Origin of the sequence: Pseudomonas oryzihabitans, from assembly GCF_006384975.1 — a bacterium.
In the GTDB taxonomy this organism is placed as follows: Bacteria; Pseudomonadota; Gammaproteobacteria; order Pseudomonadales; family Pseudomonadaceae; genus Chryseomonas; species Chryseomonas psychrotolerans_B.
In genome coordinates, this window is record NZ_CP021645.1 from 5132747 (window position 1) to 5189569 (window position 56823).

48 protein-coding genes (1 of these 48 running past the window's edge) are annotated in these 56823 nt (G+C 63.3%); 20 read left to right on the plus strand and 28 right to left on the minus strand.

Annotation, left to right across the window (positions count from 1 at the left end; genetic code table 11):
• Positions 1-808, plus strand: the 3' portion of a protein-coding gene (locus CCZ28_RS23140) for an OprD family porin (protein WP_140221071.1). 548 nt of this gene lie to the left of the window's left edge; the window shows 808 of its 1356 coding nt (coding positions 549-1356); its start codon lies beyond the left edge, outside the window; the stop codon is at positions 806-808.
• A gap of 119 nt (positions 809-927) precedes the next feature.
• Here the strand turns inward: CCZ28_RS23140 and trmA are convergent, their stop codons facing one another.
• The 3 genes from trmA to CCZ28_RS23155 form a co-directional block, all read right to left on the minus strand.
• Positions 928-2016: a tRNA (uridine(54)-C5)-methyltransferase TrmA gene (gene trmA / locus CCZ28_RS23145; RefSeq protein WP_140221072.1), complete on the minus strand. Its 1089-nt coding sequence runs from the start codon at positions 2014-2016 to the stop codon at positions 928-930.
• Positions 2017-2258: 242 nt separating this feature from the next.
• Complete coding sequence (locus CCZ28_RS23150) at positions 2259-3554, minus strand: NCS2 family permease (protein WP_140221073.1); 1296 nt, start codon at positions 3552-3554, stop codon at positions 2259-2261.
• Positions 3555-3677: 123 nt separating this feature from the next.
• The gene (locus CCZ28_RS23155) at positions 3678-5069 is read right to left on the minus strand and encodes a DHA2 family efflux MFS transporter permease subunit (protein ID WP_140221074.1); all 1392 of its coding nucleotides are present in this window, start codon (positions 5067-5069) and stop codon (positions 3678-3680) included.
• Between the two features lie 175 nt (positions 5070-5244).
• On the opposite strand from CCZ28_RS23155, the gene CCZ28_RS23160 reads away from it, so the two are divergent.
• The 7 genes from CCZ28_RS23160 to CCZ28_RS23190 all read left to right on the plus strand — a co-directional run bounded on the left by CCZ28_RS23160 (position 5245) and on the right by CCZ28_RS23190 (position 20798).
• The gene (locus CCZ28_RS23160; RefSeq protein WP_140221075.1) at positions 5245-5499 is read left to right on the plus strand and encodes a hypothetical protein; all 255 of its coding nucleotides are present in this window, start codon (positions 5245-5247) and stop codon (positions 5497-5499) included.
• Between the two features lie 80 nt (positions 5500-5579).
• Positions 5580-5984, plus strand: a complete 405-nt coding sequence (locus CCZ28_RS23165) for an RcnB family protein (RefSeq protein WP_140221076.1) — start codon at positions 5580-5582, stop codon at positions 5982-5984.
• Positions 5985-7235: 1251 nt separating this feature from the next.
• Positions 7236-8837 carry a ShlB/FhaC/HecB family hemolysin secretion/activation protein gene (locus CCZ28_RS23170; protein WP_140221077.1) on the plus strand — a complete coding sequence of 534 codons (1602 nt, stop codon included), beginning with the start codon at positions 7236-7238 and terminating at the stop codon, positions 8835-8837.
• Positions 8838-8875: 38 nt separating this feature from the next.
• Complete coding sequence (locus CCZ28_RS23175) at positions 8876-18301, plus strand: two-partner secretion domain-containing protein (protein ID WP_140221078.1); 9426 nt, start codon at positions 8876-8878, stop codon at positions 18299-18301.
• 216 nt (positions 18302-18517) lie between these two features.
• Positions 18518-18715, plus strand: coding sequence for a hypothetical protein (locus tag CCZ28_RS24595; RefSeq protein ID WP_205894614.1), 198 nt, complete (start codon positions 18518-18520; stop codon positions 18713-18715).
• 163 nt (positions 18716-18878) lie between these two features.
• The gene (locus CCZ28_RS23185; RefSeq protein WP_140221079.1) at positions 18879-19181 is read left to right on the plus strand and encodes a putative quinol monooxygenase; all 303 of its coding nucleotides are present in this window, start codon (positions 18879-18881) and stop codon (positions 19179-19181) included.
• Positions 19182-19244: 63 nt separating this feature from the next.
• Positions 19245-20798: an alkaline phosphatase D family protein gene (locus CCZ28_RS23190; RefSeq protein WP_140221080.1), complete on the plus strand. Its 1554-nt coding sequence runs from the start codon at positions 19245-19247 to the stop codon at positions 20796-20798.
• 4 nt (positions 20799-20802) lie between these two features.
• On the opposite strand, the gene CCZ28_RS23195 is transcribed toward CCZ28_RS23190, so the two are convergent.
• Both CCZ28_RS23195 and CCZ28_RS23200 read right to left on the minus strand, forming a co-directional pair.
• Positions 20803-22155, minus strand: a complete 1353-nt coding sequence (locus CCZ28_RS23195) for a GntP family permease (protein WP_140221081.1) — start codon at positions 22153-22155, stop codon at positions 20803-20805.
• Between the two features lie 51 nt (positions 22156-22206).
• Positions 22207-22740: a gluconokinase gene (locus CCZ28_RS23200; RefSeq protein ID WP_140221082.1), complete on the minus strand. Its 534-nt coding sequence runs from the start codon at positions 22738-22740 to the stop codon at positions 22207-22209.
• A 187-nt stretch (positions 22741-22927) separates the two neighbouring features.
• Between CCZ28_RS23200 and CCZ28_RS23205 the strand changes: the two genes are divergently transcribed.
• Positions 22928-23944 carry a LacI family DNA-binding transcriptional regulator gene (locus CCZ28_RS23205; protein ID WP_140221083.1) on the plus strand — a complete coding sequence of 339 codons (1017 nt, stop codon included), beginning with the start codon at positions 22928-22930 and terminating at the stop codon, positions 23942-23944.
• Between the two features lie 9 nt (positions 23945-23953).
• On the opposite strand, the gene CCZ28_RS23210 is transcribed toward CCZ28_RS23205, so the two are convergent.
• The 11 genes from CCZ28_RS23210 to CCZ28_RS23260 form a co-directional block, all read right to left on the minus strand.
• Entirely contained in the window at positions 23954-25336 is a 1383-nt protein-coding gene (locus tag CCZ28_RS23210; protein ID WP_167509274.1) for a heavy metal sensor histidine kinase, read from the minus strand.
• Positions 25333-26016 (minus strand): heavy metal response regulator transcription factor, encoded by a 684-nt coding sequence (locus CCZ28_RS23215; RefSeq protein WP_140221084.1) that lies wholly within the window; start codon positions 26014-26016, stop codon positions 25333-25335. Before CCZ28_RS23215 ends, CCZ28_RS23210 begins: the two co-directional genes overlap by 4 nt.
• A gap of 49 nt (positions 26017-26065) precedes the next feature.
• Complete coding sequence (gene copD / locus CCZ28_RS23220) at positions 26066-26992, minus strand: copper homeostasis membrane protein CopD (RefSeq protein WP_140221085.1); 927 nt, start codon at positions 26990-26992, stop codon at positions 26066-26068.
• Position 26993: 1 nt separating this feature from the next.
• Complete coding sequence (gene copC / locus CCZ28_RS23225; RefSeq protein WP_140221086.1) at positions 26994-27371, minus strand: copper homeostasis periplasmic binding protein CopC; 378 nt, start codon at positions 27369-27371, stop codon at positions 26994-26996.
• Positions 27372-27416: 45 nt separating this feature from the next.
• Positions 27417-28484: a copper resistance protein B gene (locus CCZ28_RS23230; RefSeq protein ID WP_140221087.1), complete on the minus strand. Its 1068-nt coding sequence runs from the start codon at positions 28482-28484 to the stop codon at positions 27417-27419.
• A gap of 4 nt (positions 28485-28488) precedes the next feature.
• Positions 28489-30213, minus strand: a complete 1725-nt coding sequence (locus CCZ28_RS23235) for a copper resistance system multicopper oxidase (RefSeq protein ID WP_140221088.1) — start codon at positions 30211-30213, stop codon at positions 28489-28491.
• A 119-nt stretch (positions 30214-30332) separates the two neighbouring features.
• On the minus strand, positions 30333-30842 hold the full coding sequence (locus CCZ28_RS23240) for a GNAT family N-acetyltransferase (protein ID WP_205894615.1): 510 nt from the start codon (positions 30840-30842) through the stop codon (positions 30333-30335).
• Between the two features lie 20 nt (positions 30843-30862).
• Complete coding sequence (locus tag CCZ28_RS23245) at positions 30863-31195, minus strand: hypothetical protein (RefSeq protein WP_140221089.1); 333 nt, start codon at positions 31193-31195, stop codon at positions 30863-30865.
• Positions 31196-31209: 14 nt separating this feature from the next.
• Positions 31210-31866, minus strand: coding sequence for a DUF2726 domain-containing protein (locus CCZ28_RS23250; RefSeq protein ID WP_140221090.1), 657 nt, complete (start codon positions 31864-31866; stop codon positions 31210-31212).
• A 70-nt stretch (positions 31867-31936) separates the two neighbouring features.
• Positions 31937-32317, minus strand: coding sequence for a lysozyme inhibitor LprI family protein (locus tag CCZ28_RS23255; RefSeq protein WP_140221091.1), 381 nt, complete (start codon positions 32315-32317; stop codon positions 31937-31939).
• A gap of 54 nt (positions 32318-32371) precedes the next feature.
• The gene (locus CCZ28_RS23260; RefSeq protein WP_140221092.1) at positions 32372-33328 is read right to left on the minus strand and encodes a LysR substrate-binding domain-containing protein; all 957 of its coding nucleotides are present in this window, start codon (positions 33326-33328) and stop codon (positions 32372-32374) included.
• Between the two features lie 104 nt (positions 33329-33432).
• On the opposite strand from CCZ28_RS23260, the gene CCZ28_RS23265 reads away from it, so the two are divergent.
• Positions 33433-34335: a DMT family transporter gene (locus CCZ28_RS23265; RefSeq protein WP_140221093.1), complete on the plus strand. Its 903-nt coding sequence runs from the start codon at positions 33433-33435 to the stop codon at positions 34333-34335.
• A gap of 24 nt (positions 34336-34359) precedes the next feature.
• On the plus strand, positions 34360-35256 hold the full coding sequence (locus CCZ28_RS23270; RefSeq protein ID WP_140221094.1) for a DMT family transporter: 897 nt from the start codon (positions 34360-34362) through the stop codon (positions 35254-35256).
• Between the two features lie 16 nt (positions 35257-35272).
• Here the strand turns inward: CCZ28_RS23270 and CCZ28_RS23275 are convergent, their stop codons facing one another.
• Genes CCZ28_RS23275 through paoA form a run of 3 tightly spaced genes read right to left on the minus strand, consistent with a single transcriptional unit; the run spans position 35273 to position 39151 of the window.
• Positions 35273-37495 (minus strand): xanthine dehydrogenase family protein molybdopterin-binding subunit, encoded by a 2223-nt coding sequence (locus tag CCZ28_RS23275; RefSeq protein ID WP_140221095.1) that lies wholly within the window; start codon positions 37493-37495, stop codon positions 35273-35275.
• Between the two features lie 10 nt (positions 37496-37505).
• Positions 37506-38486 carry an FAD binding domain-containing protein gene (locus CCZ28_RS23280; protein WP_140221096.1) on the minus strand — a complete coding sequence of 327 codons (981 nt, stop codon included), beginning with the start codon at positions 38484-38486 and terminating at the stop codon, positions 37506-37508.
• Positions 38483-39151 carry an aldehyde dehydrogenase iron-sulfur subunit PaoA gene (gene paoA / locus CCZ28_RS23285; protein ID WP_140221097.1) on the minus strand — a complete coding sequence of 223 codons (669 nt, stop codon included), beginning with the start codon at positions 39149-39151 and terminating at the stop codon, positions 38483-38485. Before paoA ends, CCZ28_RS23280 begins: the two co-directional genes overlap by 4 nt.
• A gap of 318 nt (positions 39152-39469) precedes the next feature.
• Here paoA and CCZ28_RS23290 point away from each other — a divergent pair, with 318 nt between their 5' ends.
• Genes CCZ28_RS23290 through CCZ28_RS23300 form a run of 3 tightly spaced genes read left to right on the plus strand, consistent with a single transcriptional unit; the run spans position 39470 to position 43205 of the window.
• Complete coding sequence (locus CCZ28_RS23290) at positions 39470-40000, plus strand: (2Fe-2S)-binding protein (protein WP_058760600.1); 531 nt, start codon at positions 39470-39472, stop codon at positions 39998-40000.
• Positions 39997-40983: an FAD binding domain-containing protein gene (locus tag CCZ28_RS23295; RefSeq protein ID WP_140221098.1), complete on the plus strand. Its 987-nt coding sequence runs from the start codon at positions 39997-39999 to the stop codon at positions 40981-40983. The genes CCZ28_RS23290 and CCZ28_RS23295 overlap by 4 nt, the downstream gene beginning before the upstream one ends.
• Positions 40980-43205 (plus strand): xanthine dehydrogenase family protein molybdopterin-binding subunit, encoded by a 2226-nt coding sequence (locus tag CCZ28_RS23300; protein WP_140221099.1) that lies wholly within the window; start codon positions 40980-40982, stop codon positions 43203-43205. The genes CCZ28_RS23295 and CCZ28_RS23300 overlap by 4 nt, the downstream gene beginning before the upstream one ends.
• A gap of 212 nt (positions 43206-43417) precedes the next feature.
• Here the strand turns inward: CCZ28_RS23300 and CCZ28_RS23305 are convergent.
• The 5 genes from CCZ28_RS23305 to purM all read right to left on the minus strand — a co-directional run bounded on the left by CCZ28_RS23305 (position 43418) and on the right by purM (position 47728).
• A protein-coding gene (locus tag CCZ28_RS23305) for an IS3 family transposase (protein ID WP_140217892.1) occupies positions 43418-44637 on the minus strand; the annotation gives its coding sequence in 2 pieces (ribosomal slippage) (positions 43418-44289 and positions 44289-44637; 1221 coding nt in all).
• 122 nt (positions 44638-44759) lie between these two features.
• On the minus strand, positions 44760-44939 hold the full coding sequence (locus tag CCZ28_RS23310) for a hypothetical protein (RefSeq protein WP_140221100.1): 180 nt from the start codon (positions 44937-44939) through the stop codon (positions 44760-44762).
• 333 nt (positions 44940-45272) lie between these two features.
• Entirely contained in the window at positions 45273-45986 is a 714-nt protein-coding gene (locus CCZ28_RS23315; protein WP_140221101.1) for a DUF3108 domain-containing protein, read from the minus strand.
• Between the two features lie 15 nt (positions 45987-46001).
• Entirely contained in the window at positions 46002-46670 is a 669-nt protein-coding gene (gene purN, locus CCZ28_RS23320) for a phosphoribosylglycinamide formyltransferase (protein ID WP_140221102.1), read from the minus strand.
• A complete protein-coding gene (gene purM, locus CCZ28_RS23325; protein ID WP_140221103.1) occupies positions 46667-47728 on the minus strand; it encodes a phosphoribosylformylglycinamidine cyclo-ligase in 1062 nt (353 codons plus the stop codon). Before purM ends, purN begins: the two co-directional genes overlap by 4 nt.
• Before the next feature lie 265 nt (positions 47729-47993).
• Here purM and CCZ28_RS23330 point away from each other — a divergent pair, with 265 nt between their 5' ends.
• Positions 47994-49073 (plus strand): DUF2066 domain-containing protein, encoded by a 1080-nt coding sequence (locus CCZ28_RS23330; protein ID WP_140221104.1) that lies wholly within the window; start codon positions 47994-47996, stop codon positions 49071-49073.
• A 97-nt stretch (positions 49074-49170) separates the two neighbouring features.
• Positions 49171-49875, plus strand: coding sequence for a DnaA regulatory inactivator Hda (gene hda / locus CCZ28_RS23335; protein WP_058760591.1), 705 nt, complete (start codon positions 49171-49173; stop codon positions 49873-49875).
• Positions 49876-49890: 15 nt separating this feature from the next.
• Here the strand turns inward: hda and wrbA are convergent, their stop codons facing one another.
• Positions 49891-50490 (minus strand): NAD(P)H:quinone oxidoreductase, encoded by a 600-nt coding sequence (wrbA, locus tag CCZ28_RS23340; protein WP_058766781.1) that lies wholly within the window; start codon positions 50488-50490, stop codon positions 49891-49893.
• Positions 50487-50840, minus strand: a complete 354-nt coding sequence (gene arsC / locus CCZ28_RS23345; protein WP_140221105.1) for an arsenate reductase (glutaredoxin) — start codon at positions 50838-50840, stop codon at positions 50487-50489. Before arsC ends, wrbA begins: the two co-directional genes overlap by 4 nt.
• A 91-nt stretch (positions 50841-50931) precedes the next feature.
• Between arsC and CCZ28_RS23350 the strand changes: the two genes are divergently transcribed.
• Both CCZ28_RS23350 and CCZ28_RS23355 read left to right on the plus strand, forming a co-directional pair.
• Positions 50932-52185, plus strand: coding sequence for a YihY family inner membrane protein (locus CCZ28_RS23350; protein ID WP_140221106.1), 1254 nt, complete (start codon positions 50932-50934; stop codon positions 52183-52185).
• Positions 52182-52466 (plus strand): acylphosphatase, encoded by a 285-nt coding sequence (locus CCZ28_RS23355; RefSeq protein ID WP_140221107.1) that lies wholly within the window; start codon positions 52182-52184, stop codon positions 52464-52466. Before CCZ28_RS23350 ends, CCZ28_RS23355 begins: the two co-directional genes overlap by 4 nt.
• A gap of 17 nt (positions 52467-52483) precedes the next feature.
• Here the strand turns inward: CCZ28_RS23355 and CCZ28_RS23360 are convergent, their stop codons facing one another.
• Positions 52484-54190 carry a proline--tRNA ligase gene (locus CCZ28_RS23360; protein ID WP_140221108.1) on the minus strand — a complete coding sequence of 569 codons (1707 nt, stop codon included), beginning with the start codon at positions 54188-54190 and terminating at the stop codon, positions 52484-52486.
• Between the two features lie 141 nt (positions 54191-54331).
• Positions 54332-55684, minus strand: coding sequence for an OprD family porin (locus CCZ28_RS23365; RefSeq protein ID WP_140221109.1), 1353 nt, complete (start codon positions 55682-55684; stop codon positions 54332-54334).
• A gap of 374 nt (positions 55685-56058) precedes the next feature.
• Between CCZ28_RS23365 and CCZ28_RS23370 the strand changes: the two genes are divergently transcribed.
• The gene (locus CCZ28_RS23370; RefSeq protein ID WP_140221110.1) at positions 56059-56475 is read left to right on the plus strand and encodes an HIT domain-containing protein; all 417 of its coding nucleotides are present in this window, start codon (positions 56059-56061) and stop codon (positions 56473-56475) included.
• On the plus strand, positions 56472-56681 hold the full coding sequence (locus tag CCZ28_RS23375; protein ID WP_140221111.1) for a SlyX family protein: 210 nt from the start codon (positions 56472-56474) through the stop codon (positions 56679-56681). The genes CCZ28_RS23370 and CCZ28_RS23375 overlap by 4 nt, the downstream gene beginning before the upstream one ends.
• The last annotated feature ends 142 nt before the right edge of the window (positions 56682-56823 follow it).

Here is a 56823-nt window from a genome sequence, read left to right on the forward strand (position 1 = left end):
CCTGCTGCTGGAAGGCGGTCACTTCACCGCCGGTACGGCGCCGCGCATGACGAGTTCGGACGGCGGCATCTATGCCGGCTACGCCGGGGTCGAGACGTCTTCCGCCAGCTATGCCGGGGGCGTCTACAAGTTCAGCGATCACTTCAGTACCTCGCTCTACGCCGGGCACTTCGAAGACGTCTGGAACCAGTACTACGGTAACCTCAACTACGTGCTGCCGCTGGCCGCCGAGCAGAGCCTGACCTTCGACGCCAACCTCTATCGCACCTTGGATGCCGGCAGCGCCAAGGCCGGTAGCATCGACAACACCGCCTGGTCGCTGGCCGCCGCCTTCCAGACCGGCGCCCATACCTTCACCCTGGTGCATCAGCGCATCCACGGCGACGAACCCTTCGACTACGCGGTCTTCGGCGCGCCGGTGCCGGGCTCCTATGGCGATTCCATCCTGCTCGGCAACTCGATGCAGTTCTCCGACTTCAACGGTCCGGGCGAACGCAGCTGGCAGGCGCGCTACGACCTGAACCTGGAAAGCTACGGCGTGCCGGGCCTGAGCCTGATGGTGCGCCATACCCGCGGCAGCGGCATCGACGGCACCCATCTGCCCGCCGATTCGGCCTACGCCGGTCTTTATGGCGATGGCGAGAAGGAACACGAGACCGATCTGGAAGCCAAGTACGTCCTCCAGAATGGTCCGGCCAAGAACCTCAGCTTCCGCCTGCGCCAAGCCTGGCATTCCGGCAGCCAGAGCACCGGCGGCACCGTGGCCGAGACGCGGCTGATCACCGAGTATCCGTTGAACATCCTTTGATTGGCGGCTCTCTGTAGATAGGGTTGAGCGTCAGTGAAGCCCAACAAGGGTGCAGGACCTGTTGGGCTTCCCTCACCCTAGCCCTCTCCCAGAGGGAGAGGGGATTTCAAGCCCCGGCCTCAGCGCCGCTCCAGCAAGACGCCGCTTTCCATATGGTGCGTCCAGGGGAACTGGTCGAACAGGGCGCAGCGGGTGATGCGGTGGGTGTCCTGGAGTTGGGCGATGTTCTCGGCCAGGGTCTCCGGGTTGCAGGAGATATAGAGGATGCGCTCGAAGCGGCGGGTCAGCTCGCAGGTGTCTGGGTCCATGCCGGCGCGGGGCGGGTCGACGAAGACGGTGCCGAAGTCGTAGCTCTTGAGATCCACGCCCGCCAGGCGGCGGAAGGGCCGTACCTCGTTGAGCGCCTGGGTCAGTTCCTCGGCGGACAGACGCACCAGGGTGACGTTGTCCACGCCATTGCTGGCCAGGTTGTGCAGGGCGGCGTTGACCGAGGTCTTGCTCACCTCGGTGGCCAGCACCTGGCGCACACGGCTGGCCAGCGGCAGGGTGAAGTTGCCGTTGCCACAGTAGAGCTCCAGCAGGTCGTCCCCTCGCTCGCCCAGGGCGGTGTGGGCCCAGGTCAGCATCTTCTGATTGACCGTGCCGTTGGGCTGGGTGAAGCCACCTTCCGGTTGCAGATAGCGATACGTCTTCCCAGCTACCTCCAGTTCTTCGATCACATGGTCGCGGCCGATCACCAGGCGTTGCCCGCGTGAGCGGCCGATCAGGCTGACGCCGAGATCGGTGGCCAGGCGCTCGGCGGCGGCTTGCCAGGTGGCGTCCAGCGGGCGGTGGTAGGCGAGGGTGATCAGGGCATCGCCGGCCAGGGTGGTGAGGAATTCCACCTGGAACAGCTTGAACGACAGGGCCACGTCAGCCTGCCAGCCGGCCTTGAGACGCGGCATCAGCTCGTTGATGCGCTGGCTGGCGATGGGGAATGCCTCGATGAGGATCGGCGTGTGCTTGTCGCCCGGCGCGAACATGGCGTAGTGGCGTTCCTCGTTTTCCCGCCAGAGCCGGAATTCGGCGCGCAGCCGGTAGTGCTGCAGTGGCGAGGCGAACACCTCGGGCGCGGGTGCCTGGAAGGGCGCCAGCAACTCGCGCAGGCGGGCGGCCTTGGCGTCGAGCTGGGTCTGGTAGTCGGCAGGAACGAAGGAGGGTTGGGACATGGATAGATCCGGGCGGGCGATAAGAGTCTGTTCAACGTCTCGCGAGCTAGAGACAAATCAGGCCTAGGCGGCCCCGCGAAGAGGGCTGAGGAGGGGGAGCGGGCTCGCGGGCAAGTTTACACGGGGTCAAGGCGCATGCCGACCGGGCCGACCAGGCTGGGCTGGTGAGCCGCGACCTTTTCGACCTTCGAGCCGGTGCTAGGGCGGGAAAACCCTCGGGGCCGGAGCCCCGAGGGTAGGGCTCAGGCGTTGAACCAGCCCAGCTTGATGACGAACAGGATCGACAGGACGATCAGGGCCGAATTCAGCTCGCGGGTACGGCCGGAGAGCAGCTTGAGGACGGTCCAGGTGATGAAGCCGAAGGCGATGCCGTTGGCGATGGAATAGGTCAGCGGCATGGCCAGGGCGGTGACCAGTACCGGGGCGGCGGTAGTCAGGTCGTCCCAGTCGATCTCGGCCAGGCCCGACGCCATCAGCACGGCGATGAAGAACAGCGCCGGGGCGGTGGCGAAGGCGGGCACGCTGCCCGCCAGCGGGGCGAAGAACAGAGCCAGCAGGAACAGCACGGCCACCACCACGGCGGTGAGGCCGGTACGGCCACCGGCGGAGACGCCTGCGGCGGACTCGATGTAGCTGGTGGTGGTGGAGGTGCCCAGCAGCGAGCCGAACATGGCGGCGGAGCTGTCGGCGATCAGGGCGCGGCCCATCTTCGGCAGGTGGCCGTCCTTGCCCATCAGACCGGCGCGCTTGGCCACGCCGATCAGGGTGCCGGAGTTGTCGAACAGGTCGACGAACAGGAAGGCGAAGATCACGCTGATCAGGCCGACGTCCAGGGCGCCCTTGATGTCCAGCTGCAGGAAGGTCGGCGCCAGCGACGGCGGCATCGACACCACGCCGCCGAAGGCGGTGACGCCCAGGGCGATGGCGATGACGGTGACCGCGAGGATGCCGATCAGCACCGCGCCGGTGACCTTGCGGGCCTCCAGCACGACGATCAGGAAGAAGCCGAGGATGGCCAGCAACGGACCCGGCTTGGACAGATCGCCGAGGCCGACCAGGGTGGCCGGGTTACCCACCACGATGCCGGCGGTCTGCAGGGCGATCAGCGCCAGGAACAGGCCGATGCCGGCAGCGATACCCGAGCGCAGTGGCAGCGGGATGCTGTTGATGATCCATTCGCGGATGCGAAAGATCGACAGCAGGAAGAACATCAGCGCCGAGAGGAACACCGCACCCAGGGCGACCTGCCAGGTATGGCCCAGGTGCAGCACCACGGTATAGGTGAAGAAGGCGTTGAGGCCCATGCCCGGGGCGAGGGCGATGGGATAGTTGGCGATCAGTCCCATGAGCGCCGAGCCGATGGCCGCGGCGAGGCAGGTGGCGACGAAGACCGCGCCCTTGTCCATGCCGGTCGCGCCGAGAATGCTCGGGTTGACGAACAGGATGTAGGCCATGGCCAGGAAGGTGGTCACCCCGGCCAGCAGCTCGGTGCGGACGGAGGTGTTGTGAGCCTTGAGTTGGAAGAGTCTTTCCAGCATGGGATGCCTCGTGCGCGCCGGTCTGATCGGAAAAAACGGCGCGCATCATAACAGGTCGTTTAACACGGGTAAGACCTAGGGCCTACCCCCAAATCGGCATCCGCTAGAGCACTGTCCGGTCGGTCAGCTTTTAGCGGTGTGACCGCTGACCGAAGCGCCTGCGTTGCGGGCCAGGCGGAAGGCATCCAGGGTGCTCAGGATGCCGAGCACGGCCACTATGCAAAAGGCTAGCCGAAAGTCGGACAACTGTGGATCGAGGTGCCCATGCCACTCCATCGACGCCCGTAGCAGCAGGGCGGCGACGGCCACGCCCAAGCCCATGGCCAACTGGAAATTGGTACTGAACAGGGTGGATGCATGGCTCAGCTGCGTCTTGGGGACGTCGGCGAAAGCCAGGGTATTGCTGGCGGTGAATTGCAGCGAGCGGAACAGGCCGCTGGCGAACAGCAGGATCGCCACCAGCGGCAACGGCCAGGCGGGGGTGAGCAGCCCGCAGGCGAGCAGGCTCAGGGCGCTGAGCAGGCCGTTGACGGTGAGGATGCGGCGCAGCCCGAAGCGGCGCATGGCGGCGGTGGTGAAGGGCTTGGCCGCCAGGTTGCCGGCGAACAGCGCCAGGAGCAGTAGCCCGGCCTGGAAGGCATCCAGACCGAAGGCGAGCTGGAACATCAAGGGCAGCAGGAAGGGCGCGGTGGCGATGGTGACGCGGAACAGGCCGCCGCCGAGGATGGAGGCGCGATAGGTCGGGATGCGCAGTGTGCCAAAATCGATCAGTGGACGCTCGATCCGGGCCATGTGCCGCACCGCCTTGGTGCCGAGGATCAGTCCAACCCCCATCCAGGCCAGGTTGCTGCCCAGGCTGCCATGGTTCTGACCGAGGCGCTCGACGCCCCACATGAAGGCTACGCAGGCGCCACCCAAGAGCAGAAAGCCCTGCCAGTCCAGCGGGTGACGCCGGGTCGGCAGCGTGGTGGGTACCAGCCGCCAGGCCAGTACCAGGGCGATCAGTCCCAGTGGCAGGTTGAGATAGAAGATCCAGCGCCAGTCGGCATAGGTGGTGATCAGGCCACCCAGGGGTGGGCCGAGCACCGGTGCCACCAGACCCGGCCAGGTGATGAGGGCGATGGCGCGCACCAGCTCATGCTTTTCCGTCACCTGCAGGACCACCAGGCGCCCCACCGGCACCATTAGGGCGCCGCCGAGGCCCTGGAGGACGCGGGCCGCGATGAACTGCTCCAGGGATTGGGCCAGACCACAGAGCAGCGAGGCCAGGGTGAAGAGGCCAATAGCCAGAGTAAAGACCGGCCGGGGGCCGAAGCGCTCGGCGATCCAGCCGCTCACCGGGATGCCCACGGCGATGGCCAGCAGGTAGGCGCTGATACCGAGATTGAGATCCACCGCATCGCGGCCGAAGGTCGCCGCCATCTGCGGCAGGGCCGTGGCGATCACGGTGGCATCGAGGTTTTCCATGAAGAAGGTGAAACTCACCAGGCAGGCGAGAATCTTCCAACGTTCCATGAGTCTTTTCTCTGGCCTGGGAGGGTGGATTACTCTGCCTGAGGCGTAGTCGAGTACGCCAGTCTGGTGGGGTGGCTGAAAAAGTCAGGGGATTTTCCATCGCCTGTTCGGCCAGCTGCTACAGTCGAGAAAAAAGCGGGTTCGATTGTTGTCATCGTTACGAGGAAGCCGTTGCATGAAGGACGTGATAGACCGCCACATTCTGGTAATGGCGGAGGCCAGGCGCCTGCTCGAACGTGGTTGCCAGGCCAAGCGACAGCACCAGCGCTATTTCCTCAACTTCCTGACCCTGCGCCAAGAGACCTCACGCCTGACTCAGCAAGCCTATCGACTGAGTTGTTCTCTGGATGCCTTCTCCTCCCATCGCTCGCGTCAGCTGCCCCTGGTGCTCACCCTGGTGAAGTCCGGGGAGGACTGCCGGGCGAGCTGAGGCGCAACGCTGGAGGTAAGCGTGGAGCTTTTCCCCTGACCCTGGGGTCCAAACCCTCGAACGCAGAGGAGATACACCCCATGATCAAACAATCGCTGCTCTCCCTGGTGCTGGGTACCGTCGTGCTGGGCGGCGTCTTGCACGCTCAGGCCGCTCCCGAAGCCATGACGCCGGTCAAGCCCGATGCCAATAAGGAAGCCTCTGAGCCCGTCAGCTCGCAGTACCAGAACAAGGTCAACAAAAAGGAGGCCAATCAGAGCGACGAGGCTGTCACCCATGACCCCGCTCATCCCACCTTTGAATTGGAGGAGGGCGGTCGGGCACCGCGTAAGTTCATTCGCGACGAATATGTGATCAAGGATTGGAAAAAGCACGGGCTGGAACAGCCGGGTGAAGACAGCCAGTGGGTCAAGATCGGCGCGGACTATGTGCTGATCAAGCGTAGCAATGGCGTCATCGACAAGATCGTCAAGGCCAAGCCCTGAGAGCCCCTTCCTGATTTCGCGAGCTAGGTGTTCTATCAGTCGCGGTCATGCTGAAACGCTTTTCAGCATGACCGGTCGGCAGCCCTCAGCTTGACCGGATCAGTTTGCTGTTGTTGAACGCATTCCAAACTGGCCTACTGTTTCTACACCCTCCTTATCGCCATCTCTTACAGGAGGGCCATCATACGCCTGCTGTACGCATGGTCCTGCATAACACGAGTAAATTCCCGTTTTAGCAGTCGCTCAAGATGACCTTGACGGTCTGCTTGCCGAGCCATCGGGAAGCCTGATCGTCGAAAGAGTGACATGCCGAACGCCTTGACCTCTTGGCCTCTGGTGACTCGCTCGGTCTATGCAAGAGTTCTAGATTTACTAGGGCTGATAGGGCCGAAGTCGGTTGTGGAATATCACACAAATTGCCTAGTGAAACCCGGTAAGCCGTCATAAAGCTTAATGAAAAAAACGTTGTAACTTGTATGATGTCACTCATCAGGGGCGATCATAAGGCTAGGCAGTTTGTTTGACTATTAGCTTGGTATGGGCATCAGGCTTATTGGTCGGTAATTTGGCGTCAAATTAATTATTATCGAGAGCTTAAGAAAGTTCTTGACTGGAATTTCTCTTAAGGATTCTAATGCGCGTACTCAGGGATAAGTGTGCGGTTGTTCACATTTTCAAAGGATTGCTAATGGCGTTGTGTGTTTACTTCAAATTATTGATTCCTCCTCTGTCTGATCTCGGATGCGATTCTCTGCGTTCTTCAGGTTTATTAAATCAGTATCTCTCTAGTTTCGTGTATTCCTCTTCTGAGGTTCAGGGCTTTTCAGGTGCATTCCGAATGTGAGTATGTCGGTGCGCTTTCGGTCTTTTCTATGCGAGTTATTTTTTCAGTAAGCTCCTGGTAATGGAGGTTTTGAAGGGTTTGGCAAGGTTTGTGCTGGCTTTCTTTCAGGAGCCAAGATTTGTAGATATCAAAGGCTTGTGAGGTGTGGCGCATGGCGCCGTGTCTGCGTATTGCTGTCTGAATTTTGTCTGAAGGTTTTCTAGCTGGTCAGTCTGGATAAAGTTAGCTCGAGATATTCAGCTGCCACTCCTAAATCTTCCTTGCCTGATTTTTGCTTGGCGATTTTTTTATGTAGGCCCAGTCTTGGAAAGATAAAAGTATCGGGTATAACAAAGACGTCAAGGAGGGCTGTTTTTCATAAACTACTCGCCAACAACTAAAACCTTACAGATAATAGCAGGATTTCCATGTTCAAATCTCCCGTGCCGGCGAAGGCGCTGCTGTGCGCCCTTGCTTTTGCCGTGATGGCAGCTAATACAGCAATGGCCAGCGAAACCAGAGCCGCTGCTTCAGACTCCGGGACTCAGACTTCCCAAAGTCGGGTCATGGTCCGAGCCGTAGAATTTAGTGGTAACCGTATATTTAATAGCGAGCAGCTCAACGCTCAGATCGCTAATGATATCGGCCGTCCGCTGAGTCTGGTCGAGATCAAAGCGCTGGCTGCTAAGATCGAGTCTTACTATCAGGCTGCCAACTACCAGTTGGTCAAGGTCGTTGTGCCGCCACAGGATTTCGCCAACCAGCCCGCTGTAAAATTGGTGGTCTTGGAGGGTTGGTTGGGCAATGTACAAGTCACCGGAGCAAAGCGTTTTTCTCCCGCGCAGGTAAGGGAAGTGCTGGTAGTGGGTGGTGTAGTTGAGGGCAAACCTTTCACTCTCGAGCAGGTGGAGCGTGCTCTGACGCGCCTGAATCGGCTATCTGGTATTGAGGTCACCTCGACTCTCAAGCCTGGTGCGCAAACTGGCTCTACCGATTTAGTGGTTGATATCACCGAAGCGCCTCGCGTCCAAGGCGCGATGGAGGCCAACAATTATGGTAGTAAAAATACTGGCGAGTACCGGCTGATGCCGACGCTGAAATTCGCCAACCTCACCGGGCGTGGAGATGAGGTCAATATTCTGGCTCTGACTTCTCTGGGAGAAGGAGATCTGTGGTATGGCTACATCGACTACAGCCTGCCGCTGAATCTGCGTGGTACCAAAGCTCGCGCCTATTTCTCGAAAGGTAACGTCGATGTCGGTAGTACCTATCGAGTGTTGAACATTGAGGGTGAGAACCAGAGTTGGGGGCTAGGTGTATCTCAGGACTTCATACGTTCTGCTCGTAGCATCGTAACGACCGAGGCCTGGCTGGAATCCCAGGATCTGGAACAGAGCATCCTCGGTGTGCGTACCGCTGAGGACAAGATTCGTAAGCTACGTTTCAGCTTGAGTCTGGACAACTCCAATCTTTATGGTCGCACGCTGGCCACCGTCGGCCTGCATTACGGCTTGGGTGAAGCCCTGGGCGGGATGAAAAACGATTCGTTGATGTCTAGCCGCTCTGCAGCCAAGGCAGACAACAACTTCACTAAATTCACCTTCGATGTCGCCCGCCTGCAGCAGATCACTCCACGTTTCCTCGTCATCCCGCGTATCGCCGGCCAGTACTCGCTGGATTCGCTGGTTTCCAGTGAGCAGTGGGGGATCGGCGGATTCAACTCCGTGGTTGGTCATGCGCCATCTACCTACTCTGGCGACGATGGTTTCACTGTCAGCATCGAAGGCCGTTATTCGTTGTTCAAGGATAGCGACCGCTATCAAGCCACTGCCCGTCTCGAGCATGGCCAGATCTGGGTGAAAGATCCTCTGATTGGTCAAGACGACCATCAGGACTTGTCCGGTGCTGCAATTGGTCTGTTGGCACGACCAATCGACAGTGTCGATGTGCGTTTGGACTTTGGTGTGCCTATTGGTGACAAGACCGAGGATGGCTCCTACGTCTACGCCCAGGCCCGCTATCACTTCTGAGTCACGGAAACCACACCAATTCGTACAGGTAAGTACCCATGTCCCGTAAAAAGAAAGGCACCAAAAAGTTTATCAAGGCGGTCTCGGTTTCTGTAATCGGCGCAAGCAGCTCGGCAGCATTGGCCGGGCCGAGTGGCGGCTCGGTAGCTGCCGGTACTATCTCCATTGGCTCAATGAGCAACAACGAGCAAGTTATCACCCAGAGCTCCGCGAAGGGGATCATCAACTGGTCCGACTTCAGCATCAATGCTGGCGAACTGGTTCGTTTCGCCCAGCAGGCTGGTAATGATTCCATCACCTTGAACCGGGTGCTAGGCAGTCAGGTCTCGAATATCCAGGGCGCTTTGCAAGCTAATGGCAACATCTTCCTGATCAACCCCAATGGGATCGTTTTCGGTTCTGGCTCTACTGTCGATGTAGCTGGCCTATTAGCCACTACGTTCAATGTGTCCGATAGTAGCTTCACCAATGGTGGGGAGCTGAGTTTCACCCAGGTTGCCAACAAAGATCTTGCTAGCATCACCAACCAAGGGCATATCACTGCCGCTAGTAACGGCTTCGTATATCTTGTAGCGCCTAAGGTTGATAACTCCGGCTATGTAATCGCCAACGTGGGACGCGTCACCATGGCAGCCGGTGATCGCTTCACCGTTAACCTCCAAGGCAGCAACCTGATCAATTTCAGTGTGTCCGCCGATACTCTGGCTGCCGCGAGCGGTGATTCCCTCAATGGTGTAAAGAACAGTGGTAAGGTTTCCGCCCAGACCGTGCTGTTACAAGGTAATTCGGCCAGTGGCCTGATGAGCTCGGTGGTCAACAATACTGGCATTATCGAAGCCACCGATCTGAACATTAAAGCGGGTGATATCGCTCAATCTGGCACCATCAAAGGTGTTGGAAACGGAGTGGCCGCTGCTACCACAGCCACCTTGAGCGCCAGCAAGACCATCACCACTGCCGGCAACGGCAGCTCTACCCGTGCGACTACTTTGAACCTGAGCGTAACGGGCGAAGGCGCCTCATTGGGTGCCGAGGGTGGAGCCCTGCGCGTCGATGCAGATGTGCTCAACGCTACCGCACAAAGTGGTCACGTGCTGGTGACCGACGTCAATGGCGGTGTTGCTTTGAATACGGTCAAGGCCGGTAGCGATGAAGCTGGTGGCAATGTCGTGATTAGCGCTCTAAACGGCAGTATCACTTCTGCTGATACTTTCAAAACCAATGTGAGCGGTCGCTCGGCCAAGCTCGTGGCCGATGGTGCCATCGGCACCGATACCGATGCAGTCAACACCAAGGTAGGGGGGCTATCCGCCTCCACCCAGAACGGCGGTATCAACGTCAAGAATACCGGTGCGCTTATCCTTGGCGACGTTATCGCTCGCGAGCAAATCTCTGTAAATGGCAATCCTTCTACTTCGGGGGCCGTCGATACTTCTGGTTCGATCACCCTAAGTGATGGCAGTACCGGCTCCAAGAATGTAAAGGTGCAGACTTCGCAAGGTTTGATTTTCACGGGTACCGTATCGGCTACAAACGGCCTCACCTTGACTTCCGATACCGCAAACCTGCTGGCGGCGCAGGACGGTACCCAACTGATCGGACGTACCCTTACCCTCTCCGCTGGTGGCGAAATTGGTGATGCGGCTCGCTCTTTAAGTATTCAGAGCAATACTGTCAATGCTGCCGCTGGCAATGGAGGCGTATTCCTGACTGAAAGCAATGGACTGACCATTGATAGCCTCGCGGCTTCCGGCACCAACAACAATGTGTCGCTCAAGACCACTCAAGGGAATATCACTGTCGGCAATATCACGGCAAATGGTGGCACCGTAGGGCTGAACGCTGACAATGGCACTATCGTAGCGACTGGTTCGGGTACCAATGTCACCGCCAAGGATCTGAAAGCCTCGAGCAAGTCCGGTATAGGTGCGTCGAACAAAGCTATAGCTACTAGCGTCGACACCATCACTGCTACCACTACCGCTGCACAGGCCGGGGCTTATCTGTCCAACGTCAAGGCTTTGACAAAACTATCGGTAACTACCCCCAATGGTGATACCAACATCGCCTTCACCGGTGGTTCGCTGATTTATAACCGTAACCTCGCTACCCTGAGTCTCAACCGAACTCAGGCGCTGGATCTCTCGTTTGCCAACACGGCTTCGGGCATGAAGCTCAATGGCATCGATGCAGGAGCCGACCAGAACGTTGCCCTGACCGCAGCAGGTGACATCACCCAGGGCAGCGGCAATGTGGTTGGTAAGAAGGTGGCGATCGATGCTTCGGGTAACGTTGGCACCGCTGATACCGCTCTGCAGACCAAGGCCAGCCAGCTTGACCTGACCAGTCGCAACGGCATCGTCAACGTCAATAATACCTCGAGTGATCTCAGCCTGACGGCTAAGGCGCGCGCTACGAATGGCGCCGTTACCATGACCCAGACCGGCAACCTAGCCGTCAATTCGGTAGTGGCCAAGCAAGCCGTCACGTTGAATGCGGGTGGCGCCGTAACCACCGACGCCGCAGCTGTAAGTATTCCAGTCTCCGCAGGCTCGTTGAGCGTCACGGCGGCGTCCATCGGTACCAGCACCAAGGCTCTGGCAAGCCAAGTCGCCAATGGTGCGGTGAGCTTGACCGCTACGGGCGGCGATATTAACTATTCCAACGTTGGTGCCATCAGTCTGCTCAACGTTCTGGCTAGCAATGGCAAGATCGCCTTCCAGAACTCCGGTGATGCGGTGGTCGATCTCGTGAAGGCTGGCAGTGCCATCAACTTCAAGGTGTCTGGCAACGTCACCGATGGTAATGGCAGCGCCGCCAACTTCATTACCAGTGGCCTGACCGCTGCGGTGAAATCCTTTGGTACTGTCGGCGATGCCATGGAAATCCAGGTGGACAACCTGGTAATAGATGCAGCCAATGGTGGCATCTACGCTCGCCAGAGTAATGGGAATCTCCTGTCCTTGGTTCAAGCTACCAGTGGTGGCAGCGGTAGCGATATTCAGATAGCCGCCGATGGCAGTATCAAGCTGGGCAACGTCAATGCCGGCGGTAACAACGTCAAGATCAGTGCCGCTGGAGGTATCGAAGACGGTCGTAGCGACACGACCGCCGCTAACGTCGTCGCTCGCTCGCTAGACATCAGCGCGCCTGGTGGCGTTGGCCGAAATGGCTCTCTGGCATTGGATGTCAGCTTCCTATCGGCTGCGGGTGGTAGCAATGGCGTGACCGCGACCAACGCTGGCGCGGTTGCCGTGAACAGCAGTTCGCTGGTGGGTAAGGGGGCGAGCGCAATCTCCATCATCGCAACCTCCATCACCGTCCTGGATAACAATGGCGGCACTACCACCATGGATAATGGTGGAACTCTGATGCTGAAGGCGACCTCTGGGAACATTGTCTTTCTCAACCAGAACGACACCATTTATCTTCCGGGTGGTGGCAGCATTACTCTAATCGCGACCTCTAGGGCCAATGCCCAGGTACCGGGTTATGACGGTGTGATCATCGCAGGCAACCTGAAGACAGACGGTGGCGATATCACCCTGCAAGCTCAGTCGAACATCACGATTGGCATGCTCGATGCGGGTACTACCGGCAACGTGACCGTTGCATCCGCAGGTGGGGTAATTCTGGATGGCAACGGTGCTGCTCAAAACATCAAAGGTAATCGGGTCAGCCTGACCGCCAGTACTCCGAACAGGCGTAGCGCGGAATTGACCCGCGATACCGCCATCGCCGAATACTCGGCGCGCGATGCCGAGGCGGCGGCCAAGCTGCTGCAACTGAACATCCTCATCCAGCAGTTGAAGGACTACGAGGCGCTCGTCACTTCAGCGACACTGCAGAACAGTCTGGCCGAGCTGACCCAGCGCCTGGCCGAAGCCTCGGCCAATGCTCAATCGGCGAAAGTGGACCAGATGTCGGGTGTGGCCGATGGTCTCAACACGGCACTGAATGCCGCTACCGTAGTGCGGAACGCCGCAGCCGTTATCGCGGGCGCCGCTCAGGCCGTGCCGTTCTCTGGCGACGCCGGTGCAGACGCCGCCTTTGCCGTAGTCGATTTGGTCATGTCTGCCGCTACGCTGGCGCTGGATAGCTATGAGCGCTATACCCTGGCGCCTGAGCAGGACAAGCTGGTCGAGCTGAACAACAATCTGGACGTGGCCAATGCGGCTATCTATACCGCTGCCACCAATCTGGCGACCACCACGGCTATTCGCGATACCACGGCAACATCCAAGGCAACCGCCGATCTGGCTGTTTTCAAAGCCAATACCGCTCGCGATGCTGCGCTGCAGGTGCGCAAGCAAGCCGTGGCTGGCTACGATCTGAATCAGCAGATCGACAGTTCCGCCGACAAGCCGCTGGGCATTACTGCCAACCGCCTGGATATCAACAATGGGGACACCATTGACTCTAGTTTGTACCTAAATTCCACAGGCAGCCTTGGGTTGGGTAACGTCACTGTCGCCGCCGGTCAGAAGATCGCTGTCGATGCCAGCACCAATGTGGGTGTGGTAGGTACCGTCAAGAGTGATACCTCCATAGACTTCAAGGCTGGTCAGGCCATTCTCGGGCAGGGCGGTACCTTGGTGACCCCGGATCTGAAAATGGTGGCTGGCAATGGCATCGGTGCCAACCAGGCTGTCAATACTCAGACGAGCCGTGTAGCGGCAGACGCGGGCGTTGGCAGTGTGGCTATCGTCAATGCCAATGGTGGCGCGTTGTTGACCATCGGTACTCAAGGCGCCGTCAAAGGTATCTCTGGTGCGGGTGACATTAGCATCACTACTGATGGTTCACTGAACATTGAACAACTGGTGAAAGACAGTACTCACACCCATACCGTCAGCCTTACCAGCACCAATGGTTCGATCAGCGATGGCAACACCGTCGAGCGCAATGTGCAGGGCGGTACCTTGGTGGCCAGAGCCGCAGGTCCCATAGACGTCGATACCGAGGTGGATACCCTCGATGTGGAAGTGCGCAGCGCCGGTAATGTCGCGGTCCGCGAAGCCAACGCTGTCAATGCTCGGAACGTCAAGACTGCCAATGGCAACATCGATGTCAAATCCAATGGTGCCATGGTTGTTGGCAGCCTGGCTGCCAGCACCGGCACCATCGATCTGCGAGCTGGTGGGGCTGTAGACGACGATCAGGACGACAGCACCCTGATCGTGGCCAAAAATCTGAACATTCAGGCTGCCGGTAGTGTCGGCGCCACGGGCAGCAATACTAATCGCCACCTGGATACCAAGGTTGAGCAGGTCAGTGTCACTGCCAGCGGTGATGTCAATCTGGCTGAAGTCGATGATCTCACCGTCGGCACCCTCGAAACCGACCAAGGTAATGTCACTGTGACCACGGGCGGCACCCTGGGCTTGGGATCTCTGACTACTGGCACCGCCAGCGACACCGTGACTCTGGTCGCCGGTAACAAGATCAGTAATGCCAGAACAGATGGTGGCGACAACATCAGCACAGCCAATTTGGCGCTGTCCGCCGCGCAGGGCATCGGTGCCGACAAAACCTTGAACGTTAAGGCCGCGCATCTGGAAGCTCATGCTGATACTGGCAGCATCAAGATCAAGGACCTGGATGGCGATTTGGTGATTGGGGGCGTTACCCCGAATCTGGGGCACGTCGCCATCTCCGGTGTTAACACCAACGGCGGGAACATTGAAGTCGGTACTGTTGGCAACCTGACGGTCGATGAAGGCGTGATCAACACCGCTGCCGGTAAGATCGACCTCCAGGCGGGTGGCAACCTCCAGCAGAACGTTAATGTTCAGACTGCCAATGGTGACCTTTCCGTTGGGGCTGGTAGCGATCTCACCATGCTGTCCGGTACTCAGGCCATCTCTCAAGGTACTGGTAACGTCACCTATAGCGCTGGCCAGAATGCCAATCTAGAGCGTGTGACTACCAACTCCGGCAAGATCGAGCTGGCCACCGTGATCGGTGACCTGACTCAGAACGCGCTGGTGCAAACCGGTGCCGGCAATATCACTGCTAAGGCTGGTCGTGACTTGCTGATGGCCTCTGGTGTCCATACCAAGGTCTTGGGCAGCGGCAATATCTCTTATAGCGCAGGTCGCAATGCTAGCTTGGAGCAGTTGACCACGAACGGCGGCAACATCGCGCTAAGCGCCGCTCAGGGCAATCTGACCCAGCACAAGCTAGTGCAGACCGGTACGGGCGACATCACCGCCAGTGCCGCAGGCAACCTGACCACCGAAGACACCACAGCAGTACTGGGTGCTGGCAACATCAACTACAGCGCGGGCGGTAACGCCAGCTTGCAGCAGATGCTCACCGGCAGCGGCAACATCGAGCTGGCCACTGCGATCGGTGACCTGACTCAGAACGCACTGGTGCAAACCGGTGCCGGCAATATCACTGCTAAGGCCGGTCGTGACCTGCTGATGGCCTCTGGTGTCCATACCAAGGTCTTGGGCAGCGGCAATATCTCTTATAGCGCAGGTCGCAATGCTAGCTTGGAGCAGTTGACCACGAACGGCGGCAACATCGCGCTAAGCGCCGCTCAGGGCAATCTGACCCAGCACAAGCTAGTGCAGACCGGTACGGGCGACATCACCGCCAGTGCCGCAGGCAACCTGACCACCGAAGACACCACAGCAGTACTGGGTGCTGGCAACATCAACTACAGCGCGGGCGGTAACGCCAGCTTGCAGCAGATGCTCACCGGCAGCGGCAACATCGAGCTGGCCACTGTGATCGGTGACCTGACTCAGAACGCACTGGTGCAAACCGGTGCCGGCAATATCACTGCTAAGGCCGGTCGTGACCTGCTGATGGCCTCTGGTGTCCATACCAAGGTCTTGGGCAGCGGTAATATCTCTTATAGCGCAGGTCGTAATGCTAGCTTGGAGCAGTTGACCACCACCGTTGGCAACATCACGCTAAGCGCCGCTCAGGGCAATCTGACCCAGCACAAGTTGGTGCAGACCGGCGCGGGCGATATCACCGCCAGCGCCGCAGGTAACCTGACTACCGAAGACACCACAGCAGTACTGGGTGCTGGCAACATCAACTACAGCGCGGGCGGTAACGCCAGCTTGCAGCAGATGCTCACCGGCAGCGGCAATATCGAGCTGGCCACCGTGATCGGTGACCTGACTCAGAACGCGCTGGTGCAAACCGGTGCCGGCAATATCACTGCTAAGGCCGGTCGTGACCTGCTGATGGCCTCTGGTGTCCATACCAAGGTCTTGGGTAGCGGCAACGTCAGCTACACTGCAGGTGGGAATGGGAACCTTGAGAATCTGGCGACTGATAGTGGTAACGTCATACTCTCGGTTCGCGGTAACTTGGTGCAGAGCGGTAGTGTAGCCACCACCGCGGGCAATCTATCAGCGGATGCTTTGGGTGATCTGACCATGAACGTGGGGTCGCTGGCTCAGGTGATGGGTCAAGGCAATGTGAACTACAGTGCAGGTGGAAACCTGCTCCTCGATCAGGTCCGTACTGCAAATGGTGATGTGCAGCTGACTGCCAAAGCGGGTGATATTCAGGTCCAGGGTAGTTCAGCACGCAATATTACTGCCAAACAGCTGACTGCCAATGCCGCTGGTAACATTGGAACCAACGATCCGCTGCGTACTGATGTCGATACCTTGGTCGCCACGGCTACGAATGGCTCGATCATGGTTAATGAGGGCGGTGCCCTCACAATCGATACAGTAGTAGCGGCTAACGGTAAAGTTGCAGTTAGCGCTGGCGATGTTGCTATCAAGCAATTGCAAGGTGCTGATGTCGTGCTGAATTCGAGCGGTCAGGTAGTTACCGTCGACGGTGGCCTGGTCAAAGGTGGCACTCTGGACGTCAATGCCGTGAGCGGGGTAAACCTGCATACTGCGCTTGACCGAGCGACGGTATCGGTCAATGGCACTGGTGGTCTGGCATTGACGGAGGATGATGGCATTACGCTGGCCAGATTGAATACTGCCGATGGTGACATCAGTATCAATGCTGGCGGCAACATTGGCGTCAATAGTGTCGATGCGGGTAACCGCAATGTCAGTCTTACCTCCTCCAGCGGTTCGATCGTTTCGCGTCTATTGGCGCAAGTTGCACAACTTGTCGGAATCTCGGGCAACCGAATCGAACTCAACGCTGCCACTGGGTTGGGTAACGACTCGCAGGGATCTCTGCAGCTTCAGGGGAACACCCTTGCCGCTCGTACTGCGCTGAGTGACGTAAACCTGTCGCAAAGCAAGAGCGCTGTGCTGGAGCAGATCGGTACCGGCAATGGCAACCTCCAGGTGAGTGTCGCCAACGGCGATGCTGTCTTGGGACAAATCAGCGCCAGTGGCAAGGCGACCCTGTCTGCCGACAATGGTCGACTTGTTGATGATGGCAATGCTGCCACCCGTGTTCAGTCAAATGACTTGAACCTGACCTCCCGCAACGGTATTGGAGTGCAGACTCAAGCCAGTCGTATCAATGCCCAAGTCAGCGAAAGTGGCAGTGTCGATATCGATGAGCTCGATGGTTTGGATCGCTTGACCGTGAACAGTGCTAGCGGCGACGTGGCGGCCGTCAGCCGTACCGGCAATCTTGAAGTCGATGTGATCAATGCCAACGGCCACTCGGTCAGCCTGAATGCCGGCGGGGGCGCCATTCATGATGCCAACAACAATGCGGTTAGCAATGTGAGTGCAGAGAGCGCGAACCTCATTGCCGCAAGTGGTATTGGTCAAGTTGGCAATCCCTTCGAGGTCAATGTGCGGACGCTGTCGGTCAACGCCGGTAACGGTGGCGCTTTCCTGAACAGCACGTCGACTACCGCTCTGGATCTCGGATCGCTTTCTGCTGCTCAAGGTGACATTGCCCTGACTACCGCCGGTGATCTGAACGTTAAGGGTACTGTGAACAACCGAGGGGCAGGCAACATTTTCCTGAGTGGGGCCAATGTCACACAGCGTGCGACTATCGCCACTAGTGGTCTAGGCAATGTCACAGTGAAGGGTACGGGTAATGTGGCGATGGATTCCAATGCGGTTACCACTACCGACAGCGGTACTGTCAGCTATCAAGGTGGTCAGTCCATCCAGGTCGGATCGGTTCAGACATCCAACGCCAATGGTGGCGGTAAGGTAATCTTCGTTGCGCCTCAGGTACTGGACAATATGCCGGGCGTTGCCAACGTTCGTGCTTGGCAAGTGTCTTTGAATACGGGTAGTCGCAGCGATGGTTTGGTCGAGGCGCTGGTTGGGGATGTGAATCAGTCTGCACGCATCGACCTTGGGAGTCGCGTAATCGGTGGAAGCCTCGCTGAAAGTCGCCGATTCATGGAAGCATTGCTGCAACCGACAGTTATGAAGGAGAGTGGAGTAACACCGAACCTATTCAATGTAGGGGTGGTTTCTCCTCAGCAATTTAGTGTAAATAAAGGCTTTGTTGAGCGAGATGATGGTGTGATGATTTATAATAATTAAGCTTTCCCCTGTTAAAATAAAAAGGCTGCCCGAAGGATCGGGCAGCCTTTTTATTTGGCTCGAATTCAAGGTCGTCTGAGTCGAATTGGCACTAACTCAAGATTAGGGGTACACCTGTTTCAGTCGCTCTTTGAGCGTAGTCAGGCTCTGGCAAGAAATGACCGCTATACTCTCCGCAATAGCCGTTTGAGACTCGTGTCGGCGAACCTCTATGTTATGCAAGAGGAGAATTTCTATGTCCTTTTAGGATGGAACGTCATTCTGGAAAATCTGGGATCGCTGATCTTTGGAAAATCCAAAGCGATATTTGAGCATTTATTGGGACGGGCTCGACGTAAATACATCCGCGACGATTACGTAACCAATGACTGGAAAAAAGCCTGGGCTAGAGCCGCCGGGGAGGACAGCCAGTGAGTCAAGATCGGCGCGGACTATGTGCTGATCAAGCGCAGCAATGGCGTCATCGACAAGATCGTCAAGGCCAAGCCCTGAGTCTCATCGCCAGGGGGCGAGTCTGTGCCCCCTGGTATTCATCCTACTGAAGCGTCATGCTGAAACGCCCATCAGGAGTTCCAGCATGACCACCGAAATCCGTGTAGTCGCCATCCTGCAGGCTCAGCCGGGCCAGGCCGAAGCGGTCGAGCGGGCGTTGCGCGCCATCGTCGCGCCCTCGCGTGCCGAAGCGGCTTGCTACTTCTATACGCCCCATCACGATCCGAGCCACCCGGGCCGCTATGTCTTCATCGAGCGCTGGGCCAGCCGCGAAGCCCTCGCCGAGCACGAGCAGACCGCGCACTTCAAGCAGTTGCTGACCGACCTCGACGGCCTGCTCGCCGAGCCGCCGCAGATCATGATCCTGGAAGAATTGCCGCTGGCTTAAGGCAAACGACATCGGCCTGTCATTCGACTAGGCCACCCTGAGCCTCTTTTCCTGGAGGCCCGGATGAACACCTCAAGACGTCAAGCGCTCGGTCTACTCGGTTTAGGCCTGAGTGCTGCCTGGTTCGCCGGTTGCAGCGCGCGCGAGCCGCAGCCGGATCCCTTCACCCTGGGCGTCGCCAGCGGCGATCCAACCGCCGAGGGCTTCGTCATCTGGACCCGGCTAGCGCCCGATCCACTCGCCGCAGACGGCTTGGGCGGCCTGCATAGCCCGGTCGAGGCCCAATGGGAGGTGGCCCTGGACCCCGGCCTGCGCCAGGTGGTGCAACGGGGCGTGGCCGTGGCGCTGCCGCAGACGGCCTTCAGCGTACCGGTCACCGTCGCGGGCCTGGCACCGGGGCGTCCGTACTGGTATCGCTTCACCGCCCTGGGTCACCAGAGCCGGATCGGTCGGGCCACTACCTTGCCGCCGCTGGCCAGCGCCCCGGAGCGCCTGAAGCTGGTCGTGGCTTCTTGCTCGCATTATGAGAACGGCTTCTTCAGTGCCTATCGGCACATGGCCGAAGAGAACGCTGACTTGGCGCTGTTCCTCGGCGATTACATCTATGACAGCAACTTTCCCCTGACCACCCAGGCGGTGCGTCGCCATGGCATGCCGCCGGCCACCGATCTGGTGGGCTATCGCCGGCGCCATGCCCTGTACCGGACCGATCCCGACCTGCAGCGACTGCATGCCGAGCTGACCTGCCTGATGACCTGGGACGACCACGAGGTACAGAACGACTACGCCGGACCCTGGCCGGCCAATCCCCATATCAACCTGGCCACCTTTGCCTTGCAGCGCCAGGCGGCCTACCAGGCCTTTCGCGAGCATGCGCCGCTGCGGGCCTGGCGGAGCCAGGGCACGGGCTTGCGTCTCTATGATCGCTTCAATTTCGGTCAGTTGGCGCAGATTCACCTGCTCGATGGCCGCCAGTACCGCAGCGAGCCGGCCTGTGCGACGGACCGGACCCGTGGCGGCCATCTGGTCGCTGCGGATTGTCCCGGCCGCAACGACGGGACGCGCAGCATGCTCGGCGAGGCTCAGGAGCGTTGGTTGATGGAGGGCTTCCGCCGCAGTTCCGCACGCTGGAATCTGATCGCCCAGGACGTACTAATGGCGCCCCTGCGCCAGCGCCTACCCAACGGCGAGCCGGGACGCTGGACCGATGGCTGGGACGGCTATCCCGCCACGCGGGCGCGGTTGCTACAGGGCGTGGCCAGCAGCCGCGTCGCCAATCCGGTGACCCTGGGCGGCGACAGCCATTCCTTCTGGGTCAATGACCTGCACCTGGACGCCGAGGACGAACGCACGCCGGTGGTGGCTACCGAGTTCATCGGGACGTCGATCACTTCCAACGGCCCGGATTACGCAGAGTTCGCGAAATTGCGCCCGGAGAATCCACAGATCCGCTTCTTCGAGAGTCGCCTGCGCGGCTACCTGGCGCTGGATATCACCCGGGAGCGGTTGCAGGCGGAGCTGCGTACCATTACCGACCGCACCCGCCCGGATGCGGAGCGCGGCACCCTGGCGCGTTTCGTGGTGGAGGCGGGACGGCCGGGGGCCATTCCCGCCTAACGGATCAGACGAACAGCGACAACAGCATGATGAAGGCCAGGGCCACCACCGAGAGGATGGTTTCCATCATCGACCAGGTCTTGAAGGTCTCGGCCACGGTCATGTTGAAGTACTGCTTCACCAGCCAGAAGCCGGCGTCGTTGACGTGGGAGAGGATCACCGAACCGGCACCTGCGGCCAGCACCAGCAGTTCCTTGTTCACGCCCGGCACCAGGGCCACCACGGGGGCGACGATGCCGGCGCCGGTGATGGTCGCCACGGTGGCGGAACCGGTGGCCACGCGGATCACCGCCGCCACCAGCCAGGTCAGCAGGATCGGCGAGATCTGGGTTTGCACCGCCAGGTTGCCGATCACCTCACCGACACCGCTGGCCACCAGCATCTGCTTGAAGCCACCGCCGGCGCCGACGATCAGCACGATGGCCGCCACCGGCGCCAGGCTCTGGTCGAGCAGCTTGACGATCTTCTCGCGGGAGAAGCCGCAGGCGGTGCCGAAGCTGTAGAAGCTCAGCAGCAGGGCGGCGAGCAGGGCGGTGATGGGATGGCCGATGAAGTCCATCCAGATGCGGAAGTGGTTGTCGGCGGCGAAGAAGATGTCGGCGAAGGCCTTGAGCAGCATCAGGATCACCGGCAGCAGCACGGTGAAAACTGTGATGCCGAAGCCCGGCAGGTTGCGGTTGTCGGTCTCCTGGGCGATCTGGGCGACCAGTTCGGGGTTGGCCGAACCGGGAATGCGCTTGGAGATCCAGGCGCCGAAGATGGGGCCGGCGATCATGGCGGTGGGCAGGCCGACGATCAGGCCGTAGAAGATGGTCTTGCCGATGTCGGCACCGAACACCCCGACCGCCAGCAGCGGACCCGGATGCGGCGGCACCAGGCCATGCACGGCGGACAGACCCGCCAGCAGCGGGATGCCCAGCTTGACCAGCGACAGCCCGGTGCGACGGGCGACGATGAACACCAGGGGCGCCAGCAGCACGAAGCCGATCTCGAAGAACAGCGGGATGCCCACCAGGAAGGCGGCGAACATCATTGCCCAGTGCACGCGCTTGATGCCGAAGGCGCGGATCAGCGTCTGGGCGATCTGGTCGGCGCCGCCGGAATCGGCCATCAGTTTGCCGAGCATGGTGCCGAGGCCCAGCAGGATGCCGACGAAGCCGAGCACGCCGCCGAAGCCGTCCTGGAAGGATTTCATGACCTTTTCCACCGGCATGCCGGAGGTCAGGCCGAGAAAGCCCGAGGCGATGGTCAGGGCGATGAAGGGATGGACCTTGAACTTGGTGATCAAGAGCACCAGGCCGATGATGGTCACCAGGGCGTCGAGCAAAAGAAAGCTGTTGTGGTCCATGCCGAACATGGCGCCTCTCCTATTGTTGTTGTGAGGGATTGCTTGGGTAGCGCTGTCTCGTCAGGCCGGTTGAGCCAGCCGAGCCGAGGTGCTCCACCAGGCCGAGACCTGCTGGCCAATGGCGGACAAGGGGTTGCGAGCGTCCACTACCAGCGTAGTCGCTTCACCGTGTGGCGCTTCCAGGGCGGCGAACTGGCTATCGATCAGGCTGGCGGGCATGAAGTGGCCCGGGCGATTGGCGACGCGCTGGGCAGCGGTCTCGCGGGTCAGTTCGAGGAAGACGAAACCGAGGCCGGGCACGGCCTGGCGCAGTTGGTCGCGATAGCGGCGCTTGAGTGCGGAGCAGGTGAGCACCGGGCGTTCACCAGCGGCCACGGCGGCGGCCAGCTCTTCGCCCAGGCGGGTCAACCAGCCGGCGCGGTCCGCGTCGTCGAGGGGAATCCCGGCGCTCATCTTGGCGATGTTGGCTGGGGGGTGGAAGGCGTCGCCTTCGATCAGGCGGCCACCGTCCTGCTGGGCGATGGCGGCGCCGACGCTGCTCTTGCCGCAGCCTGCGACGCCCATGACCACCAGCGCGGGAATGGGAGTGTTCATCATCACCTCCGGTCTGGAGACAGCGCTACCCCGAAAGGATAAAAAGGGCGCGGCTTCCAGTTCTTGTCGATCTTGTTAGGGCCGAATGCCGATGGGCTGCATCAGCGCGCATCAGGCTTGTAGTGTCTGGTGAGACAGCGCTACCTTAGGCGGGTTCTCCGTCTCTGACAAGCCTGAAACCATAACAATGAAGCGAACGGGTTCTCGTAGTTCCGGTCGGCCCACCCTCACCGAGGTGGCGCTGCAGGCCGGTGTTTCCCCCATTACCGCCTCGCGCGTCCTACGCGGGGTCGCCACCGTGGCGCCCGAGTTGGTCACCCGGGTGCAAGAGGCCGCCGCCCAGCTCGGCTACGTCACCAATCCGGCCGCTCGCGCCCTGGCCTCGGCCCAGGGGCACTCGGTGGTGGTGCTGGTGCCCTCGCTTTCCAACCATCTGTTCATCGAGCCGCTGGAGGCCATCCACGAGGTCTTGCGGCCGCGTGGGCTGGAGGTGCTGATCGGCAATTACCACTACGATCCCGAGGAAGAGGAGAAGCTGATCCGCAACTACCTGGCCTACCAGCCGCGGGGCCTGTTGCTGACCGGTTTCGACCGCACCGATACCGCGCGCCAGCTGCTGGCGGCCAGTGGCGTGCCGCGGGTGCACATGATGGAACTGGATCCGGCCGGTACGGTGCCCAGCGTGGGCTTTTCCCAGCATGCGGCCGGGGCGGCGGCGGCGCGCCATCTGTTGGCCGCCGGCCGCAAGCGGCTGGGCTATGTCGCCGCCCAGCTCGATCCCCGGGCGCTGGCGCGGGGCGAAGGCTTTCGCGAGGTGCTGCGCGAGGCGGGCTGCTACGACCCGAGCCTGGACGTGCTGGATGCCCAGCCTTCGTCCGTGGGCCTGGGTGCCCAGCAGTTCCGCGAGTTGCTGGCGCGGCGGCCCGATGTCGACGGCCTATTCTTCTGCAACGACGACCTGGCCCAGGGCGCGCTGTTCGAGGCGCAGCGCCTGGGCATCGCCATTCCCGAGCGGATTTCGGTGATCGGCTTCAACGATCTGCCCGGCTCGGCGCATACGGTGCCGCGGCTGTCGTCCATCCAGACGCCGCGAGCAGCGGTGGGGCGCCAGGCGGCGACCCTGTTGCTGGGCCTGCTCGATGGCCGCAGCCAGCCGACTTCGGTGGATCTGGGGTTCGAGCTGGTGAGTCGGGAAAGCGTCTAGTCCCCGGGCTCAGGCCTGGGCGGCATGAGCAAGACTGGGAAAGACGAGGGTGAAGCGGGTGCAGCCTTCTGCCGAGGTGCAGTGGATGCTGCCGCCGTGGGACTCCATCAGGGAGCGGGCGATGGCCAGCCCCAGCCCGGCATTGCCCTGGCCTTCCCGGCGGGCCGGATCGCCGCGATAGAAGCGGTCGAAGAGATGGTCGAGGTGTTCGGGCGCTATGGTCCGCCCCGGATTTTCCACCGCCAGCTCCACCTGTTGCCCACGCTCCGCGAGGCTGACGAAGATCCGTCCGCCGCCCGGGGTGTAGCGCAGTGCATTGGACAGCAGGTTGGCGACCACCTGCTGGATCATGACGCTGTCGGCGAGCACCCGGCCGTCACCGCTCAGGTGCAGTTCGACGCCCTGGTCCTCGGCGAGCAGTTCGTAGTAGTCGAAGAGTTTCTGCACCACGGTCCGCAACTCCAGTGGCTGACGGTCGAGGGCGATCAGGCCGTGATCCGCCTTGGCCAGCAGCAACAGGCGGTCGATGAGGATCGACAGTCGATTCAATTCTTCCAGGTTGGATTGCAGATTCTCTTCGTAGACCTCGGGCGTCCGCGGCTGCGCCAGCACCACCTCGGTATGGGTGCGCAGGTTGCTGATCGGGGTGCGCAATTCGTGGGCGATATCGGCCGAGAAGTTGGAGAGGCGCCCGAAGGAGTTGTCCAGGCGCCCGAGCATGGCATTGAAGGCCATGATGAGCTCGCGCAATTCGTCGGGTACGGGTGCGAGAGGGATCTGGCGCTTCAGCGAGCCCGCCGACATGGAAGCGGCCGTGTGGGTGACCGTCCTGACCGGCTTGAGTCCGTTACGGGCGACCAACCACCCCAGCGCGGCGCTCAGCAGGGTGCTGGCGCCCAGCACGATCCAGAACCAGCGCTGGAGCACGGTGAAGAAATGCGCGTGGGTGGTGACGTCCAGCAGCAGCCAGAGGGTGAGGGGCGGCGTGCCTGCCGCCAGAGTCAGCGGCGCGCTGATGGCCTTGTAGCGGTGATGACCCTGCACCCACTCCCAGGTGCCGTCGCCCTGGCGCTCCCGCTCGACGGGGGGCAGCGTGGCGCCGGCCGGCTCGGTGAAATAGGGGGAGCCATCGGCGGCGAGCACCAGCACGGTGAGGTCCGGATGGGCACCCAGCAGGGTGTGCCAGCGGGCACGCAGCTCGTCCGGGTCGGCGGCGGACTCGCTGGCGATCCGGTTGACGGCGGCCAGCTTTTCCCTGAGGACCTGGGTATCCAGGGCGTGGAAGTGATGGCGACTCAGGGCCTCGAAGGCCAGCCCGACGACGACGAGTACGACGGCGACCGCGGCCACGAACAGCAGGCTCAGGCGCAGGGTGAGAGAACCCGGTTTCATGACGCCTCCGGGGCCTCCAACCGATAGCCCAGGCCGCGGCAGGTATGCAGCAGCTTGACCGGGAAGTCGTCATCGATCTTGGCGCGCAGGCGGCGAATGGCCACCTCGATGACGTTGGTGTCGCTCTCGAAATGCATGTCCCAGACGCCGGCGGCGATCAGGGATTTGGACAGTACCTCGCCGCGACGGCGCATGAAGAATTCCAGCAACTCCAGTTCCCTGGTCGTCAGGTTGATGCGCTGCTCGCCACGGGATACCCGTCGGCTGAGCAGATCGAGGTGCAGGTCTCCCACGCTGAGCGAGGTGTTGAGTTGTGCCCCCTTCGCCCGCCGCAGCAGGGTACGGATGCGGGCCAGCAATTCGGTGAAGGCGAAGGGTTTCACCAGGTAGTCGTCGCCGCCCAGTTCGAGGCCCTTGACCCGGTCTTCGATGCCGTCGCGTGCGGTCAGGAACAGCACGGGAAAGGTCCGGCCCGCCGCGCGCAGACGCCGGATGACCTCCCAGCCGTCCAGGCCGGGCAGCATCACGTCCAGGATCAGCAGGTCGTAGGGGTGCTCCAGCGCCAGCTCGAGTGCCTCGCTGCCGGTGGTCACGCGATCCACGGTGAAACCCGCTTCACGCAGACCCTGCTGGAGATAGATGCCGGTCTTGGGCTCGTCTTCGGCGATCAGGAGTGACACGTGGGGCCTCGAGGTACGCAAGCTGTGGGAATTGAAGCGGATGGCGGCATCAGGCCTGGGGATCCGGATCGAGTGTACCGAGCCAGGCGACCAACGCGAGTATGACAACGGCGGCTGCCAGTTCTAGGCCGATGCTCAGCCGCAGCCGACGGACTGCCCAGGCGGGGCCCCGGCTGTCCATTGTCGCGGCGAGGGCGGGCGTCAGCCACCAGCGATTGAGCGTCGCCAGGCCGAGCATGGCCAGGAATAGGCCGAGCTTACCGAGCAACAGGACGCCATAGCGACCCTCCAGCAGGGGCGCCAGCCGTGGACCGACGATGAACAGGTACTTGACCAGGCCGGTCGCTGCCGCCAGGGCCACGAACAGGGCTCCGGCCGTGCTGAATCCGGCCAGAGATCGGGCCAGGCGCCGCGTCGCCGGCCCCTCCGTCGGCGGCCCGCTGAACAAGAGCCAGGCGAAGGCCAGCAGCGCCCCGAACCAGCCAGCGGATACCCAGAGGTGAACGAGGGTGGCGCCGAGGTGCCAGAGGCGCCTTGGGGCGTCATCCATGACGCCATGGCCTGCCCAGGCCAGGGTGGCGAGGGCGGCGGCACCCAGCACCGCGATGCCTAGCAGGCTGGCGCTCGGCGAGCGGCGGTAGGCCAGGCAGGCGAGCAATACACCCAATAGCGCCGCCAGCCGTACCAGGCTGGCCAGGCCCGCAGCGGTCTGGGTCGCCACCAGCGGCACCTGGGGCCAGGCCTCCGCCCAGGCGCTGGCCCCGCTCAAGACGGTGGCCAGTTGCAGCAGGGCGAGCGCCGAGAGCGGTAGGGCGAGCCCGGCGCAGGCGGCCAGCAGCGGGGTGAACGGCAGGACCACGCCCGAGCGCCGCGCGGAGCGGTCGAGTCCATAGAGGCCGAACAGGGCCAGCCCGAATAGCGCCATGAGCACGGCGTACAGGCTACCTCTGAGGGCGATACTCCAGGGGTCGGCCACCTCAGCGGATCTTGAAGGTCAGGCTACCGGTCACGGGATGGGTGTCCGCCGAGACGGCGCGCCAATCGACCCGATAGGTACCGTCCGCCAGAGGGGCTGCGGGCGTGATCAGCATGACCTTGGGATTGTCGCTGCCGGAGACGGTCGCCTTGACCGGCATCGGTGGATGCTCCATGCCGGGCATGGCGGTCATGCTGAGCTTGGCGCCGGAGAACTGGCTGACCAGGTTCTCGGAGAAGTGCAGTTCGATGCGTGCGGGGGCGGCGCCTTCGCTGCGGTCGGCCGGGGTGGCGGAGAGCAGCTTGGGATGGGCCAGCGCCGCGGCACCCAGGCCTGACAGCAGGAGGACGGCGAACGTCCGCAGCAGAGGATTGGACATGGAAACTCCTTGTAGGGGTTGAGCCGAGCGAGAGGAACGTAAGCCTTAGAACCAGAAACGCAGGCCGAGCACCAGGCGGGTATCGCTGATCTCCGCGCCTTCCTCCCGCGCCAGGCGGGCGGTCTCGCCATGGCTGCGATTCCAGGTCACGCCGACATAGGGTGCGAATTCCCGACGAATCTCGTAGCGTAGGCGCAGCCCCGCTTCGGTTTCCGCCAGCCCCGCACCGACGCTGCGGCGGGGATCGTCCCGGCCGTAGAGATCCACCTCGACGGAGGGCTGCAGGATCAGGCGATTGGTCAGCAGGAGGTCGTACTCGCCTTTCAGGCGCAGCGCGGTCTGGCCGCCTTCGCCGAGGAAGGCGGTGGCCTCGGCCTCGACGTTGTACAGCGCCAGTCCCTGCAGGCCGAGGGCGGCCCAGGTCTGCGCTGGACCGGGTTTGAAGTCCTGGCGGAGTCCGCCCACCACGTCCCACCAGGGGCTTATGGCGTGCCCCCAGAGCGTCTGGAGTTCCGCCGCCTCGGTGACGCCGCGGCTGCGCTCGCCTTCCGAGCGCAACCACAGCCGGTCGATGTCGCCGCCGACCCAGCCCTTGAGATCCCAATTCAGGGCGCTGCCTTCAGCGGCGTCCTGCCATTCCAGCCGGTCGACCAGCAGCAGGCTGTTCAGGGCCTTGTCGTGCACGGCGTGCCCGTGGCCACCCTGGTAGACCGCCGCCCGGTCGGCGTCGGTCAGGGCCGGGATGGGTGTGCGACTGCGCGAGGTCGCCGGGGGTTTAGCGTGGTCCATGCCCTGCATCTTGGAATGGTCCATGCCTGGCATCTGGGAGTGGTCCATGCCCTGCATTTTGGAGTGATCCATGCCCTGCATTTGGGAGTGGTCCATACCCTGCATTTGGGAGTGATCCATGCCCTGCATCTTGGAGTGATCCATACCCTGCATCTGGGAATGATCCATGCCCTGCATCTGGGAAGGCTCCATCCCCTGCATCTGGGAAGGCTCCATCCCCTGCATCCCATCCTGGTCTTGGACGGCGAAGGCGCTGCCGGACAGCACCAGCAGGGCGGTAGCGATCAGCGGGCTGGGGCGGCGCAGGCGAACGTGGCTGCTCATGGCTTCATTCCTCCACCCGGACTTCGCGGAACATGCCCATTTCCATGTGATAGAGCAGGTGACAGTGATAGGCCCAGCGCCCCAGGGCGTCGGCGGTGACGCGATAGCTGCGGCGCGCGCCTGGCGGCATGTCGATGGTGTGCTTGCGCACCTGGAAATTGCCGTGCTCGTCTTCCAGATCGCTCCAGAGGCCGTGCAGATGGATGGGGTGGGTCATCATGGTGTCGTTCACCAGCACGATCCTCACCCTTTCGCCATAGGTGAGGCGCAGGGGTTCGGCATCGGAGAACTTGATGCCGTCGAACGACCAGGCGAACTTCTCCATATGGCCGGTGAGATGGAGTTCGATGGTACGACCCGGCTCACGCCCATCCGGATCTTCGAAGCGGCTGCGCAGGTCGGCGTAGGTCAGCACCCGGCGACCGTTGTCGCGCAGGCCGATGCCGGGGTCGTCGAGCTTGGGTGCGGTCATCATCGCCTGCATGTCGACCAGGGGATTGCCGGTCTCGCTGGCAGGATGGATCTGGACCTGCATCCCGCCGCTGGCCGCCTGGCCATGGCCCTCATGTCCCTCATGGCCGGACGCCATGGCCGCCATCTCATGACCGCCGTGACCGCCGTGCGCCATGCCCATGTCGGCCATGGTCAGCAGCGGCCGCGGATCCAGCGGCGGAACGGGGGCGACCAGGCCCTCGCGTACCGCCAGGGTGCCGCGGGCATAGCCGGTGCGATCCATGGCCTGGGCGAAGACGGTGTAGGCCTCTGCCACCGGCTCGACGATGACGTCGTAGGTCTCCGCCACCGCGATGCGAAATTCCTCGACCTCGACCGGCTCGACGTACAGCCCGTCCGCCGCAACCACCGTCATCTTCAGCCCCGGGATGCGGATATCGAAGTAGCTCATGGCCGAGCCGTTGATGAATCGGAGCCGCAGTTTCTCGCCGGGGCGGAACAGCCCGGTCCAATTCCGCGCGGGCGCCAGGCCATTGAGGAGATAGGTGTAGGTGGCACCACTGACGTCGGCGATGTCGGTGGGATTCATCTTCATTTCCGCCCACATCTTGCGGTCGGCCAGGGTCGCCGCCCAGCCGTCCTGCGCGACATCGTCGATGAAATCGCCCAGGGTCCGCTTGTGGAAGTTGTAGTAGTCGGCCTGCTTCTTCAGGGTGCGCATCAGCGCCGCGGGATCTTCGTCGGTCCAGTCGGTGAGCATCAGCACCAGGTCCCGATCGTATTGGAAGGGTTCGGGGTCCTTGGCCTCGATGACCAGGGGACCATAGACCCCCTGCTGCTCCTGGAAGCCCGAATGGCTGTGATACCAGTAGGTGCCGTTCTGCTTGAGGGTGAAGCGGTAGAGATAGCTGCCGCCGGGTTCGATACCGGCGAAGCTCAGGCCCGGCACTCCGTCCATGTTGGGCGGCAGGATGATGCCGTGCCAGTGGATGGAGGTCGGGACAGTCAGCTGGTTGCGCACCCTCAGGGTGACGGTATCGCCTTCCTTGCAGCGCAGCAGTGGACCTGGCAGACCGCCGTTGATCGCCATGGCCGTACGCGGCGTGCCGGTGATGTTGACCGGTAACTCGTCGATGGCCAGTTCGAAGTGGGTGCCGGTCAAGCCGTCGAGGGCAGGGGTGGCCCAGGTCGGCGCGCGCCACAGTCCGAGACCACCGAGCGCGCCGGTGGCAGCCAGGCCCTTGACGAAGGTACGACGAGACAGGTGGCGAGGCATGGCGCGCTATTCCAGATGACGAGGGAGCAGGACGGCCGCGCTCGACTGCGCGACCCGGGCCAACTCTGGCATAGCGGGGCGGGGGGTGCGATTACAGTTGTGTAAGGTTCGCGGCTGGCTCAGTCGCGCAATGGCTTGGCCAGGATCCGCGACTGGCCGTGGAACGCCTGCCGGGCATAGAAGGCCTGGGCGTCCCTGTTGAATTCCATGACTTCCAGGCGCAATTCGTCGGCGTCGTTGGCCTTGGCCCAGGCTTCCACCTGGGCCAGCAGGCGGGCGCCCACGCCGTGGCGTCTGTGGCTGGCGGCCACCACCAGACTGCCGATCCGGCAGAGCACCAGTGGCTGCAGGAAGGAAATTCCCCGGGTATCGGACAGGCGCGCGGTGACGAAGCCCACCAGCTCGTCGCGCTGCTCGGCGACGAACAGCACGCCATCTTCGGGCTCCAGTTGCGCCGCCCAATAGTCCTGGTCGCGCCAGCCGCCCGAGGGCGCGGCGAAGGTTTCCGGCGCCTGCTCGTGGTGGTGTTCGGCGAGTTGTTCGGCCAGGGTGCAGAGGGCGGCGAGGTCGGTGACGACGGCGGGGCGGATACGCAAGAGCGGTGCTCGCAACAGGAAGTGACCCTTCACCTTACGCCCCGCGACGCGGGTCAGGAAGCCTGGGCATCCGCGTCGAGTTGGCCATACCAGTCGGCGTAGGGGGTGTTCTTCGCCAGGTGGCGGTTGTAGTCGGGTGCGCCATCCGTCCACCAGACCGGGCCACGCTCGCCGAGGGCGCGCTTGGCGGCGTCCACCGCGGCGCGGGCGCTGCGCAAGGCTTCCTCATCACCTTGGCGCTTGGCCACGCCGACCTGGCGGCGGGCCTCCATCAGGTCGTGGGTCAGGGCCGTGCGGCGGTCGCTGGGCAGGCTGGGGTCGGTGCAGCGCCACAGCCGGCCCCTGACCACGAAATAGCGTCCGTCCGGGGTGGTGGGGTAGCGCATGGGCAGGCCTCGGGTCAGTCGTCGATGTCGAGCAGGGCGCGGCAATCCGGATAATTCGAGCAGGCCCAGAATTCCCGGCCCTGGTGGCGCCCACTACGGGCGCGGCGGCGCACCATGGGCGCCTGGCATTCGGGGCATTCCGGGGCCAGGGCCTGGCTCGGCTCGCTCGCGCGCTGGCGTGGACGACGACCGCCGAACACGGCTTCGCGCACGGCGCTGGCGGAATAGCGCGCCGCGGCCGGGATCTCCACCAGCCGTAGCTGAGCGGCTTCGCAGACCGAGCGCACGAAGCGATCACGCTGCTGCCGGTGACGTTGCAGGTGGGATCTGTCGTTGAGTTCCACCACCGCATGCACGGCGAGGTCGTCGCGACGGCAGATGGCGAAGTCGAAATGCTTGGCGTTGATGCGGTTCTGGGCGATCAGATAGCGCCGCCGATCACGCAGCGGCAGGGTCTGGACCACGTCGGCGATGCGCACCTTGCCGAAGACCCGGTAGTCGGCGCCCACGGCTTCGTCGAGCACGGCGAGAAAGGCTTGTTCGGCGGGGGTGAAGAGGGCTTCGACCTGGCGATAGGGAAAGGCGGCCTGACGGCGGCGTTGCCACCACCAGCTTGCCCCGAGCAGCAGCAGTCCGGCCAGGACCAGCAGGGGCAGGTAACGCTCGTACATCGTGAACTCCAACAGCGGGGCGCCATGATAGTGACTTCCGGCGCGGGGCGGCAGCGCTGGCGACGAAGCGTCAGTCGTGCCGCGGCAGCTGGCGCTGCAGGTCGTCCAGGCGCAGCAGGGTCATGGACTTGAGACAGCTCAGATATTGCAGCTGCTGCATGGCGCCGCTGAAACCGCGGGTGGCGGTGGCGCAACGGGGGGCGCGGTCGTCCTGCCAAAGCTTTTGCAGGCGTTCGACATTGGCGCGCTGGGCGGGTTGGGTGGCCGCCAGCCGTCTGGCGTAGGCCTCGTCGAGGCGGGTCTCGGCCGTAGTCAGATCCAGGGCGGCGCAGGCGGCCAGTTGGGAGTCGTTACCCTGGCGATCGCATGCGACCGGTGTCTTTTCGGCGGCGAACGTAGCGCTCGCTAACAGCAGGCCGAGGAGCAGGGCGGGCAAGTGGGAAGCGGTCATGGAGGATGGCGATAGCGGCGGCGGTCTCCCTAGACTGCCGCAAAGAGCGGGTGCTCACCAGGCACCGCCGGTCTCCTGCTGATCGCCATGGGTGTCGCGGAAGCTGCGCACCTGCTCCAGCAACCAGGCGATCCAGCGCTGCACCGGCGCTTCCACCGGACCCTTGGGCAATACCAGGAAGTAGGCCTGGGGCGAAAGCTGGTTGAACCGGTCCGGCAGTGGGCGAATCAGGGCACCACTGGCCAGCAGCCGCTGGGCCAGCACGCAACCGCCGAGGGCGACGCCCTTGCCGGCCGCCGCCTGTTGCAACGCCATGCCACTCAGGGAATAGCGCGGGCCGCGCAGGCTGTCGCTGAGGCTGACGTCCTGGCTGGCGAACCAGTCCTGCCAGGCATTGAATCTGCTGCTGGGCCGACCCGCCCGCCAGCCGCCAGGCCATTCGGCGTGCAGCAGTGGATAGTCGAGCAAGGCCGCGGGTGCGGAAAGAGGGGCGGTGATCAGCGCCGGGCTGCAGACCGGAAAGATCCACTCGCGCAGCAGCAGCCGGGTTTCGCCATCCTGCCAGTCACCGCGGCCATAGCGGATCGCCGCCTGGGCGCCGCCCTCGGTGCCGAGGGGGACGATGGCGGAGGAGGCGTCGAGAAAGACCTCGATATCCGGATGCTGGCGCTGGAAGTCTTCCAGGCGCGGCAGCAGCCACTCCTGGCCGAAGGTGGGCGGCGCGCTGACGGTGAGCACGCTGCTCTTGAGCCGCGCCCGGGCCACGGCGCGGGTCAGGCCGTCGAGATGGGGGGCGATCTCGGTGGCCAGGGCACGCCCCTGCACGGTGAGACGCACCCCCTGGGGTAGGCGCTCGAACAGGCTCTGGCCCAGTTCTTCCTCCAACAGGCGGATCTGCCGGCTGATGGCCCCAGCGGTGACGTGCAGCTCGTCCGCGGCCTTGGCGAAGTGCTGGTGGCGGGCGGCGGCGGCGAAAGCGCGCAGGGCGTTGAGGGGGAGGGCGGTGGTCACGGCGAGCCTTAGTTTTCCTGAGCCTGACGCCCATTAAACATCGTTTGTCCGACTTGTTCAGCCCGCTTCACCATGCAGGCGTTGTCTTTTCTGGAGCAGCGCTCATGCGTAAAGAACTCGATGCCCCCGCAGTGCTGTTGATGCTGGTGCTCTGCCTGGTGTGGGGGCTGCAGCAGACCGCGATCAAGGCCATCGCCGAGCAGGTGGACCCGCTGCTGCAGATCGGCTGGCGCTCGCTGCTGGCGGCCGGGTTGCTCTATGCCCTGGCCCGCTGGCGCGGCATCCGCTGCCTGGGACGGGACCAGACGCTGGTGCCCGGTCTGCTGGCCGGCTCGCTGTTCGCCCTGGAATTCCTCTGCATGGCGGTGGGCCTGAAGTACACCAGCGCCGCGCACATGGTGGTGTTCATCTATACCGCGCCGCTGTTCGCTGCTTGCGGCCTGCACTGGCTGGTGCCGGGGGAGCGGCTGTCGTCGCGCCAGTGGCTGGGCATCGCCCTGGCGAGCGCAGGGGTGGTCTGCGCCTTCCTGATTGGCCAGCCGAGCGGCACGACCAGTTGGCGGGGCGATCTCATCGGCCTGCTCGGCGGTGCCTGCTGGGGCGCTACCACCGTACTGATCCGCCGCAGCGCCCTGGCCGAGGCGCCGCCGCTGCGCACCCTGTTCTATCAACTTGGGGTGACCGGGGTGGTGCTGCTGGCCCTGGCCCTGCCGCTCGGCAAGCACCTGGAGCTGGCCACGCTGGATTCCCTGGCCTGGTCGAGCCTGGCGTTCCAGGTGTTCATCGTCGCGGGGGCGAGCCTGCTCGGCTGGTTCGTGCTGCTCAGCCGCTACCGCGCCGCGCCCCTGGGTGTGCTGACCCTGCTCACACCGCTGTTCGGCGTGCTGATGGGCGTCTGGCTGCTCAAGGAGACGCCGGGCCCCGGCTTTCTGCTCGGCGCCGCGCTGGTGCTCAGCGGTCTGCTGATCGTCAGCTATCCTTCCCGCTCGCGAGCCGCGCCCTGCTGACTCGCCTGGCCGTACGAGAATTCGATGCCGTCCATCTCCTTGCATCCCTGGCTGTTGCGCCTCATCCCCCTGGTCTTCCTCGCCCTCTGGTCCGCCGGCTTCGCCGTCTCCAAGGTGGGCCTAGCCTATGCGCCGCCGTTCACCATCCTGACGATGCGCTATGCGCTGGCCTTCAGCGTGCTGCTGGTGGCCTTTCTCATCCTCCGCCCGCCGCTGCCGCGCACGCGCCGGGAATGGGCGAATCTCGCCGTGGTGGGCTTCTTGATCCAGGGCGTCTATTTCGGCATGAGCTATGGCGCCCTGGTGCTGGGCGCCTCGGCCAACGTGGTGGCCATGGTCGCCTCGCTGCAGCCGATCCTGGTCGCCCTGGGCGCGCCCCTGCTGGTCGGAGAGCGGGTGGCACCGCTGCAATGGCTGGGGCTAGCGCTGGGCCTGCTGGGCGCCATCGGGGTGATCCTGGCGCGGGCCAGCGTCGCCGTGGAGTCCGTCCCTGGCATTTTCCTGGCCGTGGGCGCGCTGCTGGGCATGACCAGCGCGGTGCTCTACGAAAAACGCCTGGGCGTGGCCCAGCATCCGGTGACCAACAACCTGGTGCAATACAGCGTCGGCCTGGTCTGCTGCGCGCCGGTGGCGCTGCTGTTCGAGCACAATCCGGTGCACTGGGCACCGGCCTTCATCGGCGCCCTGGCCTATCTGGTGCTGGCCAACTCGCTGCTGGCCATCAGCCTGCTGGTGTGGATGATCCGCGCTGGCGAGGCGGCGCGGGTCAGCGCGCTGTTCTTCTGCGTCCCACCGGGCGCCGCCCTGAGCGCCTGGCTGCTGCTCGGCGAGACCCTGCCACCGCTGGCCTGGGTCGCCATGGTGATCGCCATCGGCGGGGTGCTGCTAGCGACGCGCTCAGGGGCGAAGGCGGCGCGTTGAATCGCGCCGCCCGACCTCAGGCCATCTTCAGCCCCACCAGCACCTTGTCCACCGTCAGCGGATAGTCGCGGATGCGTACCCCGCAGGCGTTGTAGACGGCGTTGGTGAGGGAGGCCCCGGCGCCGCAGATGCCCAGTTCGCCGACGCCCTTGATCTTCAGTGGATTGGCCTTGTCGTCCAGTTCCGGCAGGAAGTAGGCCTCGATGGCGGGGATGTCCAGGTGGCTGGGGTAGTGGTAGTCGGCCAGGTCGTGGTTGACGAAGTGGCCATGGCGGGTATCGATCACCCCCTCTTCGTGCAGGGCGCTGCCCACACCCCAGATCATCCCGCCGAGCATCTGCGAGTGGGCGGTCTTCTCGTTGAGGATGCGCCCGGCGGCGAACACCCCGAGCATGCGCCGCAGGCGGATCTCGCCGGTGATGGCATGTACGCCCACCTCGGCGAAGAAGGCGCCATAGCCTTGCTGGGAATAGTCCTTGAGCGTCTGCCCCGGCTTGATTTCGCCGATGGCCTGGAGATCGTGCTCACGCGCCAGCTCGGCGAGGTCACGGCTGCCGTTGTCGGCGATCAGCCGACCGCCGACGAATCGGGCGCTGGCCTGGTCCAGGCCCGCCGCCGCGGCCGCCTTCAGGCGCAGGTTCTCGCAGGCGACATAGACCGAGGAACCGGAGCTGGCGGCGCCGAAGGAACCACCGGAGCCGGCGCCGGCCGGGTCGTCACTGTCACCGAGCAGCACCTTGACCCGCTCCACCGGCAGTCCAAGGGACTCCCCGGCGATCTGCGCCAGAATGGTGTAGGTCCCGGTGCCGATGTCGGTCATGGAGGTCTTCACCGTCGCCGTGCCGCCGGCCTCCAGCCGTACCCCGGCCTGGGACGGGCGCATGACATTGGCGCGGCTGGCGGCGGCCATGCCCATCCCGACCAGCCAGTCACCGTCGCGCACCTGCCCTGGCTTGGCGTTGCGCTGGTTCCAGCCGAAGCGGCGGGCACCTTCCTGCATGCAGTCCACCAGCTTGCGGGTGGAGAAGGGGATGTGTTTTTCCGGGTCCTGGCTGGGTTCGTTGCGCAGGCGCAGCTCGATGGGGTCGAGATCGAGCAGGACCGCCAGCTCGTCCATGGCGCTCTCGCTGGCGAGCATCCCCACCGCCTCGCCGGGAGCGCGGCAGGAGCCGGATTCGGGCAGGTCCAGCTCGACCATGCGGTGCGCCACCAGGCGGTCATCGCCGGCATAGAGGGTGCGCGAGGAGAGCCCGGTGGGTTCGTAGTAGGTCAGGCCGCGGGCGGAGTGGGACCAGCCCTCATGGGCCATGGCCAGGATGCGGCCGTTGCCGTCGGCGCCCAGGCGGATGCGTTGCACCGTGGCCGAGCGGTGGTCGGTGATCTGGAACATCTGCTGGCGGGTGAGGGTGACCTTGACCGGCCGGCCGATGGCGCGGGCCGCCATGGCGCCGATCAAGGCGTCGGCATAGATCGGCAGCTTGCCGCCGAAGCCGCCGCCGATGTAGCGCGCCACGATGCGCACGTTTTCCTTGGGCAGTTGCAGGGTGTTGGCCACGCAACTCTGCGCCTGCTCGACGAACTGGGTGGAGCAATAGATCGTCACCCGGTCGCCGTCCCATTGGGCGAGGCTGGCGTGGGGCTCCATCTGCGCATGGATGTGGTAGGGCGTGGTGTAGCGCTCGTCGAGCTTGACCGGGGCCCGGGCGAAGACGGCGTCGACATCGCCCGAAGCGGTGTCGGTGGGCTGGTCGGCATCCGGCGGCTTGACCGCCTGACCGAGGTTGGCGGCTAGGTCGAAGACGCCTGGTTCGGTGGCGTAATCGATCTCCACCAGGGCCGCCGCCAGCCGTGCCTCCTCGAAACTCTCGGCCACCACGAAGGCCACTGGCTCGCCGAAATAGCGCACCTGGTCGCTGTCCAGATAGGGCTTGGGACGGGTGAAGCGGCCGCTGTTGTCCGGTTCGCGGGCCGCCTGGCGCGGAGCGTTGTGATAGGTGAGTACGGTCAGCACACCGGGTGCGCTTTCCGCGGCCGAGGTGTCCAGCCGAGCGATACGGCCCTTGGCGATGGTGGCGCCGACGATGAAGCCGTAAGCGACGCGATCGTTGCGGAATTCGAAGCTGTAGGGCGCCTGGCCGGTCACCTTGAGCAGGCCGTCGACGCGGTCGATGGGCTTGCCGATCAGGCCACTGCGATTTTCGTCGATCAGGTTGCGGCCAGCGGGTTCATTCATTTCCATGGGGCTGTCCTCAGGCCTGTTGGCGGGCATCGGCTACCCCGGCGCGCAGGATGCGGCGGGTCAGCTCGAGCTTGAAGTCGTTGTGGCCATAGCCACGGGCGCCAGCGAGCAGGGCATCGCCCACCGCGGCCAGGTCACTGTCCACCGCCTGGCCAGCGAAGGCCTGGTCGGCCGCCGCCACGCGCCAGGGCTTGTGCGCCAGGCCACCGAAGGCCGCGCGACCGCTGCGGATGCGGCTGCCGTCCAGCTCGACGATGGCCGCCATGGACACCAGGGCGAAGGCATAGGAGGCGCGGTCGCGCACCTTGCGATAGACCTGGATGCCCGGTGGCGGTGGGGGCAGGTTGACGGCAGTGATGAGTTCGCCGGGTTGCAGCACCGTCTCGATCTGCGGGGTGTCCCCGGGCAGGCGATGGAAATCGGCGATGGGGATGCGGCGGGTGCGGCCAGTGGCCTCGCGGGTCTCCACCGTGGCATCCAGCACCCGCATGGCCACCGCCATATCGGAGGGGTGCACGGCGATGCACTGGTCGCTGGCGCCTATCACCGCGTTCATCCGGTTGAAGCCGCCGAGCGCCGCGCAACCACTGCCGGGCTGGCGTTTGTTGCAGGGCATGGCGGTGTTGTAGAAGTAGGAGCAGCGGGTGCGCTGCAAGAGGTTGCCGCCGGTGGTGGCCTTGTTGCGCAACTGCGCCGAGGCGCCGGCCAAGAGGGCGCGGGACAGCACTGGATAGCGCTCGCGCACCCGAGCGTCGGCAGCCAGGGTAGAGTTGCGCACCAGGGTGCCGATGCGCAGGCCGCCGTCTTGGGTGGCACTGATCTGATCCAGCTGCAGGCGATTGATGTCCAGCACCTGGCTGGGCGTTTCGATCTCCAGCTTCATCAGGTCCAGCAGGTTGGTGCCGCCGGCGATGAAGCGGCTGCCGGCCTGGGCCCCCTGGCGACTGGCCTCGGCTTCGTTCTGCACTCGCTGATAGTCGAAGACCCTCATGCCTGGCCCCCCGCCATCTGGATGGCCGCGACGATGTTGGGATAGGCACTGCAGCGGCAGAGGTTGCCGCTCATGCGCTCACGGATCTCTTCTTCGCTCAGGCGCATCGGCCCGTCGAGGCGCGCCGAGACGTGGCTGGGCATGCCGGCCTTGACCTCGTCCAGCAGCGCCACCGCCGAGCAGATCTGCCCCGGCGTGCAATAGCCGCACTGGAAGCCGTCCTTGGCCAGGAAGGCCGCCTGCATCGGATGCAGGCGCTCGGCATTGCCCAGGCCTTCGATGGTGGTGATGGCGTCGCCTTCGTGCATGGCGGCGAGACTCAGGCAGCTGTTGATGCGCTGACCGTTCACCAGCACGGTGCAGGCGCCGCACTGGCCATGGTCGCAGCCCTTCTTGGTGCCGGTGAGGTGCAGATTCTCGCGCAGGGCATCGAGCAGGGTGGTGCGGCTGTCGACCTTGAGCCGCCGCGCTTCGCCATTGATCTGCAAGGTCAGCGGCAGCAATTGCGGCAGCCGGGCGGCAATGGCCTTTGGGGTCAGGGGCGCGCCGCCGCTGGCCTGGGCGAAGGCATAGCCGGGAATGGCGCTGGTCGCCACCAGCACCGCGGAGGTGCCGAGGAACTGGCGTCGCGACAGGCGCCAGCGTGCATCGGAGTCGGAAGCCATGGTCGGATTCTCATCGTTAGGGGCGCATCACGGGAGTTCTGATGACTGCCCCGCCGCAGCTGGGGTTCAGACTCCTCGCGCGCTAACGGACCAGGGCCCCTTGCCGGATATGTCCATCTCCCGGGAAAAGGCTCTGGCACCGGGCTTCGGCCGTTTCGCTGAGCAGAGCTCAACGTAACGTTGAATACCGCTGGGCAGGGGTGCTGAACCGCTACAGGTCGAGGGCAGTCCTTTACCTGAGGTGGCCTTTCGCTGTCACCGCCTGATTCCGACCACGGGGGCAATCTGCACCCCGCGGCTTTAACCGTGAGGTCCGCCATGAACGCCACCCCCGCGCGCCAGCTCCCGCCCCTGGCCGAACCCGAGTCCCATACCATCGCCCTGACCCTCAACGGCAAGCAGTTGCAGCTGGCCGTGGAGCCCTGGACCACGCTGCTCGACCTGCTGCGCGACCACCTCGATCTCACCGGTACCAAGAAGGGTTGCGATCACGGCCAGTGCGGCGCCTGTACCGTGCTGGTCAACGGCACCCGCATCAACAGCTGCCTGGCCCTGGCGGTCATGCAGGACGGGGCCGAGGTCACCACCATCGAAGGCCTCGCCCAAGGCGACCAACTGCACCCCATGCAGGCCGCCTTCGTCGCCGAAGACGCCTTCCAGTGTGGCTACTGCACCCCTGGGCAGATCTGCTCGGCCATCGGCATGCTCAAGGAAGGTCACGCCCACAGCGAAGCCGAGGTGGCCGAGCAGATGAGCGGCAATCTCTGCCGCTGCGGCGCCTACCGCAACATCCGCGCCGCCATCGAGCGTGCCCGCCCGGACTGCCAGCAAGGGGAGGGCCGCGAATGAACCGTTTCGGTTACGCCAAGCCCAATGCCGTCCCGGATGCCATCCGCCAGCACGGCCCCCAGACCCATTTCATCGCCGGCGGTACCAACCTGCTGGACCTGATGAAGGAAAACGTCGAACGCCCTGAACAGCTCATCGACGTCAACGGCCTGCCGCTGCGTGAGGTGGAGACCAGCGCTGACGGTGGCCTGCGTATCGGCGCCCTGGTCAAGAACGCCGAGGTGGCCTATCACCCCGAGGTGCAGCGGCGCTATCCGCTGCTGAGCAAGGCGATCCTCGCCGGCGCCTCGCCGCAATTGCGCAATATGGCCTCCACTGGCGGCAACCTGCTGCAGCGTACCCGTTGCTACTACTTCTATGACGTGGGCACGCCCTGCAACAAGCGCGAACCCGGCTCCGGTTGCGGCGCCCGCGAAGGGCAGAATCGCATCCACGCCATTCTCGGCCACAGCGAGCACTGCATCGCCACCCATCCCTCGGACATGTGCGTGGCCCTTGCTGCGCTGGCAGCCCGCGTCGAGGTGAGTGGCCCCCAGGGTGATCGCGTCATCGACTTCGCCGACTTCCATCGCCTGCCGGGCGATACGCCTGAGCGCGACACCAACCTCGCCGCCGATGAACTCATCACCGCCGTGACCCTGCCGGCCGAGAGCCTGGCGGCCAACAGCGCCTACCTGAAGATCCGCGACCGCGCCTCCTATGCCTTCGCCCTGGTCTCGGTGGCAGCCGCGCTGGAACTGGACGGCGAGCGCATCAAGCAGGTCCGCGTCGCCCTGGGCGGCGTGGCCCACAAGCCCTGGCGACTGCCCGAGGCCGAACAGGCCGTCGTTGGCCAGGTGGCGGACAAGGCTGCCTTCGGCCAACTGGCCGATCGCCTTCTGCAAGGCGCCCAGGGCTTCGCCCACAACGCCTTCAAGATCGAACTGGCCCGGCGCGCCATCGTGCGTGCCCTCACCGAAGCCGCCGGAGGTACCCTGCAATGACCGTCGTCCATCTGCAAAAAGCCGTTCCACGCGTCGACGGTCCGCTCAAGGTCACCGGCCAGGCGCTCTATGCCGGCGAATTCAGCGTGCCGGACCTGGCCTTCGGCTTCGTGGTCAACGCCACCATCGCCAAGGGTCGCCTGCTCGACCTGGACGTCAGCGAAGCCGTGGCCCAGCCCGGGGTGATCGAGGTGCTCAGCCATCGCAACCGACCCAAGATGGCCAGCTACGACGAGAGCTACACCGACATGGACGCGGCCGACGGCAAGCCCTTCCGGCCGCTGTACAACGACCGCATCCTCTACAGCGGTCAGCCCATCGCTCTGGTGGTCGCCGAGACTTTCGAGGCCGCGCGTCATGCGGCTTCCCTGATCCGCGCCCGCTACAGCGAGGAAGACCACGCCACCGATCTGGCCAAGGCCCGTGACCAAGCCCACGAAGCGCCCATGGAGCTGCCGGACAACCGCGGCGATGCCCCAGCCGCCTGGGCCGCGGCGCCCACGCGCATTGAAGCCGAGTACCACTCCGCGGCGGAATTCCACAATCCCATGGAGATGCACGCCTCGACCGTCATCTACCACAAGGACGGCAAGCTGACGGTGCACGACAAAACCCAGGGCGTGCAAAACAGCGCCCAGTTCGTCAGCAACATCTTCGGCCTGAGCGAGGGTGACGTGAAGGTCATCTCGCCCTTCGTCGGCGGCGCCTTCGGCTCCGGTCTGCGCCCGCAGTACCAGCTCGTGCTGGCGACCATGGCCGCGCTGCAGCTCAAGCGCTCGGTGCGAGTGACCCTAACCCGCCAGCAGATGTTCACCTTCGGCTACCGCCCCGAGACCTACCAGCGGGTCAAGCTCGCCTGTGACAGCGACGGCAAGCTGCAGGCCATCGACCACAGCGCCCTGGGCATCACCTCGCGCTTCGAAGACTTCACCGAAATGGTGCTGGTCTGGTCCGCTTCGCTCTATGCCTGCCCCAACGTCAAGCTGGCCTACCAACTAGCCGCGCTGGACGTCTACACCCCGCTGGACATGCGCGCCCCCGGCGCCGTGCTGGGCGTCTATGCTCTGGAAAGCGCCATGGACGAACTGGCCTACGCGGCCGACATCGATCCGCTGGAATTGCGCATTCGCAATTTCACCGACACCGATCCGGCCAAGGGCAAGCCCTATTCCAGCAAGGAACTGCTGGCCTGCTATCGCCAGGCCGCCGAGCGCTTCGGCTGGCAGCAGCGCAGCATGGCGCCGCGCTCCATGCGCGACGGCAACCAGCTGGTGGGCTGGGGTATGGCCACCGGCGTCTGGGAAGCCATGCAGCAACCGGCTACCGCCAAGGCGGTGATGAACATCGACGGCAGCCTGGTGGTGGCCAGCGCCACCTCCGACATCGGCACCGGCACCTACACGGTCATGACCCAGATCGCCGCCGAGAACCTCGGCCTGCCGCTGGACAAGGTTACCTTCAAGCTGGGCGATTCCACCCTGCCCAAGGCACCGCTGGAAGGCGGCTCCTTTACCGTGTCTTCGGTGGGTACCGCGGTAAAGCTGGCCTGTGATCAACTGCGCCAGCAACTGCTGGATGCCGCAAAGGAAATGGACGACTCGCCCCTGGCCAAGGCCGAACTGGACCAGGTGGTGTTCGCCGACGGCGGCATCAGCCTCAAGACCGATCCGGCCCAGCGTGTCGATTTCACCGCCATCCTCAAGGCCTCGGGCTCGCCGTCCATGGAAACCTTGGCCAGCTCCGAACCGGCGGAAGGGCGCGACGACTACGCCACCGGCACCCACTCGGCGGTGTTCGTCGAGGTCAAGGTCGACGAAGACTTCGGTAGCGTCCAGGTCAGTCGCGTGGTCACCGCCGTGGCCGCGGGCCGCATCCTCAACCTCAAGACCGGCGAGAACCAGGTGGCCGGTGGCATCGTCTGGGGTATCGGCATGGGCCTGCAGGAGGAGGGGATGATGGACACCCGCGAAGGCCGCTGGATGAACCACAGCCTGGCCGAGTACCACTTCCCGGTGCAGGCCGACATCCAGCAGCTGGAGGTGATCTTCGTCGAGGAAAAGGACGAGATCGTCAATCCCCTGGGCGCCAAGGGCATCGGCGAGATTGGCATCGTCGGCGTGGCCGCGGCCATCGCCAACGCCATCTTCCACGCCACTGGCAAGCGGGTACGCGATCTGCCCATCACCCTGGACAAGGTATTCGCCGACGAGCTGATGCACTGACCGAGATTGTTGGGCTCCGACGATGGAGCTCCCCGCGCTGAACCGCCCCCTCTCCCCCTGGGAGAGGGCTGGGGTGAGTGATGCCGAGCACACCGCTGGACCAGGTGACGTTGGGCTTCACTCCGCTCAACCCAACCTACCCCAACCCGTCGCTACTCCCTGTGTCTAGTCCTGAAATAGGTTTACAGCTGTTCAGGTAGGCCCGATAGGCCTCAAAACGCCCGGTGCACCGCCTCGGGCGTTTTGTATTTCAGGGCTGTGTGTGGTCGCTCCGTGTTGTAGATTCGCACCGCCTCCTCGACCATCTTCCTGGCTTGCTCCAGATTCTCCGGGTTGCGTAGCAGCAATTCTGTCTTGAGGATGCCATTGACTCGCTCGGCCAGCGCGTTCTGGTAGCAGTCGTACCCATCTGTCATCGAGCATCGAACGCCGTGTCGTTCGTGCAGGGACTGATACAGCGCCGAACAATACTGGATGCCCCGATCCGAGTGATGCACCAATTCATGCGGACGACTCCGCCTTCGCAACGCCTGCTTGAAGGCCTGTGCTACCGACTCGGCATGCAGACTCTCATGCACGTGGTGACCGACGATCTTTCGGGAGTACGCATCCGTGACCAGGCTGAGGTACAACGGGCCACTGCCTGAGGGTAGATAGGTGATGTCAGCCACCCAAACCTGCTCCGGTGTGGTCGGAACGATCTGATTCACGCCTGGCTTGAGTAAGTTGTGATGGCGATAGAAGCGATGAAAGCTCTGCGTGGTCTTGTGATACGCCCGAGTGGGACGCACCAGTAAACGGTGCTCGCCCAAGACCTGAAACAGGCGGTCGCGGCCCACCTGAAGTCGCCGGTCAGGCTGGCAATGCAAGAGATGGTGCAGCTTGCGAGTCCCCAGCCGAGGCTGTCGCATTCGAACCTGACAAACGAACCCTACGACTCGCTCTGCCTGAAGCGCTTTGTCATCGGCTGTTCGGTTGCGCTTGTAGTAAGCCTGCCGACTGATCCCTAGAAACTGGCAAGCCCTGACAATACTCAGTCCTGCGACTTGGTCTTGCGAGAGGACTTGCCGGGTCGCTTTTTTACGATCGAAACGCCGTAATCCTTCTCCAGCACCTCAACCACCGCTTCGAAGAATTGGGCCTTTTGGCTCATGAACTGCAGTTGCTGCTCCAGCTCCTTGATGCGTTGCTCAGGCGTCAGGTCTTTGGGATCAGTCACGGTTTGACTCCTGCCGGCTCGAATAGAGGCCCCCTGGCTCCAATCCTGCCGACCATGCTTACGCAACCATACCAAAACCGTGGACCTGCCTTGGATCCCATACCGCTCCTGAGCTTGCTTGTAGGTCAGCTCGCCCTTTTCGACTTGATCGACTACGGTCAATTTAAAAGTCAGCGAGTAATCACGCTGCGTGCGCTTTACACCTTGCTCCATCTGGCTCTCCAGATCGTGGGATGGAAGGTGTAAACCTTATTCAGGACGGGACACTGAAACGAAAAAGGCCCGCCTCCAAGAGGCGGGCCTTTTTCAGGCAGTCTGTGAAAAGGTCGTTCGACTCACTCAGCGTGCGACACGCTGTCGTGTTCGATCTGCTCCTTATACTCGAGCGCAGCGGCTTCGCTCTGGTAGACGCCGACCAATTCACCTTCTTGCTTCACTTCCCACAGATGCATACCCAGGCCGCGGGCTTCGCGGGACATATGGTCTTCGTCACATTCGGTTACGGTAATGGTCATGCTAAATCTCCTTGGTCGAGCCCGCGCTACGGCAGGGCTTGAAAACCCATACTAGAGCGTTTCGCTTCTGGACCAAGGCGTATCTCGGCAACAAGTCGTTACAACTTCTGCGACAATCTGTCGCGGCTGCGGTTGTCATCTCGCGGCCATGGGCCGCTCCTACAGAATCCTGCCAGCGTGTAGGAGCGGCCCATGGTCGCGATAGGAGCAGAGGCACACTGACCGAGGAAGGCTGCTGGATACTCACTCGACTGTTACAAGACAGCTATCACACCTGCCTGGGCGCATAAAAGAAAACGTCCTCCGAAGAGGGCGTCTTACCTAGGACCTGGCTCAGTTGGCGCCTTTCACCTCGCGCCCGTTGACCGTGCCTTCCTTGAGGCTGGTCTGGTATTCCTTGCCGTCGCTCTCCTGCTGATAGAGGCGCACCAGCAGATAGTCCCAGTCCTTGGCGAACCACAGCTCGGTCTTGCGGCTGCTCTTGGTAGGGTCGCGCACGCGCTCCACCTTGATGGTGTCGAACAGGCCCAGCGGGGTGCGGATGCGCTCAGGGCCTATGACGCGGAAGTCATAGGTATCGATGCTGTCACCGTCGGCGATCTGGTAGCTCATGCTCTTCTTGCCGTCGGCCACATCCTGCTGCAGCTTGAGCTGGTAGGTCGACTTGTCCAGCAGGCCGCGATCCAGGGGGAGGGTGACGGGATCGTCCTTGTCCTTGCCGGTGACTTTCTTGGCGGCCCAGTCGAAGGTCAACTCGCTTTCGCGGCTCTTGCCCAGACCGCTGCGCTTGTACTGGTAGGTATCCGGCAGGAAGGCGTCGCCCTCATGACGGAAGGTGCTGGATTCACTGAGCCCCGCCACCAGCATGGAGGCTTCGAACTTCAACTCCCAGCGGCCATCGGCCTCTTTCTGCAGCGAACGCTCGGCAGAGCCGCTGACCGGCATCTGCTTCCAGTCGGCGGTATAGCTAGCCGTGAACGGCTCCAGGTCGAAGGCGAAGGCCGAGGCACTGCAGAAGGTGGCCAGTAGGAACAACAGACGTCGCATCAGGTTCTCCTTGGGTCAGGAAAGGGAGGCCGCTACCGCATTCGACGGTAGGGTGGCTCCAGTCGGCGGCAGCGTCTGGCCATCGAGCTCGGCACCCAGGGTACCCAGCCGTAGACGACCTTCAGCGAACAGCCGTACGGCCACAGGATAAAGGAGGTGCTCGGCGGCGTGTACCCGTGTCGCCAGGCTCTCCGACGTATCTTCGGCCAACACCGCTACCCGCGATTGCAGGACGACGGGTCCGCCATCCAATTCCTCGGTAACGAAGTGCACGCTGCAGCCGTGCCAGGCATCGCCGGCATCGATGGCGCGCTGGTGGGTGTGCAACCCCTTGTACAGCGGCAGTAGCGAGGGATGGACGTTCAGCAGACGGCCCTGATAGCGCCGCACGAACCCTGGGGTGAGGATGCGCATGAAACCGGCCAGCACCACCAGGTCGGCACCCTGGGCGTCGATGGCGGCGGCCAGGGCCGCATCGAAGCTCTCCCGGTCGGGATGTTCGCGGTGATCGATCACCGCGGTAGGGATCCCGGCCTGGCGGGCCCGCTCCAGACCATAGGCCTCGGCGCGGTTGGCGATCACCGCCGCGATCCGCACGGGCGGCTCCGCGGCGTCGATCAAGGCTTGCAGGTTGCTGCCGTGGCCGGAGATGAGCACCACCACGGCGCAGTCGGCAGGACTCATCCGTGCTGTTTCAGATTGTTCAACACGACCTGGTCGGCGCCGGCCGCGGCCTGCTCGATGCGGCCGATGACCCAGGGCTGCTCACCCTCGGCGCGCAGCACGCTCAGGGCGCCTTCGACCTGATCCTGGGCTACGCAGATGACCATGCCCACGCCACAGTTCAGCACACGGTGCATCTCGGTCTCGTCGACGTTGCCCTGCTGCTGCAACCAGTCGAATACCGCCGGACGCTGCCAGCTGGCCACGTCCAGCACCGCCTGGGCGCCCTCGGGCAGCACACGCGGGATGTTGTCCAGCAGGCCACCGCCGGTGATGTGGGCCATGGCCTTGACCGCGCCGGTATCCTTGATCAGCTTGAGCAGCGGCTTGACGTAGATGCGGGTGGGGGCCATCAGCAGGTCAGTCAGCGGCTTGCCGTCGAGCTGGATGTTCTCGATGTCGGCACCGGCCACCTCGATGATCTTGCGGATCAGCGAATAGCCGTTGGAGTGCGGACCGGAGGAGGGCAGGGCGATCAGGGCGTCACCGGTGGTCACCTTGGAACCGTCGATGATCTCGGACTTCTCCACCACGCCGACGCAGAAGCCGGCCAGGTCGTAGTCTTCGCCTTCGTACATGCCGGGCATCTCGGCGGTCTCGCCGCCCACCAGGGAGCAGCCGGCCTGTTCGCAACCGGTACCGATGCCGGTCACCACCTGGGCGGCGACATCGACGTTGAGCTTGCCGGTGGCATAGTAGTCGAGGAAGAACAGCGGCTCGGCGCCGCAGACCACCAGGTCGTTGACGCACATGGCGACCAGGTCGATGCCGATGCTGTCGTGCTTGGCCAGGTTCATGGCCAGGCGCAGCTTGGTGCCGACCCCGTCGGTGCCGGAGACCAGTACCGGCTGGCGATAGCCGGCCGGGATCTCGCACAGGGCACCGAAGCCCCCCAGGCCGCCCATGACTTCCGGGCGGGCGGTGCGCTTGGCGACGCCCTTGATGCGTTCTACCAGAGCCTCACCGGCGTCGATGTCCACACCGGCGTCCTTGTAGCTCAGCTGGGGTTGTTTGCTCATGAATCCTGGCCTTTAGCGAATGGCGAAACGAGCCGGCTGGCGCCAGCCGGCGATGAGGCGGGCGATTTTACCAGAAGCCGTGCCAAAGCACGCGGCATGCCGTGGCCTCCGGTCTGGCGCGAGCGGGCACCTGGCCGGTGCGCCGTGGTCTGAGCCTGACTGCCTGTGTCTTCGCCCGCTTGGCGCGCCCTCGTGATAGCCGCGCCCTTGCCCAGGGGGCAGGCGGCTTTTAAGGTATGCCCCTTGCCCCTTCTATGGAATCGCCATGCGCCGTCTCGTCCTTTCGTTGCTCACCTCGCTGCTGGTCCTGAGCCCGTTCGCCCATGCCGAGGTGGTGGACAACCTCTACCAGGTCCGCGAGCCCGTGACCTCGCAACAGCCGGACGAGCGCAACGCCGCCCTCAAGCGTGCCCTGCAGGAACTGGTGGTGCGCCTGACCGGCAATCCCCAGTCTGCCCAGACTCCCGCTCTCGCCAGTGCCTTGGCGGCACCGGAGTCCCTCATCACGCAATACGGCTACGATGCCGGCCCGCCGCAGGTGCTGGTGGTCAACTTCGATCCGGCCGCCACCGAGCGCGCCCTCGGCCAGGCCGGCCTGTCGGTCTGGGGCGCCAATCGCCCGGTGGTGATGGTCTGGTGGCTCAACGACGCCGATGGCGGCGCCACCCTGCTGGGCGACGGCCAACCGGCCAGTGCCAGTGTGCAGCGTGGCGCCCAGAGCGCCGGTCTGCCGATCCGTCTGCCGCTGGCCGATCTCAACGAGCAATTGGCGGGTACCGCCGCCAATATCGACGCCAGCGATCCTACTGTCCTGCGCCAGGCCTCCGAGCGCTATGGCGCCAATGCGCTGCTGGCCGTGCATGCCAAGCCCCAGGGCAACGGCTGGCAGGCCCAGTGGCGGCTGTGGAACGGTGGTGCCGTCGAGCAGGGCAGCAGCCAGGCGGCCGACCAGGACGCCCTGGCAGCTGCCGTCCTGCAGGATGTCGCCTCCCGCCTGTCGAAGAAATTCGTCTCCCGTCCGGGGACCACCGAGCCGCTCACCCTGGTGGCCGACAACTCCAACTTCGAACGCTATGCCCAATTGCAGAAGGTGCTCGAACCCCTGTCGAGCCTGCTGGTGAAGGTCGAGGGGACCCAGCTGACCTACGACCTCACCGCCAACCCCGACCAACTGCAGGCTCAGCTCGGCCTCGCCGGTCTGCAACCCGCCGCCGCACCAGCCGCTCCAGCGGCCCCTATGCCAGCAGCGTCGGGTACGCCAGTGGATGCCAATGCCGCACCGACGGTACCTGCCGCCCAGCCGGCGCCGAGCGGGCGCACCACCCTGTATTTCCGCTGGCCATGAGGACGCCGCTCTATCGCTGACGTGGCAGCTGCGAGGGGGCTGGGTTTTGGTTAGACTTGGCGCCCTCGCGAAACCGCCAAGAGCCGTTCGAGTCGGCATGATGCCTTTACAGCTGCCCCTGGGTATTCGTCTGCGTGACGACGCCACCTTCGTCAACTATTACCCGGGTGCCAATGCCGCGGCGCTTGGCTATGTCGAGCGCCTGTGCGACGCCGACGCCGGCTGGACGGAAAGTCTGATCTACCTCTGGGGCGGCGCGGGTGCCGGCCGCAGTCATCTCATGCAGGCCGCCTGCCATCGCCTGGAAGAGCTGGGCGAGCGCGCCATCTATCTGCCCATGGGTGAGCTGGCCGACTATGGCGTGGAGCTGTTCGACAATCTCGAACAATGCGAGCTGGTCTGCCTCGACGATCTCGATGCCCTGGCCGGCCAGCGGCGCTGGGAAGAGGCACTCTTCCACCTGTTCAATCGCCTGCGCGATGCCGGCAAGCGATTGCTCATCTCCAGTACGGCGTCGCCACGGCAACTGCCGGTGCAACTGGCCGACCTCAAGTCGCGCCTGACCCTGGCGCTGGTCTTCCAGTTGCGTCCGCTATCCGACGAAGACAAGTTGCGCGCCCTGCAACTGCGCGCCTCGCGTCGCGGGCTGCACCTGACCGAGGAAGTCGGTCGCTTCATCCTCTCGCGCAATACCCGCAGCATGGACGCCTTGTTCGACATGCTCGAACGCCTGGATCAGGCGTCGTTGCAGGCACAGCGCAAGCTCACCATTCCCTTCGTCAAGGAAATTATGGGCTGGTAGCCGCGCCGGTTGCCCTTAGCCCCTCAACTTGCCGGCCAGGGTCGCCAGGCGCTTGCCCAGTGCCCGGCACAGGGCGATTTCCTGCTCGTCCAGCGCCCGCTTGCCATCGGCCCCGGCGAAATGGCTCGGCCCATAGGGCGTGCCGCCGCCCTTGGTTTCCAACAGGGCGCTTTCGCTATAGGGCAGCCCGGTGATGAGCATGCCGTGGTGCAGGAGCGGCAGCGCCATGGACAGCAGGGTGCTCTCCTGGCCGCCGTGCAAGCTGGCGGTGGAGGTGAAGACCCCGGCGGGCTTATCCACCAGGGCGCCGGTCAACCAAAGGCTATTGGTGCCATCGAGGAAATACTTCATGGCCGCGGCCATGTTGCCGTAGCGCGTGGGGCTGCCCAGGGCGAGCGCCGCGCAGTCACGCAGGTCGTCGAGAGTGGCGTAGACGGCGCCCTGTTCGGGCACTGCCGGGGCGACGGCGGCGCACTCGGCGGATACCGCCGGCACGGTGCGCAGGCGAGCGCTCAGGCCGCCCATCTCCACGCCACGGGCGACCTGGCGTGCCATCTCGGCGGTGGCGCCATGGCGGCTGTAATAGAGCACCAGGACGTAGGCTTCGGGGGTCATTGCAGGATCTCCAGGACACGCTCGGGGGGACGACCGATGACGGCGCGCTCGCCGTGCACGGCGATGGGTCTCTCGATCAGGCGGGGGTGGGCGACCATGGCTGCGATCAGGGCGTCTTCGTCCAGCGCCGGGTCGGCGAGATGCAACTCGCGATAGGCGTCCTCGCCGGTACGCAGCAACTGGCGTGCCCCGATGCCCAGCTTGGCGAGCAGCTCGCGCAGTTGCCCGGCGTCCGGCGGCGTATCCAGGTAAGGCACCACGGACACGGCTAGCTCGCGGCTTTGCAGCAGCGCCAAGGCCTCGCGCGATTTCGAGCAGCGCGGATTGTGATAGAGGACGATTTCACTCATGGGCTGATCCATAGAAGGTAAGATGCCCATTGTAGCGGGTTGGCGGGGAGCGTCGCGCCAGCCCTTGACCGTGCCTTTCGAGGAACCGCCAATGTCGGCCCGCTTGCGTGAACTGCTGTCCTTCGTTCGCTATCTCGCCGAGCGCTTCATCGAGGACCGCGCGCCGAACAACGCCGCAGCCCTGACCTACACCACCCTGTTCGCCGTGGTCCCGGTGATGACCGTGACCTTCGCCATGCTCTCGGCGATTCCCGCCTTCCAGGGCACGGAGGTCCAGATCCAGGCCTTCATCTTCCGCAACTTCGTACCCTCCACCGGAGCGACACTGGAGGAATACCTGCGCAACTTCATCGAGCAGGCGCGGCACCTGACCTGGCTCGGTGTCGCCCTGTTGGCGGTGACCTCGTTCTTCATGCTGGTGACGGTGGAAAAGACCTTCAACGACATCTGGCGCGTGCGCATCCCGCGCCGTGGGGTATCCAGTTTCTTGCTCTACTGGGCGGTGCTCAGCCTGGGCCCGCTGCTACTGGGCGCCGGCTTCGCCATGAGCACCTACCTGGCCTCGGTGGCCCTGGTCTTCGGTTCCTACGGCATGTCGGGCGCCCAGGTCCTGCTCAAGGTCACGCCCCTGCTGTTCAGCATCGCCGCCTTCACCCTGATGTACGCCGCCGTGCCCAATACCCGGGTGCCCTTGCGTCACGCCCTGATCGGTGGCGCCTTGACGGGCGTACTGTTCGAGGCGGCCAAGAGTCTCTTCGGACTCTATGTCTTCTATTTCCCCGGCTACCAACTGATCTATGGTGCCTTCGCCACGGTGCCGCTGTTCCTGGTGTGGATCTACGTCTGCTGGCTAATCGTGCTGCTGGGCGCGGAGGTGGTCTGCAGCCTGTCCACCACCCATCACTGGCGACGAGCACCGCTGCCGGAATTCTTCGTCCTGCTCGCCGTGCTGCGGGCCTTCCTGGAGCGACAGCAGATTGGCTCCAGTCTGCATCTGGGCCGCCTGCACGACGCCGGTTGGAAACTGCCGGAACACGAGTGGCATGCGGTGCTGGCCTTTCTCCAGCAGGAGCGCCTGGTGTGCCAGAACGACAGCGGCCATTGGGTACTGTGCCGCGACCTGCATGGCTACGCCTTGCTGGATCTGCTGGACCGCGCGCCCTGGGCACCCCCGGCGCCAGACTGCTGGCCGGCGGCCGAACGCTTTCCCGGGGATTGGTATCCGCTGCTGCAGGAGGCCTTCGTGCGCCTGCAGGCGGAACGTCGCGAGTTGCTGGGTGGCAGCGTGGCGCACTGGCTGCGGGTCGCGCCGCCACTGGACGAAAGCGGAGCCGCGAGACGATGACCACACTGGCGCGCCATGCCCTGATCAGCGGTCGGGTACAGGGTGTCTACTATCGCGAAAGTACCCGGCAAGAGGCGCAACGACTAGGCGTCACGGGCTGGGTGCGAAATCTGGCCGATGGCCGGGTGGAGTGCCATCTGGAAGGGTCGGCCGAGGCGCTGACCGAGCTGGAGAGCTGGCTCTGGCAGGGGCCTGCAGCAGCGCAGGTGACCGGAGTAGCGCTGGAAGAGGGCGCGCCGGAAGATTTCCCCGATTTCCAGGTCAGGCGTGCGAACGCCTGACCTGGATTCGGTAGCCCTTAACGAGCCTTGAGGAAGCTGACGATCTCGGCCAGGGCGATATTCTGGCTGTCGCTGTCGGTACGGCCCTTGTACTCGACCACGCCCTCGTTGAGGCCGCGCTCACCCACCACCAGGCGATGGGGGATGCCGATCAGCTCCATGTCGGCGAACTTCACGCCGGGGCTGGTCTTCTTGTCCCGGTCATCCAGCAGCACGTCGAAGCCTGCTGCCTTCAGTTCGCCATAGAGGCGATCCGTGGCTTCCTTGACCGCGGCATTTTCGTATTTCATCGGTACCAGGGCGACCTGGAAGGGCGCCAGGGCGGCCGGCCAGCGAATACCGCGCTCGTCGTGGTTCTGCTCGATGGCGGCGGCTACCACACGGGATACGCCGATGCCGTAGCAACCCATGGTCAGGGTGGTCGGCTTACCTTCTTCACCCAGCACCGACAGCTTCATGGCCTCGCTGTACTTGGTGCCCAGTTGGAAGATGTGGCCCACTTCGATGCCGCGCTTGATCACCAGGGTGCCCTTGCCATCCGGGCTCGGATCGCCGGCGACCACGTTGCGCAGGTCGGCGACCTGCGGCAGCGGCAGATCACGCTCCCAGTTGACGCCGAAGTAGTGCTTGTCTTCCTGGTTGGCGCCGATGCCGAAGTCGCTCATCAGGGCGACCGAGCGATCGACGATGCAGGGAATCGGCAGGTTCATCGGGCCCAGGGAGCCGGGGCTCGCGCCGATGGCGGCACGGATCTCGGGCTCGGTGGCGAATACCAGGGGGCTCGCCACCTCAGGCAGGTTGGCCGCCTTGATCTCGTTGAGTTCATGATCGCCGCGCACCACCAGGGCGACCAGCTTGCCTTCCTCGGCACCGCGGACCACCAGGGTCTTCACGGTCTTCTCGATGGCCAGGCCGAATTTTTCCACCAGATCGGCGATGGTCTTGGTCTCGGGGGTATCGACCAGACGCAGCTCCTCGGTAGCGGCGCCACGGGCGGTTTCCCGCGGCAGGGCCTCGGCCTTTTCGATGTTGGCCGCGTAGTCGGAGCTGTCGCTGAAGGCGATGTCATCCTCACCGGAACTGGCCAGCACGTGGAATTCGTGGGAGCCGCTGCCGCCGATGGAGCCATTGTCCGCTTGCACTGGACGGAAGTTCAGGCCCAGGCGGCTGAAGACGTTGCAGTACGCCTGGTACATGGCGTCGTAGGTTTCCTGCAGCGAAGCCTGGTTGAGGTGGAAGGAGTAGGCATCCTTCATCACGAACTCGCGACCGCGCATCAGGCCGAAGCGCGGACGGATCTCGTCGCGGAACTTGGTCTGGATCTGGTACAGGTTGATCGGTAACTGCTTGTAGCTGTTCAGCTCGTTGCGCATCAGATCGGTGATGACTTCCTCGTGGGTCGGACCCACGCAGAAATCACGCTGGTGCCTATCCTTCAGGCGCAGCAGCTCGGGGCCGTATTGCTCCCAGCGACCGGACTCCTGCCACAACTCGGCCGGCTGGATCGCCGGCATCAGCACTTCCAGGGCACCGGTGGCGTTCATTTCCTCGCGGACCACGGCTTCCACCTTGCGCAGCACGCGCAGGCCCAGCGGCAGCCAGGTATAGAGACCCGAGGCCAGCTTGCGGATCATGCCGGCGCGCAGCAGCAACTGGTGGCTGATCACCACGGCATCGGAAGGAGTTTCTTTGAGAGTGGACAGCAGGAAGTGACTGGTACGCATGGCTAGGCGGTCTGTCGGCATCGAGACGGGACCGGCATTGTACGGCGGGGTGGGGCAGGGCGTACAGGGAGTCGGTCTAGGCCGGAAAAGCAACAGCCCGGCATTCGCCGGGCTGTTGGATCGTACGAGAAGCGCTGTACCTTACAGGATGCTCAGCGGGTACTCGGTGATCAGGCGGAACTCGTTGATGGTGCCGCTACCACCAGTGCCGGTGCTGGCATCACCACGGTGCCAGGCCTGGCGAACGCGGAAGGACAGATCCTTGGCCGGACCACTTTGGATCTTGTACTTGACTTCGACGTCGGTCTCGCGCTCTTTGTCACCATCTTCGTAGAAGCCGGCGTAGGCGGTGTTGATGCTCGGGGCGTCAATGCCGGAACCGTAGATATAACGAGCCATGAAGCTCAGGCCAGGAACGCCCAGAGTAGCCATGTTCAGGTCGTAACGAGCCTGCCAGGATTTCTCGCCAGGTGCGTTGAAGTCGGACCACTGGACCGAGTTTGCCAGGAAGATACTGTCGCCACCACTACCGGTATTCGTGCCTTTTCCACCTGCTGCGACATAGTCGAACGGAGTGTCACCGTTGACCTTCTGATAGGCCAGGGTAAAGGTGTGGGCGTCGATGCTGTAAGCAGCGGCCAGCGAGAAGGCATTGTTGGTGAAGTCACCCAGCTTGGCGCTGCCTGCGTCCTTCGAGTAGTAGTAGTTCAGGTCGAAGGTCAGCGACTGGTTGGCGCTTAGCGGCTGAACATAATTCAAGTTGCCATAGTACTGATTCCACAGATCTTCCAGGCGACCGTAGTACAGCGACGCGCTCAGCTGATCGTTGAAATTGTACTTGCCACCCAGGTAGTCGCCGTAGCCGGCGGTATAGCCAGAGGCGTACGCTGCACCTAGGTTACCATCGTGGTAGGTGTCGGTACGGTCACGCGCAGCAGTGAAGTAGCCGGCTTCCAGGAACAGGTTCTTGACTTCTTCACTAGTCAGCATGAAGCCGGTAGCGGTCTGCGGAAACAGACGGCTGCCACCTACGGCGAAGACCGGAGAGGTGGGCTGCAAATTGCCGTACTTCAGTACGGTGTTGGAGACACGCATCTTAACGGCAGCGCCAGCGGTGGAGTATTCGTCTTTCTGGGAGCCGTTATTTTCGGTAGGCAGGTTGCCGCTGCCAGCATGACCTGCACCACCGTCAAGCTTCAAGCCCAGGTAACCGAATGCATCGACACCAACGCCGACGGTGCCTTGAGTAAAGCCAGACGCATAATTCAGCAGAAAGCCTTGCGACCAGCTACGGGGATCGTGAGCTTGCTTGGCGCCCTGGGCGTTGCGCTCACGAACTGCGGTGCTGCGGTTGAAGTAGTAGTTACGGTTCAGCAGATTCAGCGTGCTGTCTTCAACGAAGCCCTTGGATTCGGACTGTTGATCGGCGAATGCCATTTGAGTGGTCCCTGCGGCTACTGCCAGGGCGATAACGCTCCACTTCATCGCTTGCATCAGAAATGCTCCTTTGGGTTGAGGATCAGCCATCGTGTCAGCCGTGGCTGTTTGTTCTAATGGCGGCACATATAGCACCTCTCTTGGAGAGGCGATAGGTTTTATCAAAAAATTGCATCGAATCGACGAATTAGCCACTCCTCTTAAGAAACGTCCTTAAGAGTTCCCGGCCTGATCGGTCTTTGCACGGAAATCGTCATAGCAAAAAGCGTGCACAAATCACCGCTTGCAACGCTGCGCCTTCTGCCATTCGCGTTCACCAAGTCGTAAGCAAGAGTTTTAGCAAGGGGTGTTGCACCTTTATGACACTGAAGGTTTCACTAACCAACAATTCTGCACAATTTTAGTGCGGGCTGGATTTGGCAGGAGATGAGATGTTCCAACTCGATTCACGACTGGTTGGCGATACCCTGGAAGTGGCGTCCTTGAGGCTCTGCCAGGTTTTGCTACTGAACGATCGCCGTTATGACTGGCTGGTACTGGTGCCGCACAGAGAGGGTGTTACCGAGTTCCTCGACCTGGCACCGGATGATCAGCAACAACTGTGGCAAGAAGTGACACTTGTGGCTCAGGTGTTGCGTAACGCACAGCCGGGTTACAAATTGAATGTCGGGGCCTTGGGTAACGTCGTCAGACAATTGCATGTGCATCTGGTCCTGCGTTGCGAGGAAGACCCGGCGTGGCCAGGGCCTGTCTGGGGACATTCACCCCGTGAGCCCTATGCTGATGAAGCAGGACAAGAAGCGGTGGGTCGTTGGCGGGCCTTGCTCGAACGGGAGATGCAGGCATGACGCTCGAAGAACGTATCGCCGAACTCGAGATACGGCAGGCCTTTCAGGATGACACCATCCAGGCGCTCAATGACGTCATCGTCGAGCAGCAGAAAGCCTTGGATCGCTATGCCGCCCAGATCCGGATACTGGCGGAGCGCCAGGCCGAATTGCAGACCGCGGGTGGTGGTGGTTCGCCGGATGAGGCACCGCCACCGCACTACTGAGACCCGGTCCGCAGCTGAATCTTGTTGTCGCCATGGCGTACGTGCGTGCTCGCCGTTGGCGGCTACTCTAGCGCTACTGCATTGTTGCACTTTTTTGGTGCAGTCCGGCCTCGTCCCCTGTGGAACTCGCTCCGGGAGAGGC

What these genes read in the sequence shown, in the direction of transcription:
- trmA (WP_140221072.1), bottom strand. Translation starts at nt 2,016, where the DNA reads ATGTCCCAACCCTCCTTCGTTCCTGCCGACTACCAGACCCAGCTCGAC.
- CCZ28_RS23150 (WP_140221073.1), bottom strand. Translation starts at nt 3,554, where the DNA reads ATGCTGGAAAGACTCTTCCAACTCAAGGCTCACAACACCTCCGTCCGC.
- CCZ28_RS23155 (WP_140221074.1), bottom strand. Translation starts at nt 5,069, where the DNA reads ATGGAACGTTGGAAGATTCTCGCCTGCCTGGTGAGTTTCACCTTCTTC.
- CCZ28_RS23160 (WP_140221075.1), top strand. Translation starts at nt 5,245, where the DNA reads ATGAAGGACGTGATAGACCGCCACATTCTGGTAATGGCGGAGGCCAGG.
- CCZ28_RS23165 (WP_140221076.1), top strand. Translation starts at nt 5,580, where the DNA reads ATGATCAAACAATCGCTGCTCTCCCTGGTGCTGGGTACCGTCGTGCTG.
- CCZ28_RS23170 (WP_140221077.1), top strand. Translation starts at nt 7,236, where the DNA reads ATGTTCAAATCTCCCGTGCCGGCGAAGGCGCTGCTGTGCGCCCTTGCT.
- CCZ28_RS23175 (WP_140221078.1), top strand. Translation starts at nt 8,876, where the DNA reads ATGTCCCGTAAAAAGAAAGGCACCAAAAAGTTTATCAAGGCGGTCTCG.
- CCZ28_RS24595 (WP_205894614.1), top strand. Translation starts at nt 18,518, where the DNA reads ATGCAAGAGGAGAATTTCTATGTCCTTTTAGGATGGAACGTCATTCTG.
- CCZ28_RS23185 (WP_140221079.1), top strand. Translation starts at nt 18,879, where the DNA reads ATGACCACCGAAATCCGTGTAGTCGCCATCCTGCAGGCTCAGCCGGGC.
- CCZ28_RS23190 (WP_140221080.1), top strand. Translation starts at nt 19,245, where the DNA reads ATGAACACCTCAAGACGTCAAGCGCTCGGTCTACTCGGTTTAGGCCTG.
- CCZ28_RS23195 (WP_140221081.1), bottom strand. Translation starts at nt 22,155, where the DNA reads ATGTTCGGCATGGACCACAACAGCTTTCTTTTGCTCGACGCCCTGGTG.
- CCZ28_RS23200 (WP_140221082.1), bottom strand. Translation starts at nt 22,740, where the DNA reads ATGAACACTCCCATTCCCGCGCTGGTGGTCATGGGCGTCGCAGGCTGC.
- CCZ28_RS23205 (WP_140221083.1), top strand. Translation starts at nt 22,928, where the DNA reads ATGAAGCGAACGGGTTCTCGTAGTTCCGGTCGGCCCACCCTCACCGAG.
- CCZ28_RS23210 (WP_167509274.1), bottom strand. Translation starts at nt 25,336, where the DNA reads ATGAAACCGGGTTCTCTCACCCTGCGCCTGAGCCTGCTGTTCGTGGCC.
- copC (WP_140221086.1), bottom strand. Translation starts at nt 27,371, where the DNA reads ATGTCCAATCCTCTGCTGCGGACGTTCGCCGTCCTCCTGCTGTCAGGC.
- CCZ28_RS23230 (WP_140221087.1), bottom strand. Translation starts at nt 28,484, where the DNA reads ATGAGCAGCCACGTTCGCCTGCGCCGCCCCAGCCCGCTGATCGCTACC.
- CCZ28_RS23235 (WP_140221088.1), bottom strand. Translation starts at nt 30,213, where the DNA reads ATGCCTCGCCACCTGTCTCGTCGTACCTTCGTCAAGGGCCTGGCTGCC.
- CCZ28_RS23245 (WP_140221089.1), bottom strand. Translation starts at nt 31,195, where the DNA reads ATGCGCTACCCCACCACCCCGGACGGACGCTATTTCGTGGTCAGGGGC.
- CCZ28_RS23250 (WP_140221090.1), bottom strand. Translation starts at nt 31,866, where the DNA reads ATGTACGAGCGTTACCTGCCCCTGCTGGTCCTGGCCGGACTGCTGCTG.
- CCZ28_RS23255 (WP_140221091.1), bottom strand. Translation starts at nt 32,317, where the DNA reads ATGACCGCTTCCCACTTGCCCGCCCTGCTCCTCGGCCTGCTGTTAGCG.
- CCZ28_RS23265 (WP_140221093.1), top strand. Translation starts at nt 33,433, where the DNA reads ATGCGTAAAGAACTCGATGCCCCCGCAGTGCTGTTGATGCTGGTGCTC.
- CCZ28_RS23270 (WP_140221094.1), top strand. Translation starts at nt 34,360, where the DNA reads ATGCCGTCCATCTCCTTGCATCCCTGGCTGTTGCGCCTCATCCCCCTG.
- CCZ28_RS23275 (WP_140221095.1), bottom strand. Translation starts at nt 37,495, where the DNA reads ATGGAAATGAATGAACCCGCTGGCCGCAACCTGATCGACGAAAATCGC.
- CCZ28_RS23280 (WP_140221096.1), bottom strand. Translation starts at nt 38,486, where the DNA reads ATGAGGGTCTTCGACTATCAGCGAGTGCAGAACGAAGCCGAGGCCAGT.
- paoA (WP_140221097.1), bottom strand. Translation starts at nt 39,151, where the DNA reads ATGGCTTCCGACTCCGATGCACGCTGGCGCCTGTCGCGACGCCAGTTC.
- CCZ28_RS23290 (WP_058760600.1), top strand. Translation starts at nt 39,470, where the DNA reads ATGAACGCCACCCCCGCGCGCCAGCTCCCGCCCCTGGCCGAACCCGAG.
- CCZ28_RS23295 (WP_140221098.1), top strand. Translation starts at nt 39,997, where the DNA reads ATGAACCGTTTCGGTTACGCCAAGCCCAATGCCGTCCCGGATGCCATC.
- CCZ28_RS23300 (WP_140221099.1), top strand. Translation starts at nt 40,980, where the DNA reads ATGACCGTCGTCCATCTGCAAAAAGCCGTTCCACGCGTCGACGGTCCG.
- CCZ28_RS23310 (WP_140221100.1), bottom strand. Translation starts at nt 44,939, where the DNA reads ATGACCATTACCGTAACCGAATGTGACGAAGACCATATGTCCCGCGAA.
- CCZ28_RS23315 (WP_140221101.1), bottom strand. Translation starts at nt 45,986, where the DNA reads ATGCGACGTCTGTTGTTCCTACTGGCCACCTTCTGCAGTGCCTCGGCC.
- purN (WP_140221102.1), bottom strand. Translation starts at nt 46,670, where the DNA reads ATGAGTCCTGCCGACTGCGCCGTGGTGGTGCTCATCTCCGGCCACGGC.
- purM (WP_140221103.1), bottom strand. Translation starts at nt 47,728, where the DNA reads ATGAGCAAACAACCCCAGCTGAGCTACAAGGACGCCGGTGTGGACATC.
- CCZ28_RS23330 (WP_140221104.1), top strand. Translation starts at nt 47,994, where the DNA reads ATGCGCCGTCTCGTCCTTTCGTTGCTCACCTCGCTGCTGGTCCTGAGC.
- hda (WP_058760591.1), top strand. Translation starts at nt 49,171, where the DNA reads ATGATGCCTTTACAGCTGCCCCTGGGTATTCGTCTGCGTGACGACGCC.
- wrbA (WP_058766781.1), bottom strand. Translation starts at nt 50,490, where the DNA reads ATGACCCCCGAAGCCTACGTCCTGGTGCTCTATTACAGCCGCCATGGC.
- arsC (WP_140221105.1), bottom strand. Translation starts at nt 50,840, where the DNA reads ATGAGTGAAATCGTCCTCTATCACAATCCGCGCTGCTCGAAATCGCGC.
- CCZ28_RS23350 (WP_140221106.1), top strand. Translation starts at nt 50,932, where the DNA reads ATGTCGGCCCGCTTGCGTGAACTGCTGTCCTTCGTTCGCTATCTCGCC.
- CCZ28_RS23355 (WP_140221107.1), top strand. Translation starts at nt 52,182, where the DNA reads ATGACCACACTGGCGCGCCATGCCCTGATCAGCGGTCGGGTACAGGGT.
- CCZ28_RS23360 (WP_140221108.1), bottom strand. Translation starts at nt 54,190, where the DNA reads ATGCGTACCAGTCACTTCCTGCTGTCCACTCTCAAAGAAACTCCTTCC.
- CCZ28_RS23365 (WP_140221109.1), bottom strand. Translation starts at nt 55,684, where the DNA reads ATGCAAGCGATGAAGTGGAGCGTTATCGCCCTGGCAGTAGCCGCAGGG.
- CCZ28_RS23370 (WP_140221110.1), top strand. Translation starts at nt 56,059, where the DNA reads ATGTTCCAACTCGATTCACGACTGGTTGGCGATACCCTGGAAGTGGCG.
- CCZ28_RS23375 (WP_140221111.1), top strand. Translation starts at nt 56,472, where the DNA reads ATGACGCTCGAAGAACGTATCGCCGAACTCGAGATACGGCAGGCCTTT.